Origin of the sequence: Amycolatopsis suaedae, from assembly GCF_004214935.1 — a bacterium.
Lineage (GTDB): Bacteria > Actinomycetota > Actinomycetes > Mycobacteriales > Pseudonocardiaceae > Amycolatopsis > Amycolatopsis suaedae.
This window is the reverse complement of the sequence record NZ_SFCC01000010.1, coordinates 223,685-279,206: the sequence shown is the minus strand read 5'-3', so window position 1 is coordinate 279,206 and position 55,522 is coordinate 223,685. Positions and strand designations below refer to the sequence as shown.

The following is a 55,522-nucleotide window of genomic DNA, read 5'->3' as shown; positions in this document are numbered from 1 at the left end:
GGCAGGTCAGCACGGCCGCGCGGTTCGGCAAGCACCTCGACCTGGACTGCGACGGCCTGCACCTGGTCACCCACCTGGCCCGGGCGGGCTGGCTGCGCTGGTCGGACTCGCTGGCGCCCGCGCCGCCACGGCCGGGCAAGGGCCCGATCGCGTTGCGGGTGCACCTGGACGGCCCGGGGTTCGATCTGACCGAGGCCGGCACCAAGAAGGGCCTGGCGGTATGGATCGTCGAGGACCCGGCGACGGTGCCGAGCATCGCCAGGCTGGGCCCGGACGCGCTCGGGGTCGACCGGACGCGGCTGGCCGAGCTGTTCGCCGGGCGCACCGAGCGGCTGAAGACGGCGCTGACCGACCAGTCGCTGATCGCCGGGATCGGCAACGCCTACTCCGACGAGATCATGCACGCGGCACGGCTGTCGCCCTACGCCACCGCGGGCAAGCTGGGCGACGACGCACTGGACCGGCTGGCCGAGGCCATGCGTGAGGTGCTCACCGACGCGGTGTCCCGCTCGGTCGGTCAGGACGCCGCGCGGCTGAAGGGCGAGAAGCGGTCCGGCCTGCGGGTGCACGCCCGGACCGGCCTGCCCTGCCCGGTGTGTGGTGACACGGTCCGGGAGATCTCCTTCACCGACAAGTCGTTCCAGTACTGCCCGACCTGTCAGACCGGCGGCAAGCCGCTTGCCGACCGGCGGATGTCCCGCCTGCTGAAGTAGCGGCCCTCAGCACAGGGCGGCCCCGAGTGCGTCCAGCGGCGCGAGCAGGTCGCCCGGGACGGCCTGCTTCCCGTCGAGGTCCCTGCTCAGATCGAACCGGTTCAGCGCCAGCACGATCTGCCGCTGGCCGTCCTGACTGGTCAGCGAGAACGAGTAGTAGCCGGGGCCGGAACCGTTGTTGCCCCATGCCGTACCGCAGGGCAGCGGCGCGCGTTCCACGCCAAGGCCGTAGTTCCCGGCGACCTCGGTCAGCTTCGCCTGCTGGGCGGGCTTCAGCAGCTTCCCGCCGAGCAGTGCGCGGTGAAACGTCGCCAGATCGTCCACTGTGGACACGATGGCGCCCGCCGTCCAGTCGTAGGACGGGCTGAACACCGTGTGGTCGTTGGGCGGATCGGCCAGGTCGTAGCCACGCAGGTGCCTGCCGTGCAGTGTCGGGTCGATGATGGGGAAGTCAGTCTCGGTCAGCTCCAGCGGCCGCAGGATGCGCCGGTCGATCTCGACGTGGGCCGGACGTCCGGTCACCTTCTCGATGACCAGGCCGGCGAGCAGGTAGTTCGTGTTGGAGTACTTGACCTTGCCCGGCGTTCCGGGTGGGAAGTACGGCTCGTGCAGCATGGCCCTGCGCACCACCTCGCGCGGCCGGATCACGTGCCACCAGCGCTTTTCCTGGAGGTACGGCCGGAAGAACTCGTGCGTGGTCGCCGGGTCGTATACCCCGCTGGTGTGATTCAGCAGCTGACGCAGCGTGATGCGGCTGCCGGCGTGGCCGTTGCCCCTGACCACGCCGGGCAGCCAGCGTTCCACGGTGTCGTCCAGCGACAACGCACCCTCGCCCTCCAGCTGCAGCAGGACCGTCGCGGTGAACGCCTTGGTGTTGCTGGCGGTCCGGAAGCGGTGCTCCGGAGTGGCCGGTTCGCCGGTGGCCAGGTCGGCGACGCCCGCCGCCATCCGGTCCACCCGCTCCCCGTCGCGGATGTAGGCGACCGCGCCCGGAAAGCCCTCCCGCAGCAGCCGGTCCAGTGCGGCACGCACCCGGGTCGGCCGGTCGGTGGCGGCGGCTGGCGTCGCCAGGGCCGTCACCAGGGTGGCGGCGACGAGCATTCCCGCGACGACGCGATAGACGTGTTTCCTCATATCAGCAACTATTTCGATCTTGGCGCGAGAGTTCCATCCGGTGGGCCGCCGCGTCCTCGGTGGGGCTGTCCTCACTCAGTGCGAGAATGGTCGGCATTCGAAGGAAGAGAGGGGCACCGTCTTGCACCCGGCTGGTCTCAGGCAGAGCATTGACGCTGTGTCCGGCTGGCCCTTGGAACAAATCATTCCGTGGGGTGTCGCCGCCCTCGCGGTGATCGTCCTGCTGATCGTTATCGTGCGTTCGCGCCGGCCGGGAAACCACATCGACGACGCGGTTCTCGAAGCCGTGCACCGCATGTCGAAGGCGGCTCCCGACCTGCGCAAGGGCCTGGACGAGGGATCGGCCGACCGGATCACCACCCAGCTGCTGGAGATGCTGAAGTGCGTGGCGGTCGGCGTCACCGACGAGCACGGCACGCTGCTGTCCTGGGACGGCGACGCCAACGACCACTACGTCGACCTCGCCGAGGCCATCGCGGTGTCGATCCGCAAGCAGCAGCGTGAGGTCGTCGGGCACGAGCGGCTGCCGTGCCATCACCGCGGCAACTGCCAGATGCGCACGGCGGTGATCGTGCCGCTGCTGGTGGAGGGCGAGACCAAGGCGGTGCTGGTCGTCGTCGGCCGCACCCGCAAGAAGCTGGTGCAGATGGCCGAGGCGGTCGGCCGCTTCGTCACCACCCAGTTCGAGCTGGCCCGCCTGGAGGACTCCAAGATCCAGCTGCACAAGGCGGAGATGACGGCGTTGCGGGCGCAGATCTCCCCGCACTTCGTCTACAACGCGCTGAACACCATCAGCTCGCTCATCCGCACCGACCCGGAGGAGGCGCGGGAGCTGCTGCAGGAGTTCGCCGACTTCACCCGCTACATCTTCCGCAACTCCGGCATGTTCACCACGCTGGCCGAGGAACTACGCAACGTCGACCGCTACCTGACCATCGAGAGCGCGCGGTTCCAGGGCAAGCTCAACGTCCGGCTGAAGATCGCGCCCGAGGTGCTGTCGGTCGTGGTGCCGTTCCTGATCATCCAGCCGCTGGTGGAGAACGCGGTCAAGCACGGCCTGTGGAACAAGCCCAACGGCGGCACGGTGACGGTGATCGCGGAGGACTACGGCAACGAGGCCCTGATCAGCGTCGAGGACGACGGGATCGGGATGGATCCGGCGAAGCTGAGTGAGGTCCGCGACGTCCACCGCACGGGTGCGCACGTCGGTCTCGGCAACATCGCCGAGCGGATGAACCAGCTGTTCGGCGCCGAGTACGCGTTGATCGTGGAGACGCAGGTCGGCGCGGGGATGAAGGTGACCCTGCGGGTGCCGAAGTTCGCCAGGGGTATCCGCGCGTCGGGCCCGGAGTACCCGGTCACCAGCGAGCCGGAGGAACGTGAGCCCGCCGCGAGCGCGGCCCAGCGTCGCTAGGGTGGCGGCATGAGTGTCACGGACAAACTGGCTGCCAGGATTCCCGGAATCGGTGACCGCGGGGATCGCAACAAGGACGTCGTCGCCGTGGTCAAGCTGCACGGCGTGATCACGCCGCAGGGTTCGCCGCTGTCGCGTGGCACGATCAACCTCGCCGCCGTCGAGTCGGCGCTGACCAGGGCGTTCGGTCACGAGCGGCTGAAGGCCGTCGCGTTGCTGATCAACTCGCCGGGCGGGGCGCCGACGCAGTCCGGCCTGGTCGCCGAGCGCATCCGGCAGCTGGCCGACAAGAAGCAGGTGCCGGTGCTGGCGTTCGCCGAGGACGTCGCCGCGTCCGGCGGGTACTGGCTGGCCTGCGCGGCCGACGAGATCTTCGCCCACCGCACGTCGCTGGTCGGCTCGATCGGGGTGATCAGCGGCGGGTTCGGGTTCACCGGCCTGCTGGAGCGGTTCGGCATCGAGCGCCGCCTGCACACCGCGGGGGCGAACAAGTCGCGGCTGGACCCGTTCAGCCCGGAGAAGCCCGAGGACGTCGAGTGGCTGAAGAAGATGCACAGCCAGCTACACGAGCTGTTCGTCGAGTGGGTACGCGAGCGTCGCGGTGACCGGCTGACCGACGGCGAGGACCTGTTCACCGGCGACGTCTGGCTGGGCGCGAAGGCCGTCGAGCTGGGCCTGGTGGACGGCGTGGGCAACCTGCGGGAGGTCATCGCGCAGCGGTACCCGGACGCCGAGGTGGCCGTGGCCGAGCCGAAGAAGCCGCTGCTGGCGCGGCTGGGCATCGGCTCGCCGGCCGCCGCGATGCTGGACGCGGTGAATCACCGAGCAGCTTGGTCGCGATTCGGTTTGTAGTTGACCTGAACGGCGGCAGACAGGGGACGGTTTGTCGGGTTTCCATGGACGGGCCTTTGTTGTTCACGACAACAAACCCGCCAGGGTCGACAAGGAGGTCGCCCGCATGTCCGTCCCCACCCGTCGCCTGTCCATCGCGCTCACCTCGGCCGCCGTACTCGGCGCCGCACTGCTGCCTACCCTCCAGGCCGGTGCGTCCGTGCCCCCACCACCCGCCGGCTGGACCCAGGTCTGGGCCGACGACTTCAACGGCCCCGCGAACAGCCTGCCCAACACCGGCAACTGGCGGTTCAGCCTCGGCCACAGCTATCCGGGAGGCCCGCCGAACTGGGGCACCGGCGAGATCGCCGCGCACACGAACAACCCGGCCAACGTCAGCCTCGACGGCTCGGGCAACCTCCGCATCACGCCGCTGCGCGACGGCGCGGGCAACTGGACGTCGGCCCGCATCGAGACCAACAAGCAGGACTTCAAGGCCCCCGACCGCGGTGTGCTGCGGGTCGAGTCGCGGCTGCAGATGCCCAACGTGACCGGGCAGCAGGCACTCGGCTACTGGCCCGCGTTCTGGATGCTCGGCTCACCGTTCCGCGGCAACTGGTGGAACTGGCCCGGCATCGGCGAGTTCGACATCATGGAGAACGTCAACGGCATCAACTCCGTGTGGGGCGTGCTGCACTGCGGTGTCGCGCCGGGCGGGCCGTGCAACGAGAACAACGGCATCGGCGCCAGCAGGCAGTGCCCCGGCGCCTCCTGCCAGACGGCGTTCCACACGTTCCGGTTCGAGTGGGACCGCAGCGTCAGCCCCAACCAGCTGCGCTGGTACGTCGATGGGCAGCAGTACCACCAGGTCAGCCAGAACCAACTGGACGCGGGCACCTGGAACAACATGACCAGCCACGCCGGGTACTTCATCATCCTGAACGTGGCGATGGGCGGGGCCTTCCCCAACGGCGTCGCCGGCGGCAACACCCCGACCCCGGCGACCGTGCCCGGGCGGCCCATGGTGGTCGACTACGTCGCTGCCTGGACCCGCGCCGGCTGATGGTCCCGCTTTCCGGTGTGTGTCTGGACTTTGCAAACCTGAGCAGGCAGGATGCGAGTCACTGTGAGTGCGCAACAAGACACCGATCGGCTCCTGGTGCTGGCCGTGGACGACGAGCCGCACGGACTCAGTGAGCTCGTCCACTGCCTGCGGGGAAACCCGCACATCGAACGCATCCTGGCCGCGAACGACGCCACCGAGGCACTGCGGTTCCTCGGGTCGGAGGACGCACAGGTCAAGGAGCGCAGGGACCGTGGCCTGCCCCCGGTCGACGCCGTGTTCGCCGACCTGCAGATGCCGGGGCTGTCCGGCATGGAGATGTCACGGGTCTTCGCGAGCCTGAAGCCCGCTCCGGTGCTGGTGTTCGTCACCGGGCACCCGGAGGAGGCGGTCGACGCCTTCGACCTCGGCGCGGTCGACTACGTCCTGAAGCCGTGCAAGCAGGAACGGCTCGACAAGGCGATCAAGCGGGTGCTCACCCAGCTGCAGGCGACCGCCGCCCCCGCCGCCGCATCCGGCGGGGCGGCGCAGCCCAAGGCCGACGACGAGGTCATCGCCGTCGAGCTGGCAGGCAACACCAAGCTGATCCCCCGGGCCAGCGTGCGGTGGGTCGAGGCGCAGGGCGACTACGCCCGGCTGTTCACCAACGAGGGCAGCCACCTCGTCCGCATTCCGCTGGCACAACTGGAGGAACGCTGGGAGAAGGCCGGGTTCGTCCGCATCCACCGGTCCTACCTCGTCGCGTTGCAGCTGATCACCGAGCTGCGGATGGGGCAGGGCGGTTACCAGGTGGTGATCGGCAACGAGGAGAAGCTCCTGCCGGTCAGCCGCAGGCACACGCGTGAGCTGAAAGACCGTCTGGTCGGGTCGTCGCGGAACGGCTAGCCGTGACGCAGGACGACTACTTCCGCAAGATCGGCGGGGTCAGGGAGCCGGACCCGACGCTCGGGAAGAACCTGCGTCAGCGGCGGTCTCCGCACCAGCCTGCCGAGGTGGAGACGGTCAGCTCGGGGCCACGGCCCGAGCCGGAACAGCACCTGCGTCCCCGCAGGCAGCGCGTGGTGCTGTCCGGCCCGAAACAACCGTCGAGCGTGCTGCGGGCACGGGTCGAACTGGAGGAGCAGACCAGCTGGGGCGAGCTGCTGATCAAGGACCTGGTGAAGGCGCAACTGCGCAGTGCGGTCCTGCTCGCCCTGCTGGTGCTGGTCATCCTGGGTTCGCTGCCCGCCGCGTTCTACCTGTCGCCGCAGTTCGCCGCGGTCAACGTCCTCGGCGTGCCGCTGCCGTGGCTGTTGCTCGGCGTGCTGCCGTTCCCGCTGCTGCTGGGCGTGGGCATCTGGTACAACCGGCTGGCCGAGCGGCACGAACGGGCCTTCGTCGCCATGATCGAAAACTGAACCCGGGCCGTGGCACGTAGGATCTGCCGGTGCAGCAGCTGAACTACTGGGCGCTGGCCAGCATCGTGCTGGTCGGCGTGGTGACCTTCTACCTCGGTCACCGCTCGTCCCGGTTCGCCAGCAGCACCCACGACTTCCTCGTCGCCCGGCGCACCGTCCGGTCCCGGCGCAACGCCGCCGCCATCTCCGGCGAATACCTGTCCGCCGCGTCGTTCCTCGGCGTCGCCGGTGTCGTCCTCAAGGACGGGGTCGACGCGCTGTGGTTCCCGATCGGGTTCACCGCGGGCTATCTGGCGTTGATGCTGTTCGTCGCCGCACCGCTGCGCCGGTCCGGCGCCTACACGCTGCCGGACTTCCTGGAGGCGCGACTCGGTTCGGTGCGGCTGCGCCGGTTCGCCACGGCGTTCGTGGTGTTCATCGGCATCCTGTACATGGTTCCGCAGCTGCAGGGCGCGAGCCTGGCGCTGACCAACATCCTCGCCGCGCCGGAGTGGCTCGGCGCGGTCGTGGTCACCGCCGTGGTCGCCGTCAACGTGATCGCAGGCGGCATGCGGGCCATCACCGTCGTGCAGGCGTTCCAGTACTGGCTCAAGCTGTTCGCCATCGCCGCACCCGCGTTCGTGCTGTGCGGCGTGTTCCTGGTGGGCGGCGGCCCGCCGACGTCGGGCGCGCTGTCCTCGCCGGCGCCGCCGACGTTCACCGAGACCACCACCGTCGACGTGCAGACCGACGTCACCCTCCAGGTCAGCACGCTGACACCGGTGACGGTGAACGACCAGGAACTGCCCGCGCTGTGGCTGCCGGACGAGCAGTACCAGGTCGGCGAGGGCAGCACGCTGCGGTTCCCGGCAGGCGCGGCGGTCCCCGTCGTGGCCGGCGCGCCCGCCGACAACCAGTCCTGGCTCATCCCCGGCGACGGCGACCTGACCGACCTGCTCAGCACGTACTCGCTGATCTTCGCCACGTTTCTCGGCACCATGGGCCTGCCGCACGTGCTGGTGCGCTTCTACACCAACCCCGACGGCAAGGCCGCCCGCCGCACCACGGTCCACGTGCTGCTGCTGCTCGGCCTGTTCTACCTGTTCCCGACGCTGCTCGGCGCGCTGTCCCGGCTGTACGTGCCCGAACTGCTGGTCACCGGCAGCACCGACGCGGCCATCCTGCTGCTGCCGTCGGCCATCCTGCCCGGGGTGGCTGGCAAGATCATCGGCTCGATTACGGCGGCTGGGGCGTTCGCCGCGTTCCTGTCCACCGCGTCCGGCCTGCTGGTCAGTGTCGCCGGGGTGGTGTCGACCGACGTGCTGCCCGGCCGGGTAAGGGACTTCCGGGTCGCCGCCGCGATCGTCGCGCTGCTGCCGATGGGCATCGCGCTGGGGATCCGCCAGGAGGACCTGTCGCTGTCGGTCGGCATGTCGTTCGCGCTCGCGGCGTCGACGTTCTCACCGCTGCTGATGCTCGGCATCTGGTGGCGGAAGCTGACCTGGACCGGCGCGCTGGCGGGAATGACCGTCGGCGGCACGCTCGTCCTCGGCGCGCTGGTCGCGAACGTGGTCAGCAACTACACCGGCGACTGGGCGCCGTGGTTCACCGGGCAGCCGGCATTGTTCACGGTGCCGGCCGCGTTCCTGACGACCATCCTGGTCAGCCTGGCCAGCTCGGACAACGTGCCACCCGACCTGAACGCGGTGATGCTGCGGCTGCACGCGCCCGACCCGCTGGGTTTCATGCGGGACCGCGAGGTCGCCCGGTTCGGCAAGGCCGATGAACGCGACGAGCCGCGGCCGTACAAGGTCAAGGTCGTCAAGGGATCCAAACGGGGTAGGCACCGAAAGTAGGTCACCTACTCTTAGTTGTTTTCTTCACTCAAATGTATGAGGCCCGATGGGGGCTGTCCGGGTGCATGATCTTTCCTGTCGCCCGGCCGATCATCGGGTGAGCAGAGTGGCCTGCGAAATGGGTCACTCGGGAGTATGAATACAGGTGCCACACCGTCGTCGATGAGGCGAGGAGGTCCCGGTGAACGCCGAGCAGCAGGAGTGGGAACGAGTCCAGGCAAGCCCGGAGTTCGCCCGGTTGCGGCGCAGACTGCGGGTGTTCATCTTTCCGATGACCGTGCTGTTCCTAGGCTGGTACCTGCTCTACGTGGTGCTTGCCGACTACGCACACGGGTTCATGTCGACCAAGCTGATCGGCAACATCAACGTCGGCCTGGTGTTCGGCCTGCTGCAGTTCGTCTCCACGTTCCTGATCACCTGGCTGTACGTGCGCTACGCCGACAAGCACCTCGACCCGGTCGCGGACAAGATCCGTGAGGAGATCGAGGGGGACGCGAAATGAGCACGCTGGCCCAGAGCGGCGTCGCGGGTTCCAACCCGATTCTCAACATTTCGATCTTCGCCGCGTTCGTGGTGGTGACGCTGGTGATCGTTTTCCGGGCCAGCCGGAACACGAAGACCGCGTCGGACTACTACGCCGCGGGACGGGCGTTCTCCGGTCCGCAGAACGGCATCGCGATCTCCGGTGACTACCTGTCGGCGGCTTCGTTCCTCGGTATCGCCGGGGCCATCGCGATCAACGGCTACGACGGGTTCCTGTACTCGATCGGGTTCCTGGTGGCGTGGCTGGTCGCCTTGCTGCTGGTCGCCGAGCTGCTGCGCAACACCGGCAAGTTCACCATGGGCGACGTGCTGGCGTTCCGCATGCGCCAGCGGCCCGTTCGCGCGGCGGCCGCGATCTCGACGCTGGCCGTGTCGTTCTTCTACCTGCTCGCGCAGATGGCGGGTGCCGGTGGGCTGGTCAACCTGCTGCTCGGCGTGGAGAGCGAGGCCGGTCAGGCCGCGGTGATCGCCGCCGTCGGCGTCGTGATGATCCTGTACGTGCTGATCGGCGGCATGAAGGGCACCACCTGGGTGCAGATCATCAAGGCCGTGCTGCTGATCGCCGGCGCGGCCGTGATGACAGTCTGGGTGCTGGGCAAGTACGGATTCAACCTGTCGGCGCTGCTGCAGGCCGCGGTCGACCAGCCGGGCAGCAAGGGCGAGGCTGTCCTGTCGCCGGGCGCGCAGTACGGCAAGACCGACACCAGCAAGCTTGATTTCCTCTCGCTGGGCATCGCGCTGGTGCTGGGCACCGCCGGCCTGCCGCACGTGCTGATGCGGTTCTACACCGTGCCCACCGCCAAGGACGCCCGCCGCTCGGTGGTCTGGGCCATCGTGCTGATCGGCCTGTTCTACCTGTTCACGCTGGTGCTCGGCTATGGCGCCGGCGCGCTGGTGGGCCCGGAACGGATCAACAGCGCACCCGGGACGACGAACGCGGCGGCACCACTGCTGGCACTGGAGCTGGGCGGACCGGTGGTGCTGGGATTCATCGCCGCGGTCGCGTTCGCCACGATCCTGGCCGTCGTCGCCGGGCTGACGATCACCGCGTCGGCGTCGTTCGCCCACGACGTGTACGCCAACGTGATCAAGAAGGGCCAGGTCGACTCCAAGCAGGCCGAGGTGCGGGTCGCCCGCATCACGGCGCTGGTGATCGGTGCGGTCGCCATCGTCGGCGGCATCCTGGCCAAGGACCAGAACGTCGCGTTCCTGGTCGCCCTGGCGTTCGCGGTGGCGGCGTCGGCGAACCTGCCGACGATCCTGTACTCGCTGTTCTGGAAACGGTTCAACACCAACGGCGCGCTGTGGTCGATCTACGGCGGGCTGATCGTCACCGTGGTGCTGATCGTGTTCTCCCCGGCGGTGTCCGGCGGGCCGAAACCGATGATCAAGGGGGTCGACTTCCACTGGTTCCCGCTGGAGAACCCGGGTCTGGTGTCGATCCCGGTGTCGTTCTTCCTCGGCTGGCTGGGCACGGTCCTGTCCAAGGAACACAACAAGGCCAAGTACGCGGAGATGGAGGTCCGCTCGCTGACCGGCGCCGGAGCGGAGAAGGCCACGCCCCATTGACCTTCACAAGTAGCTGACTAGTCCACGTGCGACCATGATGACGTGGTGAACCCTGCGGAAGAAGTACCCACCGCGTCCGTGCGCGACCTGCCGGGCGACCCGGTGCTGCTCGACGTGCGCGAGGACGACGAGTGGGCTGCCGGGCACGCCCCTGTCGCCAAGCACATCCCGTTGGGCGAGCTGCCCGCGCGGCTGGACGAGCTGGCCGAACTGCCCGACGACCAGCCGCTCTACGTCGTCTGCCGCACCGGCGGCAGATCGGCGCGGGCCACCATGTGGCTCAACGCCAACGGCTGGGACGCGGTCAACGTCGCCGGCGGCATGAAGTCCTGGCAGACCGAGGGCCGCGAGCTCGTCGGTGACCGGCCGGGTGCCGAGCCCGAGGTGCTCTGACCGTCATGCGTCCCGCCCAGCCGCAGCAGTGGCGACCCCGCGTGCGCTGGGTCGCGACGCCGCCACCGGGCGTAGGACCCCGGCGGGTACGGCGGGCTCCGGAGCGCTACACCGGCCCGCCCGCCTACCCGGTGCCGCCGCGCTGGGGATTCCCGAACCTGATCTGGCGGCTGCCGACCACCGTGCCCGGAACGCCGTCCAGCAGGCCTGCGCCGTTGCAGCGGCTGCGGCCGCTCGCACACGCGAGCCAGGTGCTGCTGTGGATGGTGTTCGGTCTCGCCCTGATCGCCGCCGGCGGTGAGCTGTGGCGCTACATCCTGCTGCTGCGGAGCCGCTCGTCCGCGCTGGAGGTAGGCGTCGTCGACGCGTCCGACGCGCTGGTGGTCACCGGCGGTGTGCTGACCCTGGTGCTCGCCGTGGTCGCGGCGACGGCGACGCTGTGGTGGTTGCTCGTGGCCAGGGCCGCCGCGGCCGACGAGTCCGGTCAGGCGCAGCCGCGTTCGGCGTGGCAGGCCGTCGTGGCCGTGCTGCTGCCCGGTCCCAACCTGGTGCTGGCCGGTTCGGTGGTGTCCGAGCTGGAACACGCCGTGCTGCACCGCGACCGCGACGAGCGGCCGAAGCCGTCGCGGCTGGTGCGCTGCTGGTGGGCTGCCTGGGTGGCCAACGGCGTGCTGCTGGTGGTTTCGGTGGTCTGGCGGTTGCGTTCCGGCGTGCAGGCCCAGGCCGACAGCGTCGTGCTCACCGCCGTCAACGACCTGGCCGCGGCGGCGCTGGCCCTGCTGACCGTCCTGGTCGTCCGCCGCGTCACCGACCTGCTGGAGCCGGCGAACCCGGCACGGCTGGCAGGGATGCGGGTCCTGAAGGTCGCCGACGCCCCCGCCCCGGCCCTGCGCCCGGCCCGGCCGGCGACCGCTCCTCGTTAGCCGGCCACCGGAAGCCGCTGGTAGCCGCGGATGACGAACTCCGGCCGCCGCGGGGGATCCTCGGCGAGGTGAAGCCCGGGCAGCCGGTTCGACAACGCGGACAGCGCGGCCGCGATCTCGACACGCGCCAGCGGCGCGCCGAGGCAGAAGTGGATCCCGGCGCCGAAGCCGAGGTGCGGGTTGGGTGAGCGCCGGACGTCCAGCCGGTCCGGGTCGGCGAACACCAGCGGGTCCCGCGCTGCCGCTCCCAGCAGGGCCGCGATCTTCTCGCCGGGTGCGACCCGGTACCCGGCGATCTCCACCTCGGTCGTCGCCGTCCGCTCGAACAGCTGCAGCGGCGCGTCGAACCGGATGATTTCCTCGACGGCCGTGTCCAGCGCGGCCGGGACCAGCGCCCACTGCTCGGGCCGGTCCAGCAGTGCCCGCACGCCGTTGCCGAGGACGTTGACCGTCGCCTCGTGCCCGGCCATCAGCAGCAGGACCGCCGTGGCGACGACCTCGTCCACGGTCAGGTCGGTGGCCACCAGGTGGCTGAGCAGGTCGTCGCCGGGCCGCCGGGTCCGTGCCGCGGCGAGGTCGGCGAGGAAGCCGGAGAACTCCCCGGCCGCGGTCTCGGCCGCCCGGCGCTGATCGTCGGGCAGGCCGTACTCGTACATCTTCACGATCGCGTTCGACCACGGCACCAGCAGCGACCGGTCGGTCTCCGGCACGCCGAGCAGTTCGGCGATCACCGCGACCGGCAGCGGCTGGGCCAGCAGCTCCAGCAGGTCGCCGCCGCCCTCGTCGGCGATCCGGCGGGCCATGCCGTCGGCCAGTTCGGTGATCCTCGGCCGCAGGCGCTCGACGTGGCCGCGGGTGAACGCCGCCGACACCAGCCTGCGCAGCCGCGTGTGCACCGGCGGCTCGTTCTCCAGCAGCGAGTTGCGGTGCAGCAGGTTGAACGACACGAACTGCTCGGCGGGCGTCGCGTCGGACCAGATCCGGCCGAGCCCGCGATGCCGCAGCACGGCCGACGCCGCCGCGTGCGACACGGCGACGGCCAGCCCCAGGCCGTCGTGGAAGTGGACCTCGCCGCGCTCGCGCAGCGCCGCGAAGGCCGGGTACGGGTCGGCGAGGAAGTCCGGGTCGCTCGGGTCGAACACCCGCCGAGACTAAATGAGCCGGTGCACGTGAAGGCCACCTTCACCACGTCAGACGTCAGGGTCCCGGCAAAGTCCGGTGGCGGTCAGGCGAGGTGGCTGGTCTCGAGCGTGGAACTCGTGTACCGGAACGTAGAACTCGCGTGCGTGAGCGCAGAACTCACCATGTGGACGCCGGTTCTCACGTGGTGCCGGTCGCCCGCGTGAACGGGCCGTTCGCGCGAGTCCTCCGTTCCCGACCCGCGAGTCGTCCGTTCCGGACCCGCGAGTTGCACGTTCCCGCTCGCCTGGTCCCACCCTCCGGCACCCCGATTCCAGATAGTGAGACCAGCCCCTCACCGGCTGGCCGAACGGGCCGTTCGCGCGCGACCGCGCCGGGCCGGAGCACGAGTTTCGCGTTCCTGAGCACGTCATTCGCGTTCCCGGGCACGACACTCACCATCCGGACCCGGCGTCCCAGCTCGTGAACCCACCTGTGCCACCGGGCCATTCGCCGCGAGTCTCGGGCCGAGGAACGCGAGTCTCGTCTTCCGGAACGCGAATGACGCGCTCCGGACCACCCGACTTTGCCGGGGCCTGGTGGGAGATGCCGTGAGGGCCCCTGCGCGGCATCCGAGCCACCACACCAGCCCGGAGCGGTACCGTCGTCGGCCATGGATGAGCCGCAACCCGACCTCGATGCCATCGAGGCGAAGCTGGCGGCGGTCGTCGACGGCAGCATGAGCCGCGAGGCGGCTGATCGGTGGGCCGCTCGTTGGTACACCGCGGACCACCTGCGGTGGGACGAACTGAGCTGGTGGGCGCTGGGTTGCCTGTACGGCATCGATCTACAGCACGGCCCAGGCGGCGAGTACCTACATGACCGGTCCCAGGTGGCAGGCTGGCTCGCGGAGCTGCGGCACCGGCGTCGGTGAGCACGCCGCCGTTCGGTACGGTCGGCCCGATCGAGCCGAGGGAGGCAGCAGTGGGCAAGGCCGCGCGCAAGAAGGGCCGCAAGAAGGACGCAGGCGCACCGAAGAAGGTGCGGGACGTCTTCGTCGGGCAGCCGTTCGAGGGGCTGGCCGGTGAGCCGGAGCTGATCGCGCTGCGCGAGTTCGTCCCCTCGGCGACCGCGCCGCTGACGCTGGCTACCGAGTCGGACCGCAAGGTCACGCTCGGCACCGTGCTGCCGATGGCCGCGGCCGCCTTCGTCAGGGCCGACGGCCAGGCGTTCCTCGGCATGCAGGTGCAGACCCGCTCGTCGGACATCAGCCGGGACCTCGGCCGCGCGCTGAAGTGGGCGCTGAACGCCGAGCCCGGCGACGTGCTGTCGGTGGCCGACACGATCACCCCGCCGGCCGAGGGCGAGCGGCTGCAGGACCTGCTCGACCCCAAGGCCGAGCTGGAGACCACCCTGCACAAGGACTTCTCCTGGTGGCTGCCGGAGGACACCGAGCCGGAAGGCGAGGTGGCACTGTCGCTGGAGCGGGCCAACGCCGCCATCATGCCGACCGAGCGCCTCGGCACCGGCGCCTACTGGGTCGACGCAGGCGAGCGCGCCCACCTGCGCTGGGTGCGGCCGGAGCCGGAGACGTGGGTCCTGCAGGCGCTGGCCCGGCTGTCCGCTGCGGGTGAACTGGGCCTCGGCGAGGGCTCCCGCTACGCCGGGTCGTTCCGCGCGCACGGCCTGCTGGTGCCGGTGTGGGACCTCGACCGCGAGGCACACGCCAGGGAGTGGGCCGAGCCGGCCGAGCAGCTGGGTGCCCGGCTGAACAAGGCACTGGACTCGCTGGACGACGAGCCGCTCAACACCGCCGAGCGCCGCGCCCGGGACGGGCTGATCGGCCGCCAGCTGACCCTGCGGTGATCCTGCACATCTGCGCCGCCGCCGAGTGGACCGGCGAGGTCTACACGGCGCCGTCGCTGGACGAGGCCGGCTTCATCCACTGCTCCGACCCGGGCACCGCGCACCTTCCGGCGACCGCGCTCTACCGCGGCCGCACCGACCTGGTGCTGCTGGAGATCGACCCCCGGCTGCTGGACGTCCCGGTCCGCTGGGAGCCCGGCGACCCGCCCCATCCGGCGGACATCTGGTTCCCGCACGTCTACGGCCCGATCCGGCCGGAGGCGGTCGTCGCGGTGCACGACTTCCCACCGGAGCCGGACGGTTCTTTCCGGTTGCCGCCGCAGGTAGCGAAGCCGTAACGGGCGCAACGGTGCTCCCCGCCACACGTCCCTCGAACTGGTGAGGTGAGCGGGACAACCCTGGGGGCGGGCGATGCGTTTCTTCCGTGGTGGTGAAGCACAGCCAGGTGCTTCCGGTGAGACGGGAGGCGATACGGTGACCGCAATGGCCCCGGCCGTCCTGTCCTCGGGAGACAGCTGGGCTGGTTCTGCTCGCCACGAAGGGGGCACGGCATTGTCGGGCGACCTCACGGACTTCGGGGAGTTCGTCGAGGCAAACCTGCCCGGCCTGCTGCGGTACGGCCACGCCCTGACCGGCAATCCCCACGACGCGTCCGACCTCGTGCAGACCGTCCTGGAGAAGATCGGTTCACGCTGGGCACACGTCCAGCGCAAGACCGGAGACCCGATGGCCTACATCCGCCGGTCGATGGCCAACGCCCACATCAGCCGCTGGCGGCGCACCAAACGCGAGAACCTGGTCGCCGAGATCCCCGAGTCCCAGCCGGTGAGCCCGACCGATCCGTTCGAGCACGAACCTCTGTGGCAGGCGTTACGGGCGCTGCCGCCGAGACAACGTGCCGTGGTCGTGCTGCGTTACTACGAAGGATTGTCCGAGGTGGAGATCGCCGAGTCTCTTGGCGTCAGCCAGGGCACCGTGAAGAGCCAGGCCAGTAAGGCGCTGGCCTCACTGCGAACGAAGATGACCGTGTCGATGGACAGTGCGGACGACGGAGGGAGGGACGCGGGATGAGTATCGATGACCAGCTGGATGCCGAGCTGCGCAGGCTGTTCGCCGACGACCGGCTCGACCTGCGTCCCCGCGCCGACGCCGGCGGCACCATCGTCAGCGGTGCCCGCAGGGTCCGCCGGCGCCGGGCCGTGCTCACCTCCGGCGGCGGGGTCATGGCCGTCGCCGTGCTGGTGGCCGGTGGCGTGCTGCTGACGGGGGAACGGCACCGGCCCGAGGTGCCGCTGGCCGAGCCACCCGCGCCGACGCAGTTCTCCTCGCAGCTGCCGCCCGCTCCGGTCGTGCCGCCGGGCCCGACGCAGTCGGCTCCGGAAAGCTCGCCAGCCGCGCCTCCGCATCCGTCCTCCCCGCCGGAGGAGGTGCCCAGCAAGAAGGCAACCCCGCCGCCGCGAAGCGGTAAGGCCCCGGTCTACGGACCGGAGCTGGAACCGGTCGGTTACGGCCGGCTGCGGCTGGGGATGTCCCCGGAGGAGGCCGCGGCGTCGGGGGTCGTCCTCGAAGGTGCCGGCGGCGAGGGCTGCGTGACCTACAAGGCCACCTCGGGTACACCCAGCGTGGCGAGCGTGATCGTGTCGCCGAACCTGGGCACCGTCTTCATCGACCCGGCCGGCTCGGTCCGGACGCCGAAGGGCATCGGCACCGGATCCACCCGTGAGGAGGTGTACGCCGCGTACCCGGGGACCAGCACCGGACGGGGCACCGACCTGCACCTGGTGGCGCCCGCCGGTAACGGGGCGAGCTTCGTGATGGATCTCAACACCGACGGCACCGTGGCCGACCTGAACCTGGAGCGCAACGACCAGGACTGCTACGGCTGACCGCCCACAAACGGAAACCCGGGCTTCTCCACAGGGGGAGAGCCCGGGTTTTCACTGTCCGCCACTACCCGCGGCGCGGCAGACGCCTCGTCAGATGGCGCCGCCGGCCACCGGGGGCATCATCGGGTCAGCTCCGCCGTCGCCGACGGTCTCGCGGGCGAGGAACGTCTCCACCTCGAACAGGTTTCCGTTGGCCCGCTCGACGATGGTCAGCAGGGTGGACATCTGCGAGATCTCCTCGACCTGCTCCTTGATGAACCACTGCATGAACTGCTTGCCCATGTAGTCGTCCTCGGCGTGAGCGGCCTTCGCCAGCGCCTTGATGTCGGCGGCGACTTCCTTTTCCTGCTCCAGCGCGAGCGCGATGAGGTCACGCACGTCGGAGAAGTCGTTGCGGACATCGCCGGTGCCGGGGATCTCCACGTGGTGGTCGGTGTCCAACATGTACTGGACGAGCGCGAGCGCGTGGTTGCGCTCCTCGTTCGCCTGGCGGTAGAAGTGCTTCGCCAGCTGCGGCAGGTCCTCGGCGTCGAACCAGACCGCCAGCGCGATGTATTGCTGCGAGGCGTTGAACTCGTTGTGCACCTGCTGCTGCAGCAGCTCGTAGAACTTCGAACGCGGGTTCTTTTTCGTGAGGCTCATGTATCAAAAGATACGTGACGTCCGGCGGATTCTCCAATTGGGGATGGTGATTCCTGCCCTATTTGCGTAGGATATCCAAAGAAAGGTGAAGCTAATTTCGATTAGCCTTTCCTTATTGGATATAGGTAAGCCTCGCTATACCGGTTCACGCAGAATCGGACAAGACATGCACCGTGGGCCGCCCCGTCCGGAACCGAGTTCGGAACCGGCGATGGCGAGCACCTCGATACCCTCCTCGATCAGCCTGGCGTTGGTCTCCACGTTGCGCTCGTAGCCCACGACGACCCCGGGCGCGAGTGCCAGGGTGTTGTTGCCGTCGTCCCACTGCTCACGCTCCGCGGTCACCGGGTCGAGGCCGGTGTCGATCACCCGCAACCGGTCGATGCCCATGGCCGCCGCCGCGGCGGTGAGGAACGGCGCCGGGCCGTCCACCCGCACCGAACCGTTGTCGTCCGTCCGCAGCGTGTAGGCCACCAGCGAGTCCCTGGCCAGCGGGTACATCACCACCGCGTCGGAGTCGACCATCGTGCAGACGGTGTCCAGGTGCATCGTGGCCCGTTCCTGCTCGATCGGGACCGCGAGCACGGTGTGCGCGATGTCGTCGGCGAACACCGAACGTGCCAGCGACTCGGCGCCCGCCGCGGTCGTGCGCTCGCCTACGCCGATGGCCAGCACGCCGGGGGCCAGCAACATGACGTCGCCACCCTCGATGGGTGCCGAGTGCGCGCCGTAGGCACGCGCTGCCTGGCGGAACCGCGGGTGGTAGGCGTAGACGAGGTCGAGCAGCGCGGTCTCCCTGCGCCGCGCGGGCATGGCCAGCGACGAGATGGCCACCCTGTCCGCGATCCAGGCCGAGGAATCCCTGGTGAACAGCAGGTTCGGCAGCGGGTCCACGGCGAAGTCGTGCGGGTGGTTCATCTTGCGTACCAGCGAGCCGCCCTCGGAGCCGGGCAGTTCCTCGAACGTCAGCCCGGACATCAGCACCTCGGCCAGGCCGGCGGCGTCGATGCCGGACAGGTGGGAGCGCAGGACGTCGGCGAGGTCGGCGCCCAGCCTGCGGTCGTCGACGGCCGCGTGCACACCGGCGGTGTGGGCACGCCGGTCGGTCAGCGCGGTCCGCAGCGCGTCGGCGAGCAGCAGGACCTCGACGCCGCGTCCGCGCAGAACCTCGGCGAACGCGTCGTGCTCCTCCTGCGCCCGGTCGACCCAGGGGATCGAGTCGAACAGCAGCTGGTCGTTGTTGCGTGGGGTCAGCCGCTTGAGCTCGTTGCCCGGACGGTGCAGCAGCACCGTGCGCAGCCGGCCGACCTCGCTCTCGACACGCGGGGAGGTGGTTGTTTCGGAAACTGCTGGCTCGACGGTCACGCCCCGATCGTAAGGGTTCGGTAAGTGCGCCGAGGGCTCTCATCGTTGCCCGAATCGGTCAGAGTGGAGTCATTCGGAAACACGTGAGGGAGCATTTCGTGCGTCGGATACTGCGTAGCAGGGTCACCTGGGTGCTGGCGGCACTGGCGACGGTCGCGCTGGTGGTGGCCCTGTGGGCGTTCCAGCCGTGGAAGCTGTTCACCCGCAGCACGGTGGACGAGGCGCTGCCGGCGGCCCCGGTGGTCGCCCAGGTCGGCACCCCGCCGCCGGCTCAGCCCAAGGCGCTCGCCGAGGGCCGGTTCGTCAGCCAGGAACACGAGACCGGTGGAACGGCGCGGGTGCTGGAGCTGCCCGGCGGCGAGCGGGTGCTGCGCCTGGAAGGGTTCTCCACTTCGGACGGACCGGACGTGCACGTCTGGCTCAGCCAGGCCACGGCCGGTGGGGAGTGGGGCAAGTACGACGACGGCAAGGTCGTCAAGCTGGGCAAGATCAAGGCGACCGACGGCAACCAGAACTACCCGATCCCGCCCGACGCCGACCTGGCCGGGCTGCGCAGCGTGGTCATCTGGTGCGACCGGTTCAACGTGGCGTTCGGCTCCGCCGCGCTGGATCTCTAGGGCAACCAGGAGACGTTGCCGCGCAGCAGCGAGTAGCCGACGAAGGCGAACACGTCGAGCAGGGTGTGCGCGACGACCAGCGGCCACAGGCGGTTGGTCCGCTGCCACACCCTGCCGAACACCAGCCCCATCACCAGGTTGCCGACGAAGCCGCCGATGCCCTGGTACAGGTGGTAGCTGCCACGCAGCACGGCGGCGGCCAACAGCGAGCTGTTCTCCCGCCAGCCGAGCTGCCGCAGCCGCGTCAGCAGGTAGCCGACGACCAGCACTTCCTCGGCGAACGCGTTGCCGAACGCGGACAGCGTCAGCGTGATCGGCCGCCACCAGGTCGAATCCAAAGTAGACGGCTGAACGGCCAGGTTGAAGCCCAGCTTCCAGCCGATGAAGTACAGCGCCAGCCCGGGAATCCCGATGACAGCGGTGAGCAGGACGCCGCCGCCGATGTCGGCGCGGTCCAGCCGGCGACGCAGCCCCACCTCGGCGAGCTTCATGCCGCCGCGGTAGAGCAGGTACGCGCCCAGCGCGCCCCAGCCGACCAGCTGGATGGCGCTGAGCAGCTGCTTGAGCAGGTCGATCAGCTCGACGGCGGCCTGCGGGACGTTGAGGGCCACCTGCTGCTTGGCCAGCGGTTCCGGCCGGAGCAGCGAGTCCACAAGGGACAGCAGGCTGCGCATCCCGGACAGGCCGAGTGTGATGCCGAAGACGATGTACAGCTCGATGACGAGCGTGCGCCGCCGTGCCGGGTCGGTGATCGGTTCCGGGCTGTCCGGCCGGTCCGGAGCCAGCCACGCGCGGGCCTTGGAGTTCACCTCCGCCAAGGTACTGGGAGTCAGCGACCCCGCAGGAACGGGCAGCCGACCAGCCGGCGTAGCTCGGCGGCGAGTTGCGCCGGGTCGTCGACCGGCTGGGAGAAACCGAGCCGCACGTCGTGGTCGCCCCGCTCGCCCTCGACCCGCAGCCGCAGGCCGAGCCGGTCCAGCCCGAGCGGGCGGACGCGGCCGCCACGCAGGTCCGGCGGCAGGTGCCGGGTCAGCTGGAGCACCACGTCGGCGTGGTCGGACTCCAGGTGCCGCAGCCACTCCGACTCGTAGCCGGTGAACGGGTCCGGCGCGGCGGCACTGAACATGTGTGGCCGCAGCGAGTGCGTCCCCTCGGCGTCGGCGAGCACGAGCGAGGCCGGCGTCAGGCGGAGCATGGTCAGGCCGTGGCCGATGTCGAGCAGCCGGTGATCGGGCCGTCCGTCGGCGATGGCCACCGCACGCGAACGGGCCGCTCGCGCGTCGAGCGGGCGCAGCCAGCCGGTGATCCAGAGCAGTCCGCGGACCGGTTCACGCAGCTCGACCGGCGCCCGGTCGACCAGCTCCAGCATCACGCCCAGCTCCTGGCTCGACGACCGCGAGGCCACCTCGACCAGGTGATCGTCATCAGGCAGCAGCAGGCTGACGCTGCCGCTGGCGTGCACGTGGTAGAGCACCGGACTGACTCGCGGACCGCCCCGTTCGCCGCTGGCCGCGGAGGGCAGCAGCGTGGCCGGGCCGGTGCGGGTAGCGATTGTCCGCGCTCGTTCGGCCGGGTGCGGGGCCGGGGGACGGCGGGTGGATGTCTCGACCAAGGCTCACCTCCAACTTAGGTGAGCCTAACCTGAATAGCTGCTGCGCGGAAGGGCCCCGTTCAGGGGGTGAGTTGTGCCTGCGGAAGGTGGCAAGCGGTACTGAAGCTGATGGTGAGCCGACTGTGGTTCCACCGCAGTTCGAGCCAGCCACCATGGTGGTCCCGAAGTTCGGCTACGTAATGGATTGTCGGGTGGTCGTTGGTCCTGGCGGGGGCGGGCCGGGGTGCGAACCCGGCGGGAGCCAGCGCCTCGCGGTAGGAGCGTTCGATGGCACGCATCTCCGGCTCGGTGAACGCGCGGCTGCCGGGCGTGATGAGCTGGGTATGGTGGATTTCGCCGGGGCGCAGGTTGACCAGTACCCGCCCGGGTACCGCGGGGTCGCGGAAACATGGTCGGGGTGGTTCCTCGTACAAGGGAGGCCAGGCTACATCGGGCACGGCGGCGTGCAGCGACCGCGCCACGGCCTCTCGTGCGGCAGTCATCCTGGACAGGACATCCTCCAGCGGAGGACGGGTGCGCGCCTCGGCGAGCTCTTCGGCGATCTCGGCCTCCTCTTGCCGGGCCCGCGACCACGCCTGGTCCTCCGCGGACGGCTCCTCGGAAACGATCGCCGCGACGATGACCAGCGTCAGGAACGCGATCACCAGCGAGGTGAAGACCAGCGCGATACCCGTTCCCCTGGAACGGCGGTAGCCGATCACGAACGCGGCCACCAGCGTGGCCAGGCCCAGTCCGAAGCCGCAGTACACCCACCAGGCGACCACCGTCTGCGTCGACGGATCACAGGCACCACCGCGCGGGAAGTCGATGGAGCACTTGACCCCGATACCGAACAGCTGCGCTATCAGCACCCCGGGAAAGAACAGCAGCAGCAGGCCGAGGGCCCCCAGACAGCCACAGCCCGGAATCCCTCGCCGCTCGACCTTCTCCGACAACACGGCCTCCCCTCCGTAGTCGGCTGACTACGGTAGCGGAAGGGCCGCCACCCCGCGGGGTGGCGGCCCGGTGGCGCGGCGTCAGACCAGCTTGGCCCAGATGACCACGTTGTCCTTGTAACTGTGCTCCTCCTTGTCGAACACGCCACCACAGGTGATGACCCGGAGTTCGGGCCCGGTCGTGTCGGCGTAGATCTCGTCGGAGGGGAAGCGGTCCTTGGGGACCTGCTGCTTCTTCGTGACGGTGAACTTCAGTTCCTTGCCGTCACTGCGGTTGACCAGGATCTCGTCGCCCTCGGCCAGCTCGTGCAGCTTGAAGAAGATGCCCGGCTGCTTGTTGCCGTCGACGTGTCCCAGCAGAATTGCCGGCCCGGTCTCGCCGGGCACCGGGGACAGCCGGTACCAGGCCGCCTGCATCGGCTGCTTGGCCGACGGCACGGCCATCTCGCCCTCGGTGTTGACCGTCACCGAGATCAGCGAGGAGTCCGCGTTGATCTTCGGGATGCGGACCTGCGTCGGCCGCAGTCCGTCGAACGGCTTAGTCACCGGCACGGCCTCGGCAGGCGGCGGTGGCGGAGGTGCGGGTGCGGCGGCCTCGTCGGAGCCGCACCCGGCCAGCGTGAGGGAGACGAGCAGGGCGGCCGCGATGAGGCGGCCACCCTGCCGGAACGGGTTGCGCATCGGGTCAGTCCAGCCCGTAGCCGGTCTCCACGCCCTTCTTGGGCTTGTACTTGACCTGCTTGCCGCCCTTGCCCTTGTCGCCGCCCGGGTTCAGCGGCGAGCTGCCGCCGCCGGGCTTGCCGCCGCAGGTCCAGTTGACCGGGATGTCGGCGTTCGGGTCGTTCAGGTCGACGCCCTCGTGCGGCTGGATCAGCCACGCCCAGTACCGGCCGTCCTCCTCGTGCTGGCGGGGGCCCTCGATGAGGTCGAACTTCGGCGACGACACGTTGGTCGGCTCGCCCGCGGCGCACGCGATGATCAGCATGCTGACGTCGCCGATCGTGCCCACGTAGGCCACGTCGTCGACGTAGGGCTGCTCGGTGGGGTCCTCCGGGTCCTGCGACGACGTGGACGTCTTCGTCGGCTCCGACGTCTTGGTCGGCTCCGAGGTCTTCGTCGGTTCGGAGGTCTTGGTCGGCTCCGCGGTCTTCGTGGGCTCCGACGTCTCGGTCGGCGCGCTCGTCTCCGTCGGCGTCGAAGCGGCCGAGGTCGGCGGGGTCCGCTCCTGCTGCGCCACGGCCGCCGGAGCGACGGCGACGCTGATCAGGGCACCGGCGAGCACGGCGCTCGCGATTCTGCCCAGGGACTTCTTCAAGATGATCTCCAGAAAAGGTGTCGACGCCCGGTGTCCCCCACTGGGCGTATCGCCCGGGATTTCCCTCGTCCGGGTGACAGTCGAGATCATGCCCTAATCGCAAGGGTAAACAGTACGCAAAATCGGGTGACAAGAAACACCGGAAAATCGCGTAACGAAAACGCCCGGGCGGCCGATTGACTTGGCCGTCCCGGGCTTTTCGTGCTGCAAGACTAATGCAAGGGCACTACAAGGGTCAAGCGGAAGGACCCCGTCCGGCCCAGGTCCAAGCGTATCCTGGATCCTCGGAAGCGTCCGCCGCCTCGCCGAGATCCAATGGTGCGAAAGTGTCCACCATGACGGCTGTTTCGTCAAAGAATTCCGCGCCGATCGACGCCTCGGCAGCGCCCGGCTGCGGTCCGTGTGTGAATCCGGACGGGTGCAGTGACATCGAGCCGATCCCGATTCCGGAGCCTTTCCGAGCCTCGTAATTTCCGCGCACGTAGAACATGAGTTCGTCCGAGTCCACGTTGGCGTGGTTGTACGGGACCGGAATGGCCTCGGGGTGGTAGTCCACCTTGCGCGGGCAGAAGGAGCAGACCACGAAATTGGGGCCCTCGAACGTCTGGTGCACCGGCGGCGGCTGGTGCACCCGGCCGGTGATCGGCTCGAAGTCGTCGATGTTGAACACCCACGGGTAGAGGCAGCCGTCCCAGCCGACGACGTCGAACGGGTGATTGGCGTAGGTGTAGCGGGTCAGGCCGGCGCGGTGCCGCACCAGGACGTCGACGTCGGTGCCGTCGGCCAGTAGCGGCTCGGCAGGGCCGCGAATGTCCCGTTCGCAGTAGGGGGAGTGCTCCAGGAACTGCCCCTTGGCCGACAGGTAGCGCTTCGGCGGGCCGATGTGCCCCCGCGCCTCCAGGATCAGCAGCCGTACCTCGCCCGAGGGCACCACACGGTAGGTGCACGACGTCGGGATGACCACGTAGTCGCCGTCGCCGACCTCCAGCGCCCCGTAGATGGTCTCCACGGTCGCCGAGCCGCCCTGGACGTACAGCAACTCGTCGCCGGTGGCGTTGCGGTACAGCGGGCTGGGCGCGCCGGCGACGCAGAAGCCGATGGTGACGTCGGCGTTGCCGAACAGCCTGCGCCGGTCGGTCACCGCGTCGGCGTCACCGGTGAACTTCAGGTCCTGCGTGCGGAAGGACCGCGGCTTGAGCGGGTGGTTGGGCTGCAGCGAGCCACGCTCGTCGGGCACGGCGACGGCGTCGACGATCGCGGTCGGCAGGTGGCGGTGGTAGAGCAGCGCGGAATCGGCCGAGAACCCCTCGACTCCCATCAGCTCCTCGGCGTACAGGCTGCCCTGTGGCGAGCGGAACTGGGTGTGCCGCTTGCGCGGGATCTCGCCGACACGGCGGTAGAACGGCATCGGAGCTCCCTCTCGAACGTTGAATATGTGTCCGTTGTGCGGACGTTGTTGTCCCTATGTCGTACGCTACTAGCGTGTCAGTCGTGTCAAGCGCTGTGGAACTCACGCCGCCAGGTCCCCGCGGAATTCCTCCCCTGTTCGCGCGGTTGGTGGACGACTCGGCCCTCTTCCCTCCCGGCGACGCATCGATGCCCGACGCGTTGCGGTCGCACCTGGAAACCAGGGCTGGTGAGCACGCCGGGGTGCTCGGTCTCTTCCTGTGTCAGGCATCGCGGTTGCCGGAGTTGATCACCGAGTTGATCAAGATCCGGCCGAAGACCCCGCTGCCGCTCTCGCTGATCATCGACACCGGTCTCGGTGGGGTGCCGAAGGCCATCTCGATCGTCGAATCACGCAACGAGCTGCTGGCCCTGCGGATGGTCGAGATGCCCGCGCCGTCGGACGTGGACGAGGTCTGGCTGGAACGGGTGTCGGAGTTCGTGCCGGAGGACGTCGTACGCGTCGTGGAGCCGCGGCGCGGGGTCGGCTGGCTGGACGGCGTCCGCAACGTGATCGAGCACGGCAGCTGGCCGAAGATCCGCTGCGGCGGCCTGTCCAGCGAGAACTTCCCGAGCATCGACGAGGTGGCCGACTTCCTCGCCGTGGTCAGCAACGTCCAGGGCGCGTCGTTCAAGGCGACCAACAGCCTGCACCGCGCGGTGCGGCACACCGACCCGGAGTCCGGGGTCGAGCACCACGGCTTCCTCAACCTCCTGGTCGCCGCCGCCCGCTGCCTGTCCGGCAAGGACGTCCGCGACGCGCTGGCGTCCACCGACGGCGCCGCGCTGGCCAGGGAGGCGAGGGAACTGTCCGAGCCCGCGGCGAAGGCCGTGCGGTCGCTGTTCGCGTCCTACGCCTCGGCGACGTTCGACGAGCCGATCGGCGACCTGCGGGAACTGGGCCTGCTGTGAGCCGGGAGGGGTCGCTGACCCTCGAACGCGGCCTGGCGCTGCTGCAGGCGGTGGCCGACGCGGGCGGGGAGGCGGCGACCATCTCCGAGCTCGCCGTCGCCATCGGTGCCAGCAGACCGGCCGTGTACCGGCTGCTGGTGCCGATGATGGAACGCGGCCTGGTGTGGCGGGACGGCAACAAGGTGCGGCTGGGTGTCGGGCTGCTGCGGTTGTCCGGCCAGGTCCTGCCGCAGCTGCGGCAGGCCGCGCACCCGGTGCTGCGCGACCTCGCCGAGTCGGTCGGTGCCACCGCGCACCTCTCGGTGGCCGAGGGCGACCAGGTGCAGGCGGTGGCCGTCGTGGAGCCGTCCTGGACGAACTTCCACGTGGCCTACCGGGTCGGCAGCAGGCACCCGATCACCGCGGGCGCGGCCGGCAAGGCGATGATGCTGCGCCACGGCGGCCCGTCCTGGGTGAGCACGACCGGCGAACTGCAGGCCGGTGCCTCGGGCGTGGCCGCTCCGGTGCGCGGGCTGCCCGGGCTGCGGGCCAGCGTGGGTGTGGTGTCGCTGGAGCCGCTGGACGCGGACACGGTCGGTCCGAGGGTGGTCGGGGCCGCGACGACGCTGGCCGCGGTGCTCAGCTGACCCGCGTCCGCAGCAGCGGGCGGGTCAGCACCAGCAGCAGGCCGAGGTCGACGGTGAACAGCAGCCGCTCGAACAGGCCAAGGGTGATTTCCGGCGGCTCCGGCGAGGCGAACACGATCCAGGCGAAGCTGCCGAGCACGACGGCCAGCCCGGCGACGCTGGCGGCCGTGAGCCTGCGCAGCAGGCGGCGCCGGGCGCCCCACGGGCAGGCCGGCCCGCCGCGGTGGGCCAGCAGCCACGCGGCGGCGGGCAGGGAGACGAACGCCAGCACCGCCGCCACGTTGTGGACCTGACCGATGAACGTCCGGGCAGGGCCCGGCGGGTCGCAGGGGAAGATCGCGCACGCCAGCAGCCCGGTGCACCACAGTGCGAGCAGCACGATCGCCGCGGTGTCGCCGCGGCCCCTGGTGCGGACGATGCCCACCAGCAACGCGGCCGACCCGAGCGCCAGGGCCAGGCACATGACGCTGAACAGCGGCGCTGCCGACCGGGTGCCGGCGTAGACGTACTCGGACAGCGTCCGCAGCAGCGGATCGACCCGGTCGCCGAGCTGGATGTGCAGGAAGACGGACAGGACGACGGCGACGGCGATGCCGCCGATGGCGAGCCTGCCCGGCAGCAGACCGGCGGGCTGGAGGCGAGCAGGCGTGTACAGGGCGGGCTCCCGGCTGACAGCATTGAGGGCAAGGCGCCGGCGTCACCGCCGGTTCACCTTGCCCTCATGTGGACGTCAGCCCAGGTTACCCAATCGTGACCTCGCGGGGGCGGCCACCCGGCGTCAGGCGGCGAAGGCCTGCCAGACCGCCAGCACGGTGAACCCGGCGAAAACGAAGCCCGCGATGCGCTGCAGCAGGTGCGGCTTGATCCGGCTGCGCACCTTGTGGCCGATGAACACCGCGATCCCCGCGACCGTGAGCAGGGCGAGGAACGACCCGACGCCGACCGCGACCGCATGACCGGAGCGGGCCGTCAGCCCCGCGGTCGCCAGCTGGGAGGCGTCGCCCCACTCGGCGGCGAACAGCACGCCGAACGAGGTGGCCGCGGCCCTGAGGAAGCCGACCGGGCCGGGGCCCGAGCGGGAGGCGTCCTCCCCGGCTTCCTTCTGCCTGCTGAACCCCTCGCGCAGGAGCAGGAACGCGCCGACCGCGAACAGCAATGCGACGACCCCGGCGACGACGTTCTGTGGAAGCAATGTCAGCGCGCTGCCGAACGCCACGGCGATGATCGACTGGACGGCGAATGCGGCGCTTACCCCGGCGAACACCGGTGCGGCGCGAAAACGGGTGGTCAGAACGAGGGTGGCGACGAGCGTCTTGTCCGGCAGTTCCACCGCCAGGACCAGCGCGAACGCGCTGAGCAACGCGAGAAGTTCGGCAGACACCGGAATTGCACCCCTTTCTGGATTCAACGATAAAGGGGCGTCTTCAGAATTGCCAGCAGATGGGGTGCGCGAATACAAACCGGAGACATTCCGCAATTGCGTTTTCGGTGCACCTAAACAATTGTTTCGGGTCGGGTACGGTGTATGTCATGGAAGCCGAACACGTTCTGGTCAGCACGACCGTCGACTCGGAGGACACGGCGAAGGAGCTGGCGTCGGGTGCGATCGCGGCGCGACTGGGTGCGTGCGCGCAGGTCGTCGGCCCGATCCTCAGCGTGTACCGCTGGGAGGGCGAGGTGCGGACCGAGCCGGAGTGGCGGGTGGAGATCAAGACCACCGCGCGCCGGCTCGACGAGCTCACCGCGCACCTGCGGGCCGGACACTCCTACGACGTCCCCGAGGTCATCGCCACCCCGATCACCGGCGGCAGCGCCGACTACCTGTCCTGGGTGGCCCAGGAGACCGTCTGACGGGACTTTGGTCCCGGACAGGAGGGGACCAGGGGACCTGGGAGCGGGGTGAGGAGCGCGGAACGATCGAGACGTGGACGTCCTCGATCTCTCCCGGTGGCAGTTCGGAATCACCACTGTCTACCACTTCCTGATGGTGCCGCTGACCATCGGGCTGTCCATTGTGGTCGCCGGCATGCAGACGGCGTGGGTGCGCACGGGCAACGAGCGCTATCTCAAGATGACCAAGTTCTGGGGCAAGCTGCTGCTGGTCAACTTCGCCATGGGCGTGGTGACCGGCATCGTCCAGGAGTTCCAGTTTGGGATGAACTGGAATGCATACTCTCGCTTCGTCGGCGACGTGTTCGGCGCGCCGCTGGCGATGGAGGGCCTCGTCGCGTTCTTCGTCGAGTCGACGTTCCTCGGGCTGTGGATCTTCGGCTGGGACCGGCTGCCCAAGCGGGTGCACCTGGCGTGTGTCTGGGCGTTCTCGTTGGCCACGGTGGCGTCGGCGTACTTCATCCTGGCGGCCAACTCGTGGATGCAGCACCCGGTCGGCGTGGAGTTCGTCGACGGCAGGCCGCGGATGATCTCGATCTGGGCCGTGCTGACCAACAACACCGCGCTGGCCGCCATCCCGCACACGATCGCCGGTGCGTTCGCCGTGGTGGCCGCGTTCCTGGTCGGCATCGCGTCGTGGCACCTGTGGCGACGCCGCAAGCAGGACGACGAGCACCGGCCGGTGTGGCGGTCGTCGCTGAAGGTCGGCGCGTGGCTGGGCGCGGTGTCGTTCGCCGTGCTGGCGGTGACCGGCGACTTCCAGGGCAAGCTGATGTTCGAGCAGCAGCCGATGAAGATGGCCGCGGCCGAGGCGCTGTGCCACACCGAGCAGCCGGCGAGCTTCTCGATCCTGGCCGTCGGTGACGTCACCGATCCCAACTGCGAGAACGTCAAGACGTTCACCGTCCCGGCGCTGCTGTCGTTCCTGGCGCACAACGACTTCACTACCGAGGTGAAGGGCGTGCAGGATCTGGTGAACGAGTACGCGGCCCGTTACGGCAGTCACTACCCGGACGATCCGGCGCTGGGTGAGCTGGCGGGTAAGCCGATCGACTACGTGCCGAGCCTGCCCGTCACGTACTGGGGTTTCCGGGCCATGATCGGCTTCGGCGCGTTGTCGGCCGGCCTCGGGCTGCTGGCGCTCTGGCTGACCCGGCGTGGCCGTATCCCGGACAGCAGATGGTTCCCGCGGATCATGCTCGCTGGCATCGTGACGCCGTTCGCCGCCAACAGCGCGGGCTGGATCTTCACCGAGATGGGCAGGCAGCCGTTTGTCGTGGTGCCGAACCCGACCGGGATCGACGGAGTGTGGATGTTCACCGCCCGCGCCGTGTCGAACCTGAGCGTCGGCGAGGTGCTCACCTCACTGATCGCGCTGACGACCGTCTACCTCGTTCTCGGTGTGGTCGAGGTCTACCTGCTGCGCAAGTACGTCCGCGGGGGTGTGGATGGAGTGATGCCGCCGAAACCCCCGGCCGACCCGGCCAACCCCGACGACCCCGGCGGCGCGAAGCCGAACGACGCACTCGCCTTCGCCTACTAGGAAGCCCACTGATCATGCCGCTGACCAGCACATTCGCCCGTACCAGCACCCCGGCACCCCCCGCCCGTCCCTGGGGGCCGGCCCCGCACCCAGCGTATCGGGGGGTGGGGCCCCGGAAGGGTGACGGCGAGATATCCACAGAAATCTGTGGACAACTCGGACACTTGTGCACAACTTGGGGAAATCACGTTTCACGTGACACATGGCCCGTTCGGGCGCGGGAGGGCAGCTGAATGGACCTTCCAACTATCTGGTTCTGCGTCATCGCCGTCTTCTGGCTCGGTTATCTCTTCCTGGAGGGCTTCGACTTCGGCGTGGGCATGCTGCTGCCGGTGCTCGGCCGCGACAACACCGAGCGGCGGGTGCTGATCAACACGATCGGCCCGGTCTGGGACGGCAACGAGGTGTGGCTCATCGTCGCCGGCGGCGCGATGTTCGCGGCGTTCCCCGGCTGGTACGCCTCGTTGTTCTCCGGTGCCTACCTGCCGTTGCTCGTGGTGCTGCTCGCGTTGATCGGCCGCGGCGTCGCGTTCGAGTACCGGGGCAAGGTCGACTCGCCGCGCTGGCGGCGCACCTGGGACCGCGTCATCGTGATCAGCTCGTGGGTGGCCCCGCTCGGCGTCGGTCTCGTCCTCGCCACCACCGTGCTCGGCCTGCCGCTGGACGCCGCGGGCAACCGGGTCGGCTCGCCGTTCGCGGCGGTGAGCTGGGAGACGTTGCTCGGCGCGGTGGCCATCGCCGGGTTCGCGCTCGCGCACGGTGCGGCGTTCCTCGCGCTGAAGACCGCGGGTGACGTGCGAGCGCGTGCCCGCGCACTGGCCATCCGGCTGCTGCCGGTCGTACTGATCCCGCTGGTGGGCTTCCTGCTGCTCGTGCAGTGGCGGGAAGGTTCACTGTGGACGGTGCTGCCGCTGGCGGTCGTCCCGGTCGCCGGACTGGTCGCGCGGTGGCGGCTGGCCGGTGACCGGGACGGTCAGGCGTTCGCCGCGCTCGGCGTCGCCGTCGCCGCGGCCGCGATCACGCTGTTCGGTGCGCTGTACCCGAACGTCCTGCCGTCCACACTGGACCCCGCGAACACGCTGACCGTCGCCGAAACCGCATCGAGCCCGTACACGCTCACCGTGATGACCTGGGTCGCGGTCTTCGGCGCGCCGGCCGTCCTGGTGTACCAGGGCTGGACGTACTGGGTGTTCCGCAAGCGCATCAGCACCCAGCACATCCCGCCGGTGCACACGCCATGACCGGACTTCCCCGCCGCGCGCCCCTTCCCGCCACAGTGTCCCCGCCGGACACCGCGCGGCCGGGGAAAGGCCCGCTCGGCGCGCTGCCCGCCCTGTCGGCAACGGCGCGCCGGGCGTTGGCCCTTACCGCTGTCCTCGCCGGATTCAACGCCGCTCTCCTGGTGGCACAGGCGTTCCTGCTCGCCTCGGTGCTCGCGTCGATCGTCGGGGGCGACGCGACCGGCACCGTCCAGCTGACCGTGCTCGCCGGCGTCGTCGCCGGCAGGGCACTGGTCAGCTGGGCGGTGCGAGCGGTCGGCGCCCGCGCGGCGGCGGGCGCCAAGGAGGAACTACGCGGCCGGGCGATCGACCACGCACTGCGCCTCGGTCCGGAGTGGACGGCCAGGCGCGGCACCGCCGAGCTGACCGCCCTCACCACCCGGGGCCTCGACGCGCTGGACGCCTACTTCACCGACTACCTGCCCGCGCTCGTCACCGCCGCGGTCGTGCCGCTTGGCGCCGGTGCCGCCGTGTTGTTCGCCGACTGGCCGTCCGCGGTCATCATCGCCGCGACCGTGCCGTTGCTGCCGATGTTCGCCATCCTCGTCGGCAAGTACACCGCCGACCGCGTCGCCGGCGCGACCGACGCCACCCACCAGCTCTCCGGCCGCCTGCTGGAACTGGTGCGCGCGCTGCCGGTGCTCGCCGCGTTCCGCCGCGCCCGCGCGCAGGCCGAGGTCGTCCGCCAGGTCTCCGAACGGCACCGCCGCAGCACGGTGACCACCCTGCGGACGGCGTTCGCCAGCGCGTTCGTCCTCGAACTCGCCGCGACCCTCTCGGTGGCGCTCGTCGCGGTGGTCATCGGCGTGCGCCTGGCTCACGGCGACCTGTCGCTGGCCATTGGCCTCGGTGTGCTGATCCTCGCGCCGGAATGCTTCCAGCCCATCCGCGCCGTCGGCGCCGCGTTCCACGCCAGCGAGGACGGCGTCGAAGCCGTCCGTCGCATCACCGGCATCCTCGACGAACCCGTGCACGCGAACGGGACACTCGCGCCGACGACCCGCGAGGTGACCGTTCGTGACCTGCGAGTCGACCGCCGCGGCGGCCCCGCTCCGGACGGCCTGTCGCTGACCGTCCGGCCCGGCGAGACCGTCTGGCTGCGCTCACCCAGCGGCGCGGGCAAGTCGACCACGCTCGGCGTGCTGCTCGGGTTCGTCCGGCCGGACGGCGGCACCGTCCGCATCGGCGGTCACGATCTCGCCGACGTCGACCTCGCCGCGTGGCGCCGCCAGGTCGCCTGGGTGCCGCAGGCACCGGCTTTCGCGGGCGAAAGCGTGCGGACGGAACTCGAACTCGCCCTCGCCGACCGGGACGCCGAACCCACCCCGGCTGAGCTGACCGAGGTACTCGACGCCGTCGGTATCGCCGGCCTGCTCGACTCACCGGTGACCTCGCTGTCCACCGGGCAACGCCAACGGGTGGCCGTCGCCAGGGCACTGCTGCGGGTCCGGCACGGCGCCTGGCTGCTGCTGCTCGACGAACCCACCGCACACCTCGACGAAGCCGCCGCGGCACAGGTGACGGCCGCGCTGCGGGCGACCGGCGCCGCCATGGTCGTCGCCGCACACGCCACGACGGACACCGGCGCGAACGGTCCGCTCGCCGAACCCGCCGCCGTACCCGGGCCGATCGCGCCCACCCGGACGACCCGGCGGCACCGGCTGTTCGACCGGGGACTGGCAGGCGGCGCGCTGCTCGGGGCGGGAGCACTGCTGGCCGGGGTGGCCCTGACCGCCGTGTCCGGCTGGCTCATCGCCAAGGCGTCCCAGCAGCCGCCGATCCTGACGCTGACCGTCGCCGTCGTCGGGGTTCGCACGTTCGGCCTGGCCAGGGCCACGCTGCGGTACGTCGAGCGGCTGCGGACCCACGACGCGGCCCTTCGCATCGCCACCCGGCTACGAGTGGACCTCTGGCGCACGCTGGTACGCCTCGGGCCCGTTCGCGTCGCCGCACTGCGTGACGAGGTGCAGCGCAGGCTGGTCGACGACGTCGACACCGTCCGCGACCTCCTGCCGAGGGTGATCGTGCCGCCCGCGGTGGTCGCCATCGTCGCCGCCGCGGCCGTCGTCACCCAGACGATCGTCCTGCCCTCCGCCGGAGCCGCGCTCGCCGCAGCGGTGATCATCGGCAGTGTCGCCGCACCACTGCTCACCCGATGGGCCGATCGCAGGGCCACCGAACGGCTCGCCGGTGGCCGCCGCGACCTCGCCGCCTCGGTACAGGCCCTGTTCGACGCCACCGCCGAACTCGTCGCCAACGGCGCCCACCGGACCCGCCGAGCCGCCCTCGCCGACGCCGACACCGCGCTGACCCGGCAGGCACGCCGCGCCGCCACCGGCGCCGGAGCGGGCGAGGCCCTTCTGGTCCTGCTGCTCGGCTCGGCCACCGTCGCGAGCGTCCACCTCGCCGCGGCCGCCGTCACGAACGGGACACTCGACCCGGTTCTCGCCCCGCTGCTCGCCCTCGTGCCGCTCGCGCTGATCGAGGTACTCGGCCTGCTGCCACCCGCCGCCCAGCACGCGGCGACGCTGCGGGCAGCCCGGGCACGGCTCGCGGCACTGCCGGAGACCGAGCAACCCGCGATCGCCGACGGCCCCGTCCGGCTGACCGGCGCGGATCTGCGCTGGCCGGACACCGACCGCCCGGTCCTGCGTGGTGTCGACCTCGCCGTCGAGCCGGGCAGCTGGGTCGCCGTTACCGGACCGTCCGGTGCGGGCAAGTCGACCCTGCTGGCCACCCTGCTCGGCTTCCTGCCCCCGGACCGCGGCACCGCCACGGTGCCGGCCCGGGTGGCCTGGGCGCCGCAGGAGCCGGGACTCGTCGCCACCACCGTCGCCGAGAACCTGCGGCTCGCCGACCCGGAAGCCGACCGGGACCGGCTGGCCGCCGTCCTCGCCGGCGTCGGCCTCGGTGACCTGGACCAGGACACCCTGCTCGGCACCGGCGGCAGCGGGCTGTCCGGTGGCCAGGCACAGCGGGTCGCGCTGGCCAGGGCGCTGCTCGCGGCACGCCACGCCGACCTCGTCCTGCTCGACGAGCCCACCGCGCACCTGGACGCAGGCACCGCCGCGACCGTCCGGCAGACCCTGCGGCGGGAACTGGCCGGGCGCACCGTCGTCGAGGTCACCCACCGGGCCGAGGACGCCGCGGCCGCCGACGTGGTGCTGCACGTCGCGGACGGCAAAGTGAGAACCAGGGTCCGGGTCTAGCCTTGTTGTTACTCATGGAACCCACGCTCGCCGCGCTCGCGCTGTCCGCGGCCACCGAGATCACCACCACCGCGCTGTCCGGCGACGACCCGGACGCGGTGCTCGGCACCGTCGTGCGCCGTGCCGTGGAGCTGGCCGAGGCCGACCTCGGACTGGTCATGGTGCTCGCCGACGACGGCAGGGTCAGCGTCGAGGCCGCACACGGCAGGCACGCGGACGACGTCCTCGGCCTGGCGCTGCCCGCCGAGTCGGCCGCCGCCCGGGTGGCCCGCGGAGACAAGCCGGTCGTCGCCGCCGACGTCACCACCGACCCGCGCACGGCGCCGTACGTCCCCGCCGAACTACGCGGCTTCGGTCCGTTCGCTGCCGCGCCGTTCGGCAGCGGCGGCAGGCGGCTCGGCGTGCTCACCGTCTACCGCAGCCGGGAGGCCGACCCGTTCCCGCAGGAGACCGTCGACCTGCTGGCCGCCTTCGCCGGGCAGGCCGGGGTCGTCATGGCACTGGCCGAGGGTGCGACCGCCCGCCACCGGGTCACGCTCTACCAGGAACGCGAGCGCATCGCCCGCGAGCTGCACGACGTCATCGTGCAGCGGCTCTACGCCGCCGGCATGCAGCTGGACCGCGTCCGCAGGCGGATGAGCAAGCGGTTCGCCCGCGCCGACGGCGCCCGGCTGACCGAGGCCATCGACCAGCTCGACGAGACCATCGAGGAAATCCGCGGCACCGTGCGTACCCTGCGCTCGGCCGAGCCACCGCAGACCACGACCACCGACCTCGCCGAGTCCGCCCAGGGCGAGGTCCGCATCGCAGGCGAGCTGCTCGGCTTCCCGCCGACCCTCGAACTGTCCGGCGAACTCGACGGCATCCCGCCGGAAGCCGCCGACCACGTCCGCGCCGCCCTGCGTGAAGCACTGTCCAATGTGGTCAGACACTCCGGGGCCAGCGAGACCAGGGTCACGCTGGTCCGCGACCGCGAGGGCGTCAAACTCCGCGTGCGGGACAACGGATCCGGTGTGCCGCAAGGCGTCGCGCAACGCGGGCTGCGGCACCTCGCCGAGCGGGCGAACGCCGCGGGCGGGCGGTTCTCGGTGAACTCCTCGCCCAGCCTCGGCACCCTGGTGGCGTTCGAGATCCCGTTACCGTGACCGCCGGGCGATCCACGCCGCGGCCTGCGTGCGCCGTTGCATGCCCAGCTTCGCCAGCACCGCGGTGACGTAGTTCTTCACGGTCTTCTCCGCGAGGAACAGCCGCTCCGCGATCTCCCGGTTGGACAGGCCCTGCCCGATCAGGTCGAGTACCGACCGTTCCCGCTCGGTGAGCCCGGCGAGTTCGTCGGCCTCCGGGTGCCGCATGCGGTCCAGGATCCGGGCCGTGCTCACCGGGTCCAGCAGCGACCGGCCCGCCGCGACCTCCCGCACGGCATGCACGACGTCCTGCCCACGCACCTGCTTGAGCAGGTAGCCCGACGCGCCGGCCAGGATCGCGCCGACCACGGCCTCCTCGTCGTCGAACGCGGTGAGCACCAGGCAGTACGGCGGGCTCGGCAGTGACCGCAGTTCGCGGCACAGGGACACGCCGTCGGCGCCGTCCTCGCCCAGCCGCACGTCGACGACGGCCACGTCCGGCTCGACCTGGGCGGCCACCGCCAGCGCCTCGGCCGCCCCACCCGCCTCGGCGACCACCTCGATGTCGGGTTCGTCGCCCAGCAGGTCACGCAGGCCGCGCCGGACGACCTCGTGGTCGTCGACGAGCATCACCTCGATGGCCATGATCCGAGATTACGCCGGGCCGTAACGCCCCTGGTCGGGAGGCGATAAGTGGGGCATCGGTTCCCCTGCCCGGGAAGGAACCCATGATGCCGGTAACCCGTCGCGCCCGGTGGAGACTCGTGGCTGCCCTGACCTCGGCCGCGATCGTCGTCGCCGGAACCGCGGCCATCCTCCTGCTGCTGCCCCGGACCCAGCGCCCCGGTGTGGTGGAGATCTCCCAGCCGGTGGCCGTCCGGCACGACACGACGACCAACGCCCGGCCGCACGTCGTCTCCGCGCCACCCGCGTCGGTCAGCTGGCTCGCCGTCGACTCGCTGCCGCCCGCGGTACCCGGCGCCGTCGAGATCCCCGCCATCGGTGTCTACAATGGACTTATCGGTCCAGGTGGCGACTGGCGGGCGCAGGGACCGGCTCCGGGGCAGCGCGGTGAGGCCGTCCTGGTCGACCAGCGGCACAGCGGCTCGCGGGAGATCCCCGTCGGCGAGCGGGTGACCGTGCACCGCGCCGACGGCATCAGTGCCGTGTTCACCGTCGCCAGGGTCGAACGGCAGCAGCTGCCTCCGGGCGAGGCGACCAGGCCGGAGCTGCGACTGATCACCGGCGAGTTCGTGATCCACTGCCGGTTCGCGGGTGCCTACCGCCGCTGATCACATACCGTGACTAGGGCATCAGGGTGATTACCTGTCTCGCATTCGGCCGTATGCCGGACAATGTCGATCGATGAACCCGATCCCCGACCTGCGTACCCGCCTGCGCGCACTCGACCCGGCCACGCTCGTCGACCTGCTCTGCGAGCAGGCGGAACGCGACCCCGCGTTCGCCGAACGCCTGCGTGCGAGTGCCGAACCCGGTGATCTCGCCGAGGTGCGCACGCTGCTGGACGGGGCGGGGTCGGCAGCCGACATCGGCGCCACGATCGTCCCGGTGCTCGACACTCTGCAGCGGCTGCTCGACGCGGGGACCAGCGCGGATCTGGCTCCGCTCGCCAAGCGCACGGTCGACACGCTCGGTGACGCACTCGGGCGGGCGGGCGCCGTCGACTCGCTCCTGCGCCGGGCGATCCAGCTCTACGCCCGGGCCTGCACCGCCCATCCGCCACCGCCTGGCGAACTGGCCGAGTGGATTCTCCGGGTCGAGTTCGACTCGCCCGGCTGGCCGCCGATCCGGCTCGCCGACTTCGCCGCGGCGCTGGGGGAGAAGGGCCTCGCTCACATCAGGTCCTATGTGGACAAACAGCCGGTGGCGACGAGGCTGCGGGAGGACCTGGCCGAGATCTCCGGTGACGTCGACACGCTCGTGCGCATCCTCGCCGCCAAGCCGCCCGCCCGGGAGGTGAGCCTGCGCATCGTGCGGGTGCTGCGGGACGCCGGCAGGCACACCGAGGCCATTGCCTACGCGGCCAAGGCGCTGGGCCGGGGCAAGCCCAGCGTGGCTCCGCCCGAGCTGCCCCGCCAGCGGGAGGCGCCGGACAACGCGGAGGAGATCGCCGAGCACCGCAGGCAGGTCGAGGAGCTGATCGCGCGCGGCGACGCCCAGCACTACCGCAGCGCCGCACTGGAGCTGCGCAAGCTGCGGACGCTGCACCGCAGGGCGGGAACCCCGGAGGCGTTCGCCGACTACCTGGGCGAGCTGCTGTCCACACATCGACGCAAGACCAGGCTGATCACCGAGATCCGCAACGCGCGGATCGCCTTCCCGCGAGGCCGTCGGTGACGCGTGACACCATGGGTGCATGAGCCCGGTCAGCCGCGCCCGCAAGAAGAAGAAAACGGCCCGGCCGCAGGCCGAGCCCACCATCAACAGCCTGTTCAGGGAGTCCCTGCGCGAGGTCGCGGCGCTGGGCGCCGAGCCGTCGCTGCTGGACCTCGAGGTCCTGGTGTCCAGCCTGATCGCCGACTGGTGGGCCGAGGACCTGGAGATCGGCAGTGAGCTGATCGAGTACGCCGGGCGCAAGCGCACCCCGGCCGCCGTCGTGTTGCTCGCCGCGCTCGCCGAGCTGGCGCCGACCACCGGCCTACGGGCCGAGGCGGCAGGCACGCTGGCCGACGTCGTCGCCCGCGGACTGCCGAAACCCGCGTGGCTGGACCGTCTCGGCACGGCGACGCCGGGCACCTGCTGGGCCGCGGTCGACGACTACGGTGATGCCACCACGATCCTCGCCGAGTTCGACTACCCGGACGAGCCGCACGGCATCCTCGCCGTGGTCGAGTTCGACGGCACGGTCACCGAGGCCGTCATCGTCGACACCGACCACGAGATGCTCGCCGAGGTCCGCGAGCTGGGCGAGGAGTTCCCGCCGGGACGCGCCCGGCGGATGATCGAGGACGGGCTGGTCGACACGCCGGAACACGCCGGGGAGACCGACGACTTCCTCGCGCTCACCCTGGCCCGCTGCGCCCTGCTCGGTGAGCGGGAACCCGCCGATCCGCCCGTCCAGCTCGACCCGGACGACGTCGTCGAGGAGTTCCTGCGGGACTCCGTGGTGACCGACACCCCGGAGGCCCGCGAGTGCGTCCGCGCGCTGGTCGAGTTCGGCCTCACCGCGGAGCCCGCCGACCCGCTCCGGGTCGGGCCGGAGAAGCTGGCCCGGTTCCTGGAGGCGAACTTCGACACCGAACTGCTCGCGGTCGACGAGGTCCTGCCTGCCTGGGCGGCGTGGGCCGCCGGGCACGACGACCTCACCCAGGAGCTGCTCGACGAGCTGCTGGCCGAGGTCGACGACATGCTCGACGAGTTCAACGGCGTCGAACCGGGTGACCCCTACACGCGTGACCTCGACGAGGACGACCCCGACCTGGAGGACGTCCGGACGCGGCGGCTGTTCGCCGTGCCCGAGGCCGTCACCGAGATCGGCGGCGACGTCGTGTCGCTCAACCCGGCCGACGTCGAACAGCGGCACCTGCTCGTGCTCGGCGAGCATCCGGAGTTCCACGAGCTGATCGCCAACGACGAACTCGACGACGAGCGGTCCCGCTGGCTCGCCATTCGCTGGACGCTGGCCGACCAGCTCTGGCACGGCTTCCCGCACGAGACCTGGGTTACCGCGGAACGGCTCCTTGAGCGTGGTCTGAGCAGGGACGAGGTGCTGACGCAGCTCGGTACGGCGCTGGCCGGTTCACTGGACGGTGACGAGGTGAATCTGGACGCCTACCAGGAGGCCCTCGCCGCGCTCTAGAGTGGCGCGGGGCTGCTGGGCGTCTGATCGTCGAGCTTGCGTTGCCGGTCGCCCAGAGCGTCGTCGACGTCCACCACGAAGGCGCCGAACGCCATCAGCAGCAGCACCGCAACACCCAGCATCGCGCCGATCCAGGTCATGATGATCGAGAACATCGGCCCGCCTCCCCTGGTCAGGGTGTCTTTCCTAGTCCAGGGTCACCCCGGGTGGGCCTCGCCGGTATCGGCCAACCGGTTGTTGCTGGCCTTGGCAACCTCGTCCGATCGGACGAGCCGGGCGATTACAGCTTGCGCAGCCTGACCCGGTTGATCGAGTGGTCGGCGTCCTTTCGCAGCACCAGCGTGGCGCGTGGGCGGGTGGGCCGGATGTTCTCCACCAGGTTCGGCTCGTTGATCGTGTGCCACAGGTGGGCGGCCTCGGCCCTGGCCTCGTCGTCGGGCAGGCCGGCGAAGTGGTGGAAGTGCGAGGCCGGGTCGGCGAACGCCGTGTGCCGCAGCTTGAGGAACCGCTCGATGTACCAGCGCTCGATGTCCTCGGTGTGCGCGTCGACGTAGATGGAGAAGTCGAACAGGTCCGACACGGTCAGCCGCGGGCCGGGCTGCAGGACGTTCAGCCCCTCGACGATGAGGATGTCCGGGCGCTCGACCACCTGTTCCTGACCAGGCAGGATGTCGTAGGCCAGGTGCGAGTAGACCGGCGCGCTCACCCGGTCGGAGCCGGACTTGACCTCGGTGACGAAGCGCAGCAGCGCCCTGCGGTCGTAGCTCTCCGGGAAGCCCTTGCGGTGCATGATCCCGCGCCGCATCAGCTCGGCCCTCGGGTAGAGGAAGCCGTCGGTGGTGACCAGGTCGACGCGGGGGTGGTCGGGCCAGCGGGCCAGCAGCGTGCGCAGGATGCGGGCCGTTGTCGACTTGCCGACGGCCACACTGCCCGCGATACCGATGACGAACGGGACGTTCGTGGCACCGCACTCCTCGCCGAGGAAGGTCGTGGTGGCGGCGGTCAGCCGCTGCCGGGCGGCGACCTGCAGGTTGATCAGCCGCGACAGCGGCAGGTAGACGTCGGCGACCTCGGCCAGATCGACCTGCTCGCCGAGTCCGCGCAGGCGGAGCAGTTCTTCCGCGGTCAGCGGTAGCGGCGTGGAACGTCGCAGTTCCCGCCACTGCTCACGGTGCAGCTCGACGTACGGGCTGAGCTCACGAACGCGTGGCATGCGCACTCCCTCGACGTCGAGGCCTTGCTGCGTTGTTCGGGTTAACGCTCATCCAACGGTAGGGCTTACCGCGGTACAACGCGCTGTGACGTTCTGCACGCCACGGGTGCGCCACGCTCGCGTGAAAGCTGGTCAGACCAGTAGCTGGCATTCGGCGTAACGCCGGTCGAAATCCGCACGCCAGGAGGGGTGCACGGCGAACGGAAGCCGCATGGCGACGACCCTACCGAGCTGCGAAGACCTCGTCCCAGGCCGCCGCGACCTGACGCGCGCAGACCTCGGGCGCCACGCCGCCGACGCCCGTGCCCAGGCCCGGCATGGCGATGCGGCCCACCGCGTGCCGCACCCGGCCGCCGTGCTCCAGCGCGCCGTCGCGCCACAGCAGGAACACCGCCCGGGCGGCCAGGTAGGGGTGGACCGTGTCGGCGGGTAGCCGCTCGCCCGGCTCCCGCATGGTCGGCGAGCTGATCAGCCAGGCAGGCTGCGGTTCGCCGGTCGGCACCACCAGCGCTTCACCGATCGGCAGCTCACCGCCGTGGTAGGCCAGCACGGCGCTGCGGACGTTCTGCTCGACCTCGGGAAACGCCGTGGCGTAGACGGCGTCGATCCCGCCCCGCATCCAGCCGTAGGAGTTGGCTGGGCTGACCACCGCGTCGGCCACGACGTCGAGCACGGATCCCTGGTGGACCCGCACCCGCGCGGTCCGCGGGGCGACCACCGTCTGCCAGGCTCTGGCCAGCGGCTCGTCGACAGCGCAGAGCACCAGCTCCGGTGTGCTGGCGGGTTCGGAAGCCCGCGGCGGCGTCGGGTGCGTGCCCGGTTCTGCGGTCACACCCCCCAGCATGGCAAAAAACGTCAGGCCGGGTAACCGGTTCACCTACCCGCTATGCGAGTGAACCCGCCTGCGTAGCCTGGCGGACGTGCCAACGATCGCCTACTTCGGACCACAGGGGACATTCACCGAGCAGGCCGCGCGGTCGCTCGCACGGGGTGAGCACCTGGTCCCGGCCGACACCATCCCGGCCGCCATGCGGGCCGTTCGCGCCGGTGCGGCCGACGCCGCGTGCGTCCCGATCGAGAACTCCGTCGAGGGACCGGTCGCCGCGACCCTCGACGGCCTGGCCGAGGACGGTCCGCTGGTGGCGGTCACCGAGGCACTGCTCGCCGTCCACTTCAGCGTGCTGACCAGGGAGGACGCCGGGGAGATCCGCACGGTCGCCAGCCATCCGCACGCGCTGGCGCAGGTGCGGCACTGGCTGGAGGCGAACCTGCCCGGCGCCGAGCCGGTGGCGACGGCGTCGACGGCCGCCGCGGCCGTGGCCGTCCAGCAGGGCCAGTACGACGCGGCCGTGACCGCGCCGGTCGCCGTCGAGCACTACCCGCTGCGGGTACTGGCCACCGGGGTCGCCGACGTCGCCGACGCCCGCACGCGCTTCCTGCTGCTGCGTAAGCCGGGGACCCTGCCGGAGCCGTCAGGGCACGACCGGACCTCCGTGGTCGCCGCGGCCGCGCACAGCACCGGCTCGCTGGCCGGCCTGCTCACCGAGCTGGCCGTTCGCGGCATCAACCTGCTCCGGCTGGACGCCCGCCCGCTGAAGGAGAACTTCGGCTACTACCGGTTCTTCATCGACTTCGAGGGCCACATCGCCGAGCCCAGGGTCGGCGACGCGGTGGCCGCGCTGCGCAGGCGTTGCAACAACGTTCGCTTTCTCGGTTCCCACCCACGGGCTGACGGGGCACCATCGGCGGTCGAACCGGGAACCGGCAACGACGACTTCACCGACGCCGCCGACTGGGTGGACGCGGTGCGAAGAGGAGAGCGGGCGTGAAGCTGTACCTGATCCGGCACGCGCAGACACCGGCCAACGTGCGCAAGGCACTCGACACGGCGCTGCCAGGGCCGCCGCTGACCGAGCTGGGCGAGCAGCAGGCACAGCGCCTCGCCGACGAGCTGGCCGAACGGCCCATCCGCGCGGTGTACGCCTCCTACGCGACCCGGGCGCAGCAGACCGCGGCGCCGCTGGCCGCCGCGTGCGGGGTCGAGGTGCAGGTCGTCGAGGGGGTGCACGAGGTGACCGTCGGTGACCTGGAGGGCCGCACCGACGAGAAGGCCATCCACACCTACATCTCGATCGCGCACCGGTGGGCGCAGGGCGAGCTGGACGCCGCCATGCCCGGTGGGGAGAGCGGCCGGCAGGTGCGGGAGCGGTTCGTCGAGGCGGTCGCCCAGATCCGCGCCAAGCACGAGCAGTCCGATCCGGACGGGATCATCGCGCTGGTCAGCCACGGTGGCGTGCTGCGGCTGGGTGCCGAGTGGATCTGCGACAACGTGCGGCCCGAGGTGGCCGATGCCGGGCTGCTGCCCAACACCGGCCTCATCGAGCTGGACTCCCGCCCGGACGGCTGGCACTGCGTCAGCTGGGCGGGAACCGCGATGTGAGCTGCCGGGTCGGCCACTCCTCCAGGCGATAGGCCGAGTCCCAGAACAGCCACTCGTACTCCGACGCACGGGTGAACGCGGCCAGCATCCGCTGCCGGGTCGCGCCGTCGGCCACCTCGGCGGCGCGGTCGGCGGCCTCCTGGCAGGAGCGGACGGCCGCGGCGAAGTCGTCGTCGGCGTAGGTGTCGATCCAGGCCTGGTACGGGTTGTCCGCGCCGGGCTCCTGTCCGGCCAGGATGTGCGAGCCGACGTGCTGGTACACCCAGAAGCACGGCAGCAGGGCGGCGACCAGTTCGCCGTAGCTGCCGGTGGCCGACACGGCGAGCAGGTACGACGTGTAACCGAGGCAGGTCGGTGACGTCTCGATGGCGTCCAGGTCGGCCTCGGACAGCCCGAACCGCTCGAAGTAGCCCTCGTGCAGGGCACGTTCCACAACGACGGCCTCCCTGGCCGCACCCGCGAAGAACGCCACCGCGTCCGGCTCCGGTGCCCTGGCCGCGGCGACGGCCAGTGCCCGGCCGAAGCCGATCAGGTACCGCGAGTCCTGCGCGAGGTAGAACTGGAACCGCTGGCGGGACAGCGTTCCCGCGGCCAGCTCGGTGTTGAACGGGTGCTCGAGCACGGACTGTTGTAATTTCACGGTGTGCTGCCACGCCTCGTCACAAAATCTCGCCACGCCGGCTCCTCCCGCGTCTACCAGGGACGACTCGACCGTACCGGCGCAACCCGAGGCATGGGGCGGACGTCTACCGGGTAGTCACCTGGACACAGGGAGGCGAACATGAGGATGCGACGCGGGATCATCTGCGCGGCCGCCGCGACCGGGCTCGTGGCGGGCCTGGCCGCCTGCGGGCAGGAGCCGGGGACGTCGGCCGCCACCACACCGACCACCACGGCACCGAGTCCACCGCCGCCGAGCCCCACGCCGAGCAGCCCGTCGAGTGCGCCACCGGCCACCACGACGTCGCAGCAGCGCGACGAGGGCCTGTGTGACGTCGATGAACTCGACATCAAGTTCGGCAACGGCGACGCCGCGGCAGGCACCGTCTACCGGCCGCTGCTGTTCACCAACATCGACGACGAGCCCTGCACGCTGCACGGGTTCCCCGGGGTGTCCTTCGTGACCGGCTCGGACCAGCACCAGCTCGGGCCCGCGGCGTTCCGCGAGGGCGAGAAGGGCGCCGCGGTGAAGCTGGCACCCGGCGAGACGGCCTCGGCGGACGTCGGATTCGTGCAGGTCCGCAACTACGACCCGGGCACCTGCGTGCCGACGCCGTACACCGGCGTGCGGGTCTACCCGCCGCAGGAGTACGACTCCAAGGTCGTGCCGCTGGAGGGCACCGGCTGCGCGGCAGAGAAGATCCCCGGCAACCAGCTGACGGTGAAGACGATCGTCAAGGGCTGACGATCAGGTCCGGCCGCAGATGGACAGGGCGTTGGCGTAGTGGCGGTGACCGGACGCGTCGCCGTAGTTGAGGCTCATGACCATCCGGCTGACGCCGTCGACGGCCTCGGCCAGCTCCTCGTGGGCCGAGTCGAGTTCGGCTGCCGCCTCGGCCAGTTCCTTGGCGGCGGCCAGCCGGCTCAGCCCGCCGGGCCCGAGTGCGTTTCGCCCGATCGGCGGACCGCCGGGCTCGGGTCTGGGTAGCTCGCCGACCCGCTCCAGCGCCGCGCACGCGGCACGGGCGTCGGCCGTCGCCGCACCCTCCACGTCGGACAACGCCCAGAGCAGCCCGAGCACGACACTGCCGACCGCGAAACCGGCCACCCCGGCCAGCACCAGCGGTCTTCGGGACACCGCGACCGGCGGCGACGACGTGTCCTGGTCCAGCACGGGCCGCCTCCTCGCGGTTCGCCAAGAGGCATATTGCAGCACCGCCGGGACCCGCGTTCCTAGCTTTGAGACCGTCCTGTAGCCGGCTCGGGAACCCGCCCCGCCGACTCGATCGCGTGCCGGTGCCCGCGCAGCGTGAGCCACGCCCCGGCGCCCAGCAGGACCAGCGCCGCACCGGACAGGGTGAAGGTGCCCGCCGTCCCGCCGAGCAGCTTCGTCAGCAGGCCACCGCACAAGGCGCCGACCGGGATCGCGCCCCACACGATCGTGCGCCACGCGCCGAACACCCGGCCGAGCAACTCGTCCGGGATGAGCGTGTGCCGCACGGTCGCGAGCACCACGTTGACCACCACGACAGCCGCCGCGAACAGGCCGAACAGCACGGCCGACAACACCGGCTGCGTCGTGAGACCCATCCCGGTGAACCCGGCGCCCGCGCCGAGCAGGCCGGTCAGCAGCAGCGGGAACCGGCCTGCCGCGCGGATCAGCCTCGGTGCCAGCGCCGCACCCGCCAGCCCGCCGACGCCACCCGCCAGCGCGAACACACCGAACCCGGCCTCGGACAGCCCCAGCTCCTCCAGCGCGTACAGCACCAGCTGCGCCTGGGCCAGCTCGCTGACGAACGCCACCGCGCCGGCCACCGCGACCAGCCGCAGCATCAGCCGGTCGCCCAGCAGCCAGCGCACGCCGTCGGCCAGATCCGTGCGCAGCCTGCGGTGCTCGGCCTGCCGGCGTGGCCGGTAGCCGCCGGACAGCCCCAGCAGCAGCGCCGCGGCCAGCGCGAAGCCTGCCGAGTTGAGCAGGAACGGGAACGCGGCGAACACCGCGAACGTGGCGCTGCCCAGCGGCCCGCCGATGAACGTCTGGCCGGCGATCTCGACGGCCTGCAGCTTGCTGTTGGCCGCCTCCAGCCTGCGCGGGCCGTCGACGACGGCCGGCACGAGGACGTTGGCCGCGCTGTCCGCGACGGTCTCGGCGGCGCCGATGAGCAGCGCCGCCACGTACACCAGCCAGATCGTGGCGCCGCCGGTGTACACCAGCAGCGCCATCAGCCCGACGACCACGGCCCTGGCCAGGTTGGCCAGCAGCATGGCGCGGCGCCGGTCCACCCGGTCGACCAGGGCGCCGACCAGCATCGAGCACAGCAGCCACGGCAGGAACTGGGTGGCCGCCAGCCCCGCGATCAACACCGGATCCCTGGTCAGCGACGCCGCCAGCAGCGGGAACGCGACCTTGCCGATGCCGTCGCCGAGGTTGGACAACGAACTGGCCGACAGCAGCCAGCGCAACCGGTTGTCCCGGCCGGTCACGGCGAACTCCGAACGATCATGGCGCATCCCTCCCCGGATACCCATGGGCATCGTGCCATGACGAAGTGTGACAAGACAGTGGCGTCAGTCGCAATCCGTATCGATCCACTGACGCACTGTTTCTCATACCCCGGGGATCTCCCCGTTCCGGAACGCGTCGACGAACAGCCGGTGGTCGTCGCGGGTCTGGGCGGCGTAGGCCAGGCCGAACTCGGTGAGCTCGGCGACGAACTCGTCCTCGGCCGAGCCGATCGCGCCCGCGATGGCTTCCTCGCACTGGAAGTCGACCAGGGTCTGCTCGGAGTCCGAGTCGGACACGCAGTGCATCTTCGCCGTGGCCCGGCCCAGGTAGTCCAGCACCGGCGCCATGTCCGACGGCTCGGTCAGCTCGGACCAGTCCAGGTCGTCGACGTAGGGCGACAGCTCGGCCACGACGAACCCGGTGCCGTTCAGCTCGGTGTGGCCCAGCCACGGGTCGGCGTGGGCCTGCAGCGCACGCTGCGACACGGCCGTGCGGTGGCCCTCATTGCGGAAGTAGTCGCGGATGCGTTCCTCGCGCACCACCCGGCTCGGGGCGGGCACGTTGCCCTGCTTCATCGACAGCACGACGTCGTTGTCCAGTGCCTGCGAGTGGCCCTCGACGAGGATGTTGTACGCGGGCAGCCCGGCCGATCCGATGCCGAAACCCTTGCGCCCCACCACGTCCTTCACGTGGTAGGTGACGCTGCCGAATCGCTTGTTCTCCGGGATGGTGGCCAGGTAGCCCTCGAAGGCGTGCTCCACCGCGGCCCGCTCGCCGGCGTCGAGTACCCGCACACCGTCGCCGTGGGAGAACCGGCGGTCGTAGTCCTCCACCACGGTGATCCGTTCGAGCAGCGCCACCCGGGTGTTCAGTCGGGCCTTCTGCAGCACCTTGTGCACCAGGCCATCGGTGGAGTCGAGCTGGAGTTTGAACATCTCGTCGCCGGGGTGTTCGGCGAACTGCCGCACCTGCCGGACGTAACTACGCAGGTAGCCGCCGATGAGCTGCTCGATGTCGGCGTCGCTGATGGCCTTGCTCCAGGCCATCAGCGCCACCGAGGCGGCGAGCCGCTTGAGGTCCCAGGTGAAGCTGCCGAGGTAGGCCTCGTCGAAGTCGTTGACGTCGAACACCAGCGCACCCGACGAGTCCATGTAGGTGCCGAAGTTCTCCGCGTGCAGGTCGCCCTGGATCCACACCCGGCTGGTCCGGTCGTCGGCCCACCGGTCGTTCTCCGAGGCCATGTCGGCGTAGAACAGGCACGCCGAGCCGCGGTAGAACGCGAACGGCGCCGCCGCCATCTTGCGGAACTTGTGCCGGAACGCGCCCGCGTCCGCGGTCATCAGTTCGTCGAACGCCTCGACCAGCACCCGCACGATCTCGGCCTGCCGCCGTTCGGGGCCGTCCGCGCGGATCCTGTCGACGATGCTGGGCACGTCTCAAACACCTCCGGGTTCGGGAAAACACTAGATCAGCAGTCTGTTGCTTCCCCGCCCCGGTCCGGTGAAAGGGCAGGTCAGGCCCGGCGGGTCGGGCGAGTGGGCCGTTCGTCGTAGTCCGCTTCCCACGCTCCGCCCACGTCCGGATCGGCCAGTCGGCAGACGGCGGCCCAGCCCTCGTCGCTGCCCTGCCAGTAGCGGCGCACCTCGGGCAGGCCGACCTGCCGCACCACCGCGCGCAGGCCCGCGGAGGCGACGATGGCGTCGTCCTTGTTGCCGACGGTCGGGATGAAGTCCGGCACCAGGTCGATCGGCGAACGCAGGTAACCGAACATCACGGCCAGCCGGATCCGGACACCGTTCGGCTGCGCCTTGTCGGCGGCCATGCGGCGGAGCAGGCCCAGCAGTTCGGGCAGCAGCTTGACCGCCACCGGCAGCAGCCCACGCCGCGGCTGCAGCACGACCAGCGCCAGGATCAACGTCGGCCACAGCAGCAGGAGCGCGCCGAGTAGCCCGACGATCAGGTCGATCCAGAAGATGCCGGTCATGCCTGAGATTGTCCCAGAAGCCTCGGCTGAGCCATCAGGGATCGCCCTGATGTTTCCCTAGCCCCAGCCGAGTTCGTGCAGGCGCGCGTCGTCGATGCCGAAGTGGTGCCCGATCTCGTGCACCACGGTGATCAGCACCTCCTCGACGACGTCCTCCTCGGTCTCGCAGATGCCCAGGATCGGCTGCCGGTAGATGGAGATGCGGTCGGGCAGCACGCCGCCGTAGTCCGACCGGCGCTCGGTCAGCGCGATGCCGTGGTACAGCCCGAGGATGTCCGGCTCCTCCTCGTTGAACTCCTCGACCAGCACGACGACGTTGTCCATGGCCGCGGCGAACTCGGGTGGCAGCTCGTCCAGTGCCTCGGACACCAGCTCCTCGAAGCGGCGTACCGACATCTCGACCGGCATCGGCGTCCTACTCGCCCGGCTGACTGGGCGGCGGGCCCTGCGCGGGCGGCGGCGCCGGGTGCTCGCCGTGCATCGGGGCCTGTCCCGGCGGTGCCTCCGACTTCGCGTCCTTGTGGATGCTGCCGGTCACCGGTGCCAGCCCGCTGCCGTCCTCCAGCTTCGCGCCGACCTTGCAGTTGACCTTGGTCGAGCCGGCCTCCCAGCTGGCCTTCTCCCGGGTGTCCCAGGTCAGGATCAGCTTCTCGGCGCCGAGGTCGAGCCCGCCGGTGTAGTCCTCGACGAGCCGGTTGCACTCGGTGTCCAGCCAGGTCTTCTGCTCGTCGGGCTCGGGGAACTCGTCGGGGAACTTCGAGGTCAGGTCCAGCTCGCCGACGATTTCGTAGGCGTGCGGCTTCGTGCACTCGATCGGGTCACCGACGGTCTTGCCCGCCAGCGCCAGGCAGGTGCCGACCTTCCAGATGTTCGACTGCTCCTGCGCCGAGGCCGGGCCGGTGATCAGCTGCAGCTGACCGCCCGGCGCCGCCCACTGCAGGCCGCAGCGCAGCTCACGGTCGCCGTCGTCCCACTCCTCGGCGCTCGGGTACAGCACGCCGACGGACAGCTTGCCGAACGGGTCGAGCGGCTTGTGCAGGTAGTCGCCGGCCATCTTCGTGCAGCGTTCCTCGGCGATCTGGCGCCACTGGGACAGGTCGGGCGACGGGACGTCCGGCGGGAACCGGTCGGCGACGTTGACCAGCCCGATCACCTCGAACCGGTGCGGTGCCTCACAGCCGATCAGCTTCGCGTCACCGGCGTCGGGACGGTCCCAGGTCAGGCAGCTGCCGGGCGGCGAGCGGAACGCCTCCCGCCGCGCGGCCGTGTCGGCGGCGCCGCCACCGGTGCCGCCGGCGACCTCGGCCGGACCCCAGGAGAACAGCATGGACAGCGACAACGCCAGCACCGCGCCGAACATCGCGCCGGCCATCAACAGCCAGGTGCGCAACTTTCGCGCGCCGGTGTGAAACCGTTCTCCTTCGTCAGACATCTACACCATGATGCCTGCGTCGGGCGAGACTGACACCCTGCGGGTAGTTAGTGTGTGGGCGCCAGTTGGGGAAATGGCCAGGGCGATGGAGCGGCGATGACGGAGAACACACCACCCGGGGGACAGCCCCCGCAGGAACCACAGCAGCCCAGGCAGGGCTCGATGCGGTTCCAGGACCCGTCGACGACCACCCCGCGTGAACCCACCCTCGCCGAACAGCGCGCCCGCCGGCAGGCGATGGCCGCCGAGCAGGAACGCGCCGTCGCTCTGCAGGAAGCCGAGAAGCGCAGCAAGACCAAGCGCAACGTGCTGATCGGCAGCGGCGTGGCGGTCGGCCTGGTCGGCGTGGTCGCCGCCTGGTACGTCGTGGCCAAGCCGAACGACGTCACCGCCGTGTGCACCGACCAGTCGGACACGATCGTCGCCGACGACAACAACTGTGACGAGGACTACGCCCGCAGCCACGGCGGCCACGTCTCCGGCGGGTGGATCTTCATCCCGTACGGCGGCGGGTACAACCAGTACCGCTACAACTACGGCGGCACCGGCGTGCCGGGGCAGAAGGTCAGCGGCGGGTCGTTCACCCGCCCGTCGGGCGCCAACATCACCACCAAGTCCGGCAAGTCCGTGCAGCGCGGCGGGTTCGGCATCAGCGGTAAGAGCGGCACCGGAAAGAGCGGGGGCTCCTGAGCAGATGGAGCGCAGGACCGGCACACCACGGCCCGGCTGGGAACGGATCGTCGAGGAACAGGGCATGGTGTTCGGCACACCGGCCCGCTACGGCTCGGGGCAGTCGCGCCCGTACTGGGACGAGTCGGTGCACTACGTGCTGCCGATGGACGAGGTGCTCTCCGTCGAGGCCGACGTGGAGCTGCTGCACTCGATGTGCCTGGAGGCCGTCGAGAACGTGGTGCTGACCGAGCGCTACCGCGACTTCGGCATCCCGGAGTGGGTCTGGCCGCACATCGCCGAGTCGTGGCGGCGCCGCGACCCGCACGTCTACGGCCGCTTCGACCTGCGTTACGACGGCCGCAGCCCGGCGAAACTGCTGGAGTACAACGCGGACACGCCGACCTCCCTGCTGGAGGCCGCGGTCCTGCAGTGGCACTGGAAGACCGACGTTCACCCGGACGACGACCAGTGGAACTCCATCCACGAACGGCTGGTCGAGCGGTGGGCCGAGATCGGCGACCTGCTGCCGTCGAAGGAACTGCACTTCACCTGGTCCACGGCCGATCCGACCGGCGAGGACCACGTCACCACCGCCTACCTGCAGGAGACCGCGGCCGAGGCCGGCATGGACACCGTCGGGCTGGCGATCGAGGAGATCGGCTGGGACCCGCTGCTCAAGCGGTTCGTCGACCTCGAAGAGGCCCCGATGAACACCGTGGTGAAGCTCTACCCGTGGGAATGGGTGGTGGAGGAGGAGTTCGGCAAGTACGCCGCCGAGTCCCTGCCGCAGACCCTGTGGGTCGAGCCGCTGTGGAAGATGCTGCTGTCGAACAAGACGCTGCTGGCCGTGCTGTGGGAGGGCTACCCCGGCCACCCCAACCTGCTGCCCGCGTTCGCCGACGACCCCGGCCTGCTCACCGAGTACGTGCGTAAGCCGAAGCTCGGCCGCGAAGGTGCCAACGTGCAGATCGTGGCCACCGGCTACGAAACCCAGACCGGCGGGGTCTACGGCGCCGAGGGCTACGTCTACCAGGCGTTCGATCCGCTGCCCGAGTTCGACGGGTTCCGCCCCGCGCTGGGCGCGTGGATCGTCGGCGACAACGCCGCGGGCCTGGGGATCCGCGAGACGGCGGGGCTGGTCACCGACGACGGTGCCGCATTTGTCCCACACCGCATCCCCGAGTCGTGATAAAAGGCTCACCGACACACACATCTACCTGGGAGTTCCAGTGACGACGACCCTTGCGCTGGCCGACAACTTCGGCTCCGACCTCGTCCGCGGGATCGGCGCGATCCTGCTGTACGGCGTCGTCGGCCTGCTGCTGATGCTGATCGGCTTCTACGCCATCGACTGGACCACCCCGGGCAAGCTGTCCGACCTGGTGCGCCGCGGGCTGCCGAACGCCGTGATCGTCACCGCGTCCGGGCTGCTGTCGATGGCGTTCATCGTGGTCGTCGCGATCTTCAACTCGGCGAGCGACCTGACCGAGGGCCTGATCACGTCGCTGGTCTACGGCCTGCTCGGCATCATCGTCCAGGTGCTGGCCGTCCGGCTGCTCGAATGGGCCACCCGGATCGACGTCGGCTCCACGATCGAGAGCGAGAAGTTCGCCCCGGCCAGCATCGTCGTCGCGTCCGCTCACCTGGCGCTCGGTCTCGTGGTGGCCGTCGGCATCTCGTAAGTGCCGTGTGAATTACTGACAGCTTGGTCGGTTTTTCACTACGGTGGGGTACGTGCGACTGCTGAGGACTCCCGAAGACCGGTTCGCCGACCTGCCCGACTTCGACTTCGCGCCCCGCTACGCCGACATCGACTGCGCCACCGCCGGCGTCGTGCGGGTTGCCTACGTCGAGGCCGGGCCACCTGACGGCCCCGCCGTGCTCCTGCTGCACGGCGAGCCGAGTTGGTCGTACCTCTACCGGAGAGTTCTCCCCGTGCTGGCCGACGCCGGCCTGCGGGCCATCGCGCCCGACCTGGTCGGCTTCGGCCGTTCGGACAAGCCCGCCGACATCGCCGACCACAGCTACGCCCAGCACGTCGAGTGGATGCGGGCGTTCGCGTTCGACGCGCTCGACCTGCGCGATGTCATCGTTGTCGGCCAGGACTGGGGCGGGCTGATCGGGCTGCGCCTGGTGGCCGAGCACCCGCTGCGGTTCGCCGGCGTGGTCGCCGCCAACACCGGCCTGCCCACCGGCGAGCAGGAGATGCCCAAGCAGTGGTGGGCGTTCCGCGACATGGTGGTCGACGCCCAGATCCTCGACGTCGGCCGGTGCGTCCAGTCCGGCTGCGTGACCCGGCTGTCCGAGGAGGTCCGGGCCGCCTACGACGCGCCGTTCCCGAACGAGATGTACAAGGCCGGGCCGAGGGCCATGCCGACCCTGGTCCCGACCGACCCCGCCGACCCGGCGGTGCCTGCGAACCGGCTGGCCGAGAAGACACTGTCCACCTTGGACCTGCCGATGCTCACCGCGTTCTCCGACAAGGACGCGGTCATCTCGCACTTCGCGCCGCAGATCCAGGGGTGGCGCGGTGCGCAGGGACGGAAACACCCGGTGATCACCGATGCCGGGCACTTCCTGCAGGAGGACGCGGGCGAGCGGCTGGGCGAGGTGATCTCGGACTTCGTGCGCGGGCTCTAGTGCATGGCTACTACGCTCTGCTTTCGTGATTGACCCCAGGACCCTGCGCGAAGACCCTGACGCCGTGCGCGCCTCGCAGCGCACCCGTGGCGAGGACGAGGGCGTTGTCGACAAGCTGCTCGACCTCGACGCCCGCCGGCGGTCCGCGATCGCCAGTGCCGACAACCTGCGGGCCGAGCAGAAGCAGCTCGGCAAGCAGATCGGCAAGGCGTCCGGCGAGGAGCGGGACGCGCTGCTGTCCAGGGGCAAGGAGCTGGCGGCCCAGGTCAAGTCGGCCGAGGCCGAGCAGGCGCAGGCGTCGGAGGAGTTCGAGGAGCTGCACCGGCTGGTGCCCAACATCGTGCACCCGGACGCGCCCGCCGGTGGTGAGGACGACTACGTCGTGCTCAAGCACGTCGGCACGCCGAGGGAGTTCGACTTCGAGCCGCGCGACCACGTCGAGCTGTGTGACGGGCTCGGTGCCCTGGACATGGAGCGCGGCGCCAAGGTGTCCGGCTCGCGGTTCTACTTCCTGACCGGCGTCGGCGCCCAGCTGCAGCTCGCGCTGCTGAACATGGCGGCGGCGCAGGCCGCCGAGACCGGGTTCACGCTGATGGTCACGCCGGTACTGGTGCGGCCGGAGATCATGGCGGGCACCGGGTTCCTCGGCGCGCACTCGTCGGAGGTCTACCGGCTGCGTGACGACGACCTGTACCTGGTCGGGACGTCGGAGGTGTCGCTGGCCGGGTACCATGCGGACGAGATCCTGGACCTGTCGGCCGGGCCGAAGCGCTACGCGGGCTGGTCGTCCTGCTTCCGCCGCGAGGCCGGGTCGTACGGCAAGGACACCCGCGGCATCATCCGGGTGCACCAGTTCGACAAGGTCGAGATGTTCACCTACTGCCGGCCGGAGGACGCCGAGGCCGAGCACGCCCGCCTGCTGGAGTGGGAGGAGCGGATGCTCGCCAAGATCGAGGTGCCGTACCGGGTGATCGACACCGCCGGTGGTGACCTCGGTACGTCGGCGGCCCGCAAGTTCGACTGCGAGGCGTGGGTTCCGACGCAGCAGGCCTACCGCGAGCTGACCTCGACGTCGAACTGCACGACGTTCCAGGCACGCAGGCTGAGCGTCCGCTACCGCGACGAGAACGGCCGTCCGCAGGTGGCGGCCACGCTGAACGGGACGCTCGCCACCACCCGGTGGATCGTGGCGATCCTGGAGAATCACCAGCTGGCCGACGGCTCGGTCCGGGTGCCGGAGGCGCTGCGTCCGTACCTCGGTGGCCGCGAGGTGCTCGCGCCGGTTCGCTGAGGGGAGCGACATGAAGATCCGGTACCTGGTGCTCGGGGCGGTGCTGGCCGTCGGGGGATGCACCACGACGGTGGCGGGCAGCGCGCAGCCGGGCGCGGAACCGCCCGCGCAGCAGGTGCTGGATCCGTGCGCGATGCTCACCCCGGAGCAGGCGACAGCCCTGGGGCTGGAGCCGACGGGCGTGCTCACCCCCGGTGACACGGAGCGGCTGGTGCCGCCGTCCTGCCGCTGGGGCCCGGCCGAGGACAGCGAGTGGGACGCGGTGACCGTGGCCGCGTCGCTCGACATCCCGCTCGCCTCGTACCACGACGGGCAGCAGCCGGTCGGCGAGGTCCAGTTCGGCGGGCTGAAGTGGAGCAAGTACCCGAGCACGTTCGGCGACGGCTTCTGCAACTACGGCACCGCGTTGTCGGAGCGTTCGTTCGTCGAGATCAGCGTGCTCAACGCCAGCGACGGGAAGAAGGCGTGCGAGCAGGCGGACCGGGCCGGGCCGTTCGTGGCGTCGCACCTGCCCGGCGGCGCCCCGCCGCCACCGATCGAGCAGAAGCCGGCCAGCCCGCTGGCGTCGGTCGAGCCGTGTGACCTGATCACCCCGGAGGAAGCCGACACGCTCCAGGTGAAGGCGCAGGGACGCAAGACCGGCAAGGGCCGGTCGAGCACCGACAGCGACCCGGGCTGCGAGTGGGAGTCCACCGACCCGAACCTGCACCTGGTCTTCGTCATCGTGTCGCCGACGAAGTCGGCCAAGAAGCTGGCGTTCGACGAGGAGCCCGACGAGCAGGTCGACGCCGGTGGCCGCAAGTGGGGCCTGTACCGGACGCCGATGGACGACGAGGACAGCTGTGCGGCAGTTCTGCCGTTCAGCGAGGAGGCAGGCGTCAAGATCACCGACGGCAACAAGGCCGATCCGGCGAAGGCGTGCGAGCGGCTGGTCAAGGCGTTGCCGGTGATCACGGCCAAACTGCCGCAGGCGTGAGGCCTGGCCCTGTTACCGTGGCGGCATGGTAGGGGGATGGACACGTACGGTGACCGCCGTGGCGGCGGTGCTGGTGCTGGCGGGGTGCGCGAACACTGTTGCCGGTAGTGCGCGGCCGGGTGCGGCTCCGGCGGCGCCGGTGCTGGATCCGTGTGCGTTGCTGACGCCGGAGCAGGCGACGTTTCTGGAACTGCAGCCGCAGGGCAGGCTGACGCCCGGCAAGGAGGACCGTCGGCTCCCGCCGAGTTGCCGCTTCTCGCCCGGCGAAGACAGCGACGATCCGTCCGGTGTGGACATCGTCGCGTCGCTGAGCATGTCGTTGGCGACCTTCCATGCTGGTGCCGCGCCCATCGAGGAGCTGCAGCTTGGTGGTCTGACGTGGCGGCGTTATCCCAATGCGTTCGGCGATGGTTTCTGCAACTACGCGGTCGTGTTGTCGGAGCAGTCGTTCGTCGAGGTCACGACGACCAACTTCGGGGACAAGAGCAAGGCGTGCGATCTGGCGAAGCGGGCGGTGCCGTTCGTGGCGGCACATCTGCCCGGTGGTGCGCCGGCTCCGCCCATGCCGCGGAAACCGGCCGAGCCCGTGAGTCCGTTGGCGTCGATGGAGCCGTGCGACCTGATCACCGCCGACCAGATGGGACCCTTGGAGGTGCAGCCGCAAGGTCAGAAGACCGGCACCGGAC

At 70.4% G+C, this 55,522-nt stretch carries 60 protein-coding genes (2 of these 60 cut by a window edge); 37 read left to right on the top strand and 23 right to left on the bottom strand.

Annotated elements, in window-relative coordinates; genetic code table 11:
- A protein-coding gene (locus EWH70_RS21350) for an Fpg/Nei family DNA glycosylase (RefSeq protein WP_130477219.1) crosses the window boundary here: on the top strand, positions 1 to 713 show its 3' portion. Its footprint begins 139 nt before the window's first position; 713 of the gene's 852 nt are visible here — the last part of the coding sequence; the start codon falls outside the window, past its left edge; its stop codon occupies positions 711 to 713.
- A gap of 6 nt (positions 714 to 719) precedes the next feature.
- On the opposite strand, the gene EWH70_RS21345 is transcribed toward EWH70_RS21350, so the two are convergent.
- On the bottom strand, positions 720 to 1,847 hold the full coding sequence (locus EWH70_RS21345) for a serine hydrolase domain-containing protein (protein ID WP_240687122.1): 1,128 nt from the start codon (positions 1,845 to 1,847) through the stop codon (positions 720 to 722).
- Between the two features lie 148 nt (positions 1,848 to 1,995).
- On the opposite strand from EWH70_RS21345, the gene EWH70_RS21340 reads away from it, so the two are divergent.
- The 10 genes from EWH70_RS21340 (at position 1,996) to EWH70_RS21295 (ending at position 11,815) form a co-directional block, all read left to right on the top strand.
- Entirely contained in the window at positions 1,996 to 3,261 is a 1,266-nt protein-coding gene (locus EWH70_RS21340) for a histidine kinase (RefSeq protein ID WP_130477300.1), read from the top strand.
- A 9-nt stretch (positions 3,262 to 3,270) separates the two neighbouring features.
- Complete coding sequence (locus tag EWH70_RS21335) at positions 3,271 to 4,113, top strand: S49 family peptidase (RefSeq protein WP_130477218.1); 843 nt, start codon at positions 3,271 to 3,273, stop codon at positions 4,111 to 4,113.
- A 106-nt stretch (positions 4,114 to 4,219) separates the two neighbouring features.
- Positions 4,220 to 5,155 carry a glycoside hydrolase family 16 protein gene (locus EWH70_RS21330; protein ID WP_130477217.1) on the top strand — a complete coding sequence of 312 codons (936 nt, stop codon included), beginning with the start codon at positions 4,220 to 4,222 and terminating at the stop codon, positions 5,153 to 5,155.
- Between the two features lie 51 nt (positions 5,156 to 5,206).
- Positions 5,207 to 6,040 carry a LytR/AlgR family response regulator transcription factor gene (locus EWH70_RS21325; protein ID WP_165436356.1) on the top strand — a complete coding sequence of 278 codons (834 nt, stop codon included), beginning with the start codon at positions 5,207 to 5,209 and terminating at the stop codon, positions 6,038 to 6,040.
- A 2-nt stretch (positions 6,041 to 6,042) separates the two neighbouring features.
- Complete coding sequence (locus EWH70_RS21320; RefSeq protein ID WP_130477216.1) at positions 6,043 to 6,552, top strand: hypothetical protein; 510 nt, start codon at positions 6,043 to 6,045, stop codon at positions 6,550 to 6,552.
- A 29-nt stretch (positions 6,553 to 6,581) separates the two neighbouring features.
- Complete coding sequence (locus EWH70_RS21315) at positions 6,582 to 8,387, top strand: sodium/solute symporter (RefSeq protein ID WP_476692388.1); 1,806 nt, start codon at positions 6,582 to 6,584, stop codon at positions 8,385 to 8,387.
- A gap of 181 nt (positions 8,388 to 8,568) precedes the next feature.
- Positions 8,569 to 8,889: a DUF485 domain-containing protein gene (locus tag EWH70_RS21310; protein WP_130477215.1), complete on the top strand. Its 321-nt coding sequence runs from the start codon at positions 8,569 to 8,571 to the stop codon at positions 8,887 to 8,889.
- Entirely contained in the window at positions 8,886 to 10,499 is a 1,614-nt protein-coding gene (locus EWH70_RS21305; protein WP_130477214.1) for a solute symporter family protein, read from the top strand. The genes EWH70_RS21310 and EWH70_RS21305 overlap by 4 nt, the downstream gene beginning before the upstream one ends.
- Before the next feature lie 42 nt (positions 10,500 to 10,541).
- Positions 10,542 to 10,892, top strand: a complete 351-nt coding sequence (locus tag EWH70_RS21300; protein ID WP_130477213.1) for a rhodanese-like domain-containing protein — start codon at positions 10,542 to 10,544, stop codon at positions 10,890 to 10,892.
- A gap of 5 nt (positions 10,893 to 10,897) precedes the next feature.
- A complete protein-coding gene (locus tag EWH70_RS21295; RefSeq protein WP_130477212.1) occupies positions 10,898 to 11,815 on the top strand; it encodes a DUF4328 domain-containing protein in 918 nt (305 codons plus the stop codon).
- On the opposite strand, the gene EWH70_RS21290 is transcribed toward EWH70_RS21295, so the two are convergent.
- On the bottom strand, positions 11,812 to 12,957 hold the full coding sequence (locus tag EWH70_RS21290; protein WP_130477211.1) for a cytochrome P450: 1,146 nt from the start codon (positions 12,955 to 12,957) through the stop codon (positions 11,812 to 11,814). The genes EWH70_RS21295 and EWH70_RS21290 overlap by 4 nt on opposite strands.
- 650 nt (positions 12,958 to 13,607) lie before the next feature.
- On the opposite strand from EWH70_RS21290, the gene EWH70_RS21285 reads away from it, so the two are divergent.
- The 5 genes from EWH70_RS21285 to EWH70_RS21265 all read left to right on the top strand — a co-directional run bounded on the left by EWH70_RS21285 (position 13,608) and on the right by EWH70_RS21265 (position 16,686).
- Positions 13,608 to 13,868, top strand: a complete 261-nt coding sequence (locus tag EWH70_RS21285; protein ID WP_130477210.1) for a hypothetical protein — start codon at positions 13,608 to 13,610, stop codon at positions 13,866 to 13,868.
- Between the two features lie 50 nt (positions 13,869 to 13,918).
- On the top strand, positions 13,919 to 14,800 hold the full coding sequence (locus EWH70_RS21280; RefSeq protein WP_130477209.1) for a DUF5926 family protein: 882 nt from the start codon (positions 13,919 to 13,921) through the stop codon (positions 14,798 to 14,800).
- Complete coding sequence (locus EWH70_RS21275; protein WP_130477208.1) at positions 14,797 to 15,138, top strand: DUF952 domain-containing protein; 342 nt, start codon at positions 14,797 to 14,799, stop codon at positions 15,136 to 15,138. Before EWH70_RS21280 ends, EWH70_RS21275 begins: the two co-directional genes overlap by 4 nt.
- A gap of 214 nt (positions 15,139 to 15,352) precedes the next feature.
- Entirely contained in the window at positions 15,353 to 15,871 is a 519-nt protein-coding gene (locus EWH70_RS21270; RefSeq protein ID WP_240687133.1) for a SigE family RNA polymerase sigma factor, read from the top strand.
- Positions 15,868 to 16,686 carry a hypothetical protein gene (locus EWH70_RS21265; RefSeq protein ID WP_130477206.1) on the top strand — a complete coding sequence of 273 codons (819 nt, stop codon included), beginning with the start codon at positions 15,868 to 15,870 and terminating at the stop codon, positions 16,684 to 16,686. The genes EWH70_RS21270 and EWH70_RS21265 overlap by 4 nt, the downstream gene beginning before the upstream one ends.
- Positions 16,687 to 16,776: 90 nt before the next feature.
- On the opposite strand, the gene EWH70_RS21260 is transcribed toward EWH70_RS21265, so the two are convergent.
- Both EWH70_RS21260 and EWH70_RS21255 read right to left on the bottom strand, forming a co-directional pair.
- Positions 16,777 to 17,328: a ferritin gene (locus tag EWH70_RS21260; RefSeq protein ID WP_130477205.1), complete on the bottom strand. Its 552-nt coding sequence runs from the start codon at positions 17,326 to 17,328 to the stop codon at positions 16,777 to 16,779.
- A 135-nt stretch (positions 17,329 to 17,463) separates the two neighbouring features.
- Positions 17,464 to 18,693, bottom strand: a complete 1,230-nt coding sequence (locus EWH70_RS21255) for an arginine deiminase (protein ID WP_130477204.1) — start codon at positions 18,691 to 18,693, stop codon at positions 17,464 to 17,466.
- A 98-nt stretch (positions 18,694 to 18,791) separates the two neighbouring features.
- Between EWH70_RS21255 and EWH70_RS21250 the strand changes: the two genes are divergently transcribed.
- Positions 18,792 to 19,310, top strand: a complete 519-nt coding sequence (locus EWH70_RS21250) for a DM13 domain-containing protein (RefSeq protein WP_240687121.1) — start codon at positions 18,792 to 18,794, stop codon at positions 19,308 to 19,310.
- On the opposite strand, the gene EWH70_RS21245 is transcribed toward EWH70_RS21250, so the two are convergent.
- The 6 genes from EWH70_RS21245 to EWH70_RS21215 form a co-directional block, all read right to left on the bottom strand.
- Positions 19,307 to 20,119, bottom strand: a complete 813-nt coding sequence (locus EWH70_RS21245; protein WP_165436355.1) for a CPBP family intramembrane glutamic endopeptidase — start codon at positions 20,117 to 20,119, stop codon at positions 19,307 to 19,309. The two genes, EWH70_RS21250 and EWH70_RS21245, sit on opposite strands and share 4 nt — an antisense overlap.
- Positions 20,120 to 20,139: 20 nt before the next feature.
- On the bottom strand, positions 20,140 to 20,922 hold the full coding sequence (locus tag EWH70_RS21240) for a DUF2470 domain-containing protein (RefSeq protein ID WP_130477203.1): 783 nt from the start codon (positions 20,920 to 20,922) through the stop codon (positions 20,140 to 20,142).
- 59 nt (positions 20,923 to 20,981) lie between these two features.
- Positions 20,982 to 21,860, bottom strand: coding sequence for a hypothetical protein (locus tag EWH70_RS21235; RefSeq protein WP_130477202.1), 879 nt, complete (start codon positions 21,858 to 21,860; stop codon positions 20,982 to 20,984).
- A 78-nt stretch (positions 21,861 to 21,938) separates the two neighbouring features.
- Entirely contained in the window at positions 21,939 to 22,538 is a 600-nt protein-coding gene (locus tag EWH70_RS21230) for a class F sortase (protein WP_130477201.1), read from the bottom strand.
- 4 nt (positions 22,539 to 22,542) lie between these two features.
- A complete protein-coding gene (locus tag EWH70_RS35540; RefSeq protein WP_165436354.1) occupies positions 22,543 to 23,172 on the bottom strand; it encodes a hypothetical protein in 630 nt (209 codons plus the stop codon).
- 235 nt (positions 23,173 to 23,407) lie between these two features.
- Positions 23,408 to 24,580 carry a homogentisate 1,2-dioxygenase gene (locus EWH70_RS21215; RefSeq protein ID WP_130477198.1) on the bottom strand — a complete coding sequence of 391 codons (1,173 nt, stop codon included), beginning with the start codon at positions 24,578 to 24,580 and terminating at the stop codon, positions 23,408 to 23,410.
- A 95-nt stretch (positions 24,581 to 24,675) separates the two neighbouring features.
- On the opposite strand from EWH70_RS21215, the gene EWH70_RS21210 reads away from it, so the two are divergent.
- On the top strand, positions 24,676 to 25,530 hold the full coding sequence (locus EWH70_RS21210) for a hypothetical protein (RefSeq protein WP_276320572.1): 855 nt from the start codon (positions 24,676 to 24,678) through the stop codon (positions 25,528 to 25,530).
- Positions 25,527 to 26,156, top strand: coding sequence for an IclR family transcriptional regulator (locus tag EWH70_RS21205; protein WP_130477196.1), 630 nt, complete (start codon positions 25,527 to 25,529; stop codon positions 26,154 to 26,156). Before EWH70_RS21210 ends, EWH70_RS21205 begins: the two co-directional genes overlap by 4 nt.
- On the opposite strand, the gene EWH70_RS21200 is transcribed toward EWH70_RS21205, so the two are convergent.
- Both EWH70_RS21200 and EWH70_RS21195 read right to left on the bottom strand, forming a co-directional pair.
- Positions 26,149 to 26,748 (bottom strand): DUF998 domain-containing protein, encoded by a 600-nt coding sequence (locus EWH70_RS21200; RefSeq protein WP_338078600.1) that lies wholly within the window; start codon positions 26,746 to 26,748, stop codon positions 26,149 to 26,151. The genes EWH70_RS21205 and EWH70_RS21200 overlap by 8 nt on opposite strands.
- Positions 26,749 to 26,934: 186 nt before the next feature.
- On the bottom strand, positions 26,935 to 27,537 hold the full coding sequence (locus EWH70_RS21195) for a TMEM165/GDT1 family protein (protein ID WP_130477194.1): 603 nt from the start codon (positions 27,535 to 27,537) through the stop codon (positions 26,935 to 26,937).
- Between the two features lie 149 nt (positions 27,538 to 27,686).
- Between EWH70_RS21195 and cutA the strand changes: the two genes are divergently transcribed.
- The 5 genes from cutA (at position 27,687) to EWH70_RS21170 (ending at position 35,223) form a co-directional block, all read left to right on the top strand.
- On the top strand, positions 27,687 to 28,007 hold the full coding sequence (gene cutA / locus EWH70_RS21190) for a divalent-cation tolerance protein CutA (protein ID WP_130477193.1): 321 nt from the start codon (positions 27,687 to 27,689) through the stop codon (positions 28,005 to 28,007).
- Positions 28,008 to 28,080: 73 nt separating this feature from the next.
- The gene (locus EWH70_RS21185) at positions 28,081 to 29,589 is read left to right on the top strand and encodes a cytochrome ubiquinol oxidase subunit I (protein WP_130477192.1); all 1,509 of its coding nucleotides are present in this window, start codon (positions 28,081 to 28,083) and stop codon (positions 29,587 to 29,589) included.
- 233 nt (positions 29,590 to 29,822) lie between these two features.
- On the top strand, positions 29,823 to 30,830 hold the full coding sequence (cydB, locus tag EWH70_RS21180) for a cytochrome d ubiquinol oxidase subunit II (protein ID WP_130477191.1): 1,008 nt from the start codon (positions 29,823 to 29,825) through the stop codon (positions 30,828 to 30,830).
- Entirely contained in the window at positions 30,827 to 34,078 is a 3,252-nt protein-coding gene (gene cydD / locus EWH70_RS21175; RefSeq protein WP_130477190.1) for a thiol reductant ABC exporter subunit CydD, read from the top strand. Before cydB ends, cydD begins: the two co-directional genes overlap by 4 nt.
- A 14-nt stretch (positions 34,079 to 34,092) precedes the next feature.
- Positions 34,093 to 35,223 carry a GAF domain-containing sensor histidine kinase gene (locus EWH70_RS21170; RefSeq protein WP_130477189.1) on the top strand — a complete coding sequence of 377 codons (1,131 nt, stop codon included), beginning with the start codon at positions 34,093 to 34,095 and terminating at the stop codon, positions 35,221 to 35,223.
- Here EWH70_RS21170 and EWH70_RS21165 read toward each other — a convergent pair.
- Positions 35,215 to 35,847 carry a response regulator gene (locus EWH70_RS21165; protein WP_130477188.1) on the bottom strand — a complete coding sequence of 211 codons (633 nt, stop codon included), beginning with the start codon at positions 35,845 to 35,847 and terminating at the stop codon, positions 35,215 to 35,217. The two genes, EWH70_RS21170 and EWH70_RS21165, sit on opposite strands and share 9 nt — an antisense overlap.
- Before the next feature lie 119 nt (positions 35,848 to 35,966).
- Between EWH70_RS21165 and EWH70_RS21160 the strand changes: the two genes are divergently transcribed.
- From EWH70_RS21160 to EWH70_RS21150, 3 genes are all read left to right on the top strand, one after another.
- The gene (locus EWH70_RS21160; protein WP_130477187.1) at positions 35,967 to 36,494 is read left to right on the top strand and encodes a class F sortase; all 528 of its coding nucleotides are present in this window, start codon (positions 35,967 to 35,969) and stop codon (positions 36,492 to 36,494) included.
- Positions 36,495 to 36,567: 73 nt separating this feature from the next.
- Positions 36,568 to 37,560 carry a hypothetical protein gene (locus EWH70_RS21155; RefSeq protein WP_130477186.1) on the top strand — a complete coding sequence of 331 codons (993 nt, stop codon included), beginning with the start codon at positions 36,568 to 36,570 and terminating at the stop codon, positions 37,558 to 37,560.
- 19 nt (positions 37,561 to 37,579) lie between these two features.
- Positions 37,580 to 39,022: a hypothetical protein gene (locus EWH70_RS21150; RefSeq protein ID WP_130477185.1), complete on the top strand. Its 1,443-nt coding sequence runs from the start codon at positions 37,580 to 37,582 to the stop codon at positions 39,020 to 39,022.
- On the opposite strand, the gene EWH70_RS35535 is transcribed toward EWH70_RS21150, so the two are convergent.
- The 3 genes from EWH70_RS35535 to EWH70_RS21140 form a co-directional block, all read right to left on the bottom strand.
- Positions 39,019 to 39,177, bottom strand: coding sequence for a hypothetical protein (locus EWH70_RS35535; protein ID WP_165436353.1), 159 nt, complete (start codon positions 39,175 to 39,177; stop codon positions 39,019 to 39,021). The two genes, EWH70_RS21150 and EWH70_RS35535, sit on opposite strands and share 4 nt — an antisense overlap.
- A 125-nt stretch (positions 39,178 to 39,302) precedes the next feature.
- A complete protein-coding gene (gene coaA, locus EWH70_RS21145) occupies positions 39,303 to 40,235 on the bottom strand; it encodes a type I pantothenate kinase (protein WP_130477184.1) in 933 nt (310 codons plus the stop codon).
- 223 nt (positions 40,236 to 40,458) lie between these two features.
- Positions 40,459 to 41,067 (bottom strand): macro domain-containing protein, encoded by a 609-nt coding sequence (locus tag EWH70_RS21140; RefSeq protein ID WP_420809080.1) that lies wholly within the window; start codon positions 41,065 to 41,067, stop codon positions 40,459 to 40,461.
- 88 nt (positions 41,068 to 41,155) lie between these two features.
- Here EWH70_RS21140 and pheA point away from each other — a divergent pair, with 88 nt between their 5' ends.
- Both pheA and EWH70_RS21130 read left to right on the top strand, forming a co-directional pair.
- Complete coding sequence (gene pheA, locus EWH70_RS21135; protein WP_130477182.1) at positions 41,156 to 42,064, top strand: prephenate dehydratase; 909 nt, start codon at positions 41,156 to 41,158, stop codon at positions 42,062 to 42,064.
- Entirely contained in the window at positions 42,061 to 42,675 is a 615-nt protein-coding gene (locus tag EWH70_RS21130; RefSeq protein WP_130477181.1) for a histidine phosphatase family protein, read from the top strand. The genes pheA and EWH70_RS21130 overlap by 4 nt, the downstream gene beginning before the upstream one ends.
- Here EWH70_RS21130 and tenA read toward each other — a convergent pair.
- On the bottom strand, positions 42,650 to 43,315 hold the full coding sequence (gene tenA, locus EWH70_RS21125; RefSeq protein WP_240687120.1) for a thiaminase II: 666 nt from the start codon (positions 43,313 to 43,315) through the stop codon (positions 42,650 to 42,652). The two genes, EWH70_RS21130 and tenA, sit on opposite strands and share 26 nt — an antisense overlap.
- A gap of 141 nt (positions 43,316 to 43,456) precedes the next feature.
- Between tenA and EWH70_RS21120 the strand changes: the two genes are divergently transcribed.
- Positions 43,457 to 44,080, top strand: coding sequence for a DUF4232 domain-containing protein (locus EWH70_RS21120; protein WP_130477180.1), 624 nt, complete (start codon positions 43,457 to 43,459; stop codon positions 44,078 to 44,080).
- 3 nt (positions 44,081 to 44,083) lie between these two features.
- Here the strand turns inward: EWH70_RS21120 and EWH70_RS21115 are convergent, their stop codons facing one another.
- The 6 genes from EWH70_RS21115 to EWH70_RS21090 form a co-directional block, all read right to left on the bottom strand.
- Complete coding sequence (locus EWH70_RS21115; RefSeq protein WP_240687119.1) at positions 44,084 to 44,509, bottom strand: hypothetical protein; 426 nt, start codon at positions 44,507 to 44,509, stop codon at positions 44,084 to 44,086.
- A gap of 59 nt (positions 44,510 to 44,568) precedes the next feature.
- Entirely contained in the window at positions 44,569 to 45,846 is a 1,278-nt protein-coding gene (locus tag EWH70_RS21110) for an MFS transporter (RefSeq protein WP_130477293.1), read from the bottom strand.
- Between the two features lie 96 nt (positions 45,847 to 45,942).
- Positions 45,943 to 47,181: a DUF2252 domain-containing protein gene (locus tag EWH70_RS21105; RefSeq protein WP_130477292.1), complete on the bottom strand. Its 1,239-nt coding sequence runs from the start codon at positions 47,179 to 47,181 to the stop codon at positions 45,943 to 45,945.
- A 173-nt stretch (positions 47,182 to 47,354) separates the two neighbouring features.
- On the bottom strand, positions 47,355 to 47,825 hold the full coding sequence (locus tag EWH70_RS21100; RefSeq protein ID WP_130477179.1) for a YkvA family protein: 471 nt from the start codon (positions 47,823 to 47,825) through the stop codon (positions 47,355 to 47,357).
- Between the two features lie 57 nt (positions 47,826 to 47,882).
- The gene (locus tag EWH70_RS21095) at positions 47,883 to 48,233 is read right to left on the bottom strand and encodes a metallopeptidase family protein (protein WP_130477178.1); all 351 of its coding nucleotides are present in this window, start codon (positions 48,231 to 48,233) and stop codon (positions 47,883 to 47,885) included.
- Between the two features lie 7 nt (positions 48,234 to 48,240).
- On the bottom strand, positions 48,241 to 49,257 hold the full coding sequence (locus EWH70_RS21090; protein ID WP_130477177.1) for a septum formation family protein: 1,017 nt from the start codon (positions 49,255 to 49,257) through the stop codon (positions 48,241 to 48,243).
- A 96-nt stretch (positions 49,258 to 49,353) separates the two neighbouring features.
- Here EWH70_RS21090 and EWH70_RS21085 point away from each other — a divergent pair, with 96 nt between their 5' ends.
- The 7 genes in view from EWH70_RS21085 to EWH70_RS21055 are tightly spaced (at most 58 nt apart) and all read left to right on the top strand, a layout consistent with a single transcriptional unit that may run on beyond the window.
- Positions 49,354 to 49,947: a hypothetical protein gene (locus EWH70_RS21085; protein ID WP_130477176.1), complete on the top strand. Its 594-nt coding sequence runs from the start codon at positions 49,354 to 49,356 to the stop codon at positions 49,945 to 49,947.
- A 4-nt stretch (positions 49,948 to 49,951) separates the two neighbouring features.
- Entirely contained in the window at positions 49,952 to 51,118 is a 1,167-nt protein-coding gene (locus tag EWH70_RS21080) for a glutathionylspermidine synthase family protein (RefSeq protein ID WP_130477175.1), read from the top strand.
- Positions 51,119 to 51,158: 40 nt separating this feature from the next.
- Entirely contained in the window at positions 51,159 to 51,611 is a 453-nt protein-coding gene (locus tag EWH70_RS21075; protein ID WP_130477174.1) for a DUF350 domain-containing protein, read from the top strand.
- Between the two features lie 52 nt (positions 51,612 to 51,663).
- On the top strand, positions 51,664 to 52,569 hold the full coding sequence (locus EWH70_RS21070; protein ID WP_130477173.1) for a haloalkane dehalogenase: 906 nt from the start codon (positions 51,664 to 51,666) through the stop codon (positions 52,567 to 52,569).
- Between the two features lie 25 nt (positions 52,570 to 52,594).
- Positions 52,595 to 53,860: a serine--tRNA ligase gene (serS, locus tag EWH70_RS21065; RefSeq protein ID WP_130477172.1), complete on the top strand. Its 1,266-nt coding sequence runs from the start codon at positions 52,595 to 52,597 to the stop codon at positions 53,858 to 53,860.
- Positions 53,861 to 53,870: 10 nt separating this feature from the next.
- On the top strand, positions 53,871 to 54,836 hold the full coding sequence (locus EWH70_RS21060; protein WP_130477171.1) for a DUF3558 family protein: 966 nt from the start codon (positions 53,871 to 53,873) through the stop codon (positions 54,834 to 54,836).
- Positions 54,837 to 54,894: 58 nt separating this feature from the next.
- A protein-coding gene (locus EWH70_RS21055; RefSeq protein ID WP_165436351.1) for a DUF3558 family protein crosses the window boundary here: on the top strand, positions 54,895 to 55,522 show its 5' portion. The gene runs 326 nt beyond the window's last position; only the first 628 of its 954 coding nucleotides appear in the window; the start codon lies at positions 54,895 to 54,897; the stop codon falls past the right edge of the window.

What these genes read in the sequence shown, in the direction of transcription:
- EWH70_RS21150 (WP_130477185.1), top strand. Translation starts at nt 37,580, where the DNA reads ATGAGCCCGGTCAGCCGCGCCCGCAAGAAGAAGAAAACGGCCCGGCCG.
- EWH70_RS21260 (WP_130477205.1), bottom strand. Translation starts at nt 17,328, where the DNA reads ATGAGCCTCACGAAAAAGAACCCGCGTTCGAAGTTCTACGAGCTGCTG.
- EWH70_RS21110 (WP_130477293.1), bottom strand. Translation starts at nt 45,846, where the DNA reads ATGCGCCATGATCGTTCGGAGTTCGCCGTGACCGGCCGGGACAACCGG.
- EWH70_RS21230 (WP_130477201.1), bottom strand. Translation starts at nt 22,538, where the DNA reads ATGCGCAACCCGTTCCGGCAGGGTGGCCGCCTCATCGCGGCCGCCCTG.
- EWH70_RS21345 (WP_240687122.1), bottom strand. Translation starts at nt 1,847, where the DNA reads ATGAGGAAACACGTCTATCGCGTCGTCGCGGGAATGCTCGTCGCCGCC.
- EWH70_RS21295 (WP_130477212.1), top strand. Translation starts at nt 10,898, where the DNA reads ATGCGTCCCGCCCAGCCGCAGCAGTGGCGACCCCGCGTGCGCTGGGTC.
- EWH70_RS35535 (WP_165436353.1), bottom strand. Translation starts at nt 39,177, where the DNA reads ATGTTCTCGATCATCATGACCTGGATCGGCGCGATGCTGGGTGTTGCG.
- EWH70_RS21265 (WP_130477206.1), top strand. Translation starts at nt 15,868, where the DNA reads ATGAGTATCGATGACCAGCTGGATGCCGAGCTGCGCAGGCTGTTCGCC.
- EWH70_RS21120 (WP_130477180.1), top strand. Translation starts at nt 43,457, where the DNA reads ATGAGGATGCGACGCGGGATCATCTGCGCGGCCGCCGCGACCGGGCTC.
- EWH70_RS21165 (WP_130477188.1), bottom strand. Translation starts at nt 35,847, where the DNA reads ATGGCCATCGAGGTGATGCTCGTCGACGACCACGAGGTCGTCCGGCGC.
- EWH70_RS21325 (WP_165436356.1), top strand. Translation starts at nt 5,207, where the DNA reads ATGCGAGTCACTGTGAGTGCGCAACAAGACACCGATCGGCTCCTGGTG.
- EWH70_RS21305 (WP_130477214.1), top strand. Translation starts at nt 8,886, where the DNA reads ATGAGCACGCTGGCCCAGAGCGGCGTCGCGGGTTCCAACCCGATTCTC.
- EWH70_RS21095 (WP_130477178.1), bottom strand. Translation starts at nt 48,233, where the DNA reads ATGCCGGTCGAGATGTCGGTACGCCGCTTCGAGGAGCTGGTGTCCGAG.
- EWH70_RS21285 (WP_130477210.1), top strand. Translation starts at nt 13,608, where the DNA reads ATGGATGAGCCGCAACCCGACCTCGATGCCATCGAGGCGAAGCTGGCG.
- EWH70_RS21215 (WP_130477198.1), bottom strand. Translation starts at nt 24,580, where the DNA reads ATGCCGTTCTACCGCCGTGTCGGCGAGATCCCGCGCAAGCGGCACACC.
- cutA (WP_130477193.1), top strand. Translation starts at nt 27,687, where the DNA reads ATGGAAGCCGAACACGTTCTGGTCAGCACGACCGTCGACTCGGAGGAC.
- EWH70_RS21105 (WP_130477292.1), bottom strand. Translation starts at nt 47,181, where the DNA reads ATGACCGCGGACGCGGGCGCGTTCCGGCACAAGTTCCGCAAGATGGCG.
- EWH70_RS21080 (WP_130477175.1), top strand. Translation starts at nt 49,952, where the DNA reads ATGGAGCGCAGGACCGGCACACCACGGCCCGGCTGGGAACGGATCGTC.
- coaA (WP_130477184.1), bottom strand. Translation starts at nt 40,235, where the DNA reads ATGCCACGCGTTCGTGAGCTCAGCCCGTACGTCGAGCTGCACCGTGAG.
- EWH70_RS21090 (WP_130477177.1), bottom strand. Translation starts at nt 49,257, where the DNA reads ATGTCTGACGAAGGAGAACGGTTTCACACCGGCGCGCGAAAGTTGCGC.
- EWH70_RS21085 (WP_130477176.1), top strand. Translation starts at nt 49,354, where the DNA reads ATGACGGAGAACACACCACCCGGGGGACAGCCCCCGCAGGAACCACAG.
- EWH70_RS21335 (WP_130477218.1), top strand. Translation starts at nt 3,271, where the DNA reads ATGAGTGTCACGGACAAACTGGCTGCCAGGATTCCCGGAATCGGTGAC.
- EWH70_RS21060 (WP_130477171.1), top strand. Translation starts at nt 53,871, where the DNA reads ATGAAGATCCGGTACCTGGTGCTCGGGGCGGTGCTGGCCGTCGGGGGA.
- EWH70_RS21155 (WP_130477186.1), top strand. Translation starts at nt 36,568, where the DNA reads ATGAACCCGATCCCCGACCTGCGTACCCGCCTGCGCGCACTCGACCCG.
- EWH70_RS21330 (WP_130477217.1), top strand. Translation starts at nt 4,220, where the DNA reads ATGTCCGTCCCCACCCGTCGCCTGTCCATCGCGCTCACCTCGGCCGCC.
- EWH70_RS21100 (WP_130477179.1), bottom strand. Translation starts at nt 47,825, where the DNA reads ATGACCGGCATCTTCTGGATCGACCTGATCGTCGGGCTACTCGGCGCG.
- cydD (WP_130477190.1), top strand. Translation starts at nt 30,827, where the DNA reads ATGACCGGACTTCCCCGCCGCGCGCCCCTTCCCGCCACAGTGTCCCCG.
- cydB (WP_130477191.1), top strand. Translation starts at nt 29,823, where the DNA reads ATGGACCTTCCAACTATCTGGTTCTGCGTCATCGCCGTCTTCTGGCTC.
- EWH70_RS21170 (WP_130477189.1), top strand. Translation starts at nt 34,093, where the DNA reads ATGGAACCCACGCTCGCCGCGCTCGCGCTGTCCGCGGCCACCGAGATC.